Annotated in this window: 51 protein-coding genes, 1 tRNA gene and 1 pseudogene (1 of these 53 cut by a window edge); 19 read left to right on the top strand and 34 right to left on the bottom strand. The window is 44.9% G+C overall.

Annotation, left to right across the window (positions count from 1 at the left end):
- The 3 genes from ACRD7P_RS02100 to ACRD7P_RS02090 all read left to right on the top strand — a co-directional run.
- Positions 1–979, top strand: the end of a protein-coding gene (locus ACRD7P_RS02100; protein WP_430905823.1) for an aconitate hydratase. The gene continues 1,295 nt to the left of window position 1, outside the view; the window shows 979 of its 2,274 coding nt (coding positions 1,296–2,274); the start codon falls outside the window, past its left edge; the stop codon is at positions 977–979.
- 66 nt (positions 980–1,045) lie between these two features.
- Positions 1,046–1,600, top strand: a complete 555-nt coding sequence (locus tag ACRD7P_RS02095) for a TlpA family protein disulfide reductase (protein WP_430905822.1) — start codon at positions 1,046–1,048, stop codon at positions 1,598–1,600.
- A gap of 172 nt (positions 1,601–1,772) precedes the next feature.
- Positions 1,773–2,477: a DUF3291 domain-containing protein gene (locus tag ACRD7P_RS02090; RefSeq protein WP_430905821.1), complete on the top strand. Its 705-nt coding sequence runs from the start codon at positions 1,773–1,775 to the stop codon at positions 2,475–2,477.
- On the opposite strand, the gene ACRD7P_RS02085 is transcribed toward ACRD7P_RS02090, so the two are convergent.
- The 7 genes from ACRD7P_RS02085 to ACRD7P_RS02055 all read right to left on the bottom strand — a co-directional run bounded on the left by ACRD7P_RS02085 (position 2,472) and on the right by ACRD7P_RS02055 (position 8,567).
- The gene (locus ACRD7P_RS02085) at positions 2,472–3,113 is read right to left on the bottom strand and encodes a carotenoid biosynthesis protein (RefSeq protein WP_430905820.1); all 642 of its coding nucleotides are present in this window, start codon (positions 3,111–3,113) and stop codon (positions 2,472–2,474) included. The genes ACRD7P_RS02090 and ACRD7P_RS02085 overlap by 6 nt on opposite strands.
- Positions 3,110–4,585 (bottom strand): 1-hydroxycarotenoid 3,4-desaturase CrtD, encoded by a 1,476-nt coding sequence (crtD, locus tag ACRD7P_RS02080; RefSeq protein ID WP_430905819.1) that lies wholly within the window; start codon positions 4,583–4,585, stop codon positions 3,110–3,112. The genes ACRD7P_RS02085 and crtD overlap by 4 nt, the downstream gene beginning before the upstream one ends.
- A 2-nt stretch (positions 4,586–4,587) precedes the next feature.
- On the bottom strand, positions 4,588–5,037 hold the full coding sequence (locus ACRD7P_RS02075; RefSeq protein WP_430905818.1) for a beta-carotene hydroxylase: 450 nt from the start codon (positions 5,035–5,037) through the stop codon (positions 4,588–4,590).
- Positions 5,038–5,877: a phytoene/squalene synthase family protein gene (locus ACRD7P_RS02070; protein WP_430905817.1), complete on the bottom strand. Its 840-nt coding sequence runs from the start codon at positions 5,875–5,877 to the stop codon at positions 5,038–5,040.
- Between the two features lie 3 nt (positions 5,878–5,880).
- Positions 5,881–7,338: a phytoene desaturase family protein gene (locus tag ACRD7P_RS02065; protein WP_430905816.1), complete on the bottom strand. Its 1,458-nt coding sequence runs from the start codon at positions 7,336–7,338 to the stop codon at positions 5,881–5,883.
- Between the two features lie 22 nt (positions 7,339–7,360).
- Positions 7,361–8,263, bottom strand: coding sequence for a MerR family transcriptional regulator (locus tag ACRD7P_RS02060; RefSeq protein ID WP_430905815.1), 903 nt, complete (start codon positions 8,261–8,263; stop codon positions 7,361–7,363).
- 220 nt (positions 8,264–8,483) lie between these two features.
- Positions 8,484–8,567: transfer RNA gene (locus ACRD7P_RS02055), tRNA-Leu, on the bottom strand.
- Between the two features lie 321 nt (positions 8,568–8,888).
- Between ACRD7P_RS02055 and ACRD7P_RS02050 the strand changes: the two genes are divergently transcribed.
- Together ACRD7P_RS02050 and ACRD7P_RS02045 are read left to right on the top strand one after the other, a co-directional pair.
- Complete coding sequence (locus ACRD7P_RS02050; protein ID WP_430905814.1) at positions 8,889–9,188, top strand: hypothetical protein; 300 nt, start codon at positions 8,889–8,891, stop codon at positions 9,186–9,188.
- 31 nt (positions 9,189–9,219) lie between these two features.
- Complete coding sequence (locus ACRD7P_RS02045; RefSeq protein WP_430905813.1) at positions 9,220–11,709, top strand: Hsp70 family protein; 2,490 nt, start codon at positions 9,220–9,222, stop codon at positions 11,707–11,709.
- A gap of 43 nt (positions 11,710–11,752) precedes the next feature.
- Here the strand turns inward: ACRD7P_RS02045 and ACRD7P_RS02040 are convergent, their stop codons facing one another.
- The 11 genes from ACRD7P_RS02040 to ACRD7P_RS01990 all read right to left on the bottom strand — a co-directional run bounded on the left by ACRD7P_RS02040 (position 11,753) and on the right by ACRD7P_RS01990 (position 26,238).
- Positions 11,753–13,261, bottom strand: a complete 1,509-nt coding sequence (locus tag ACRD7P_RS02040) for a hypothetical protein (protein WP_430905812.1) — start codon at positions 13,259–13,261, stop codon at positions 11,753–11,755.
- 218 nt (positions 13,262–13,479) lie between these two features.
- A complete protein-coding gene (locus tag ACRD7P_RS02035; RefSeq protein WP_430905811.1) occupies positions 13,480–14,094 on the bottom strand; it encodes a DNA-3-methyladenine glycosylase family protein in 615 nt (204 codons plus the stop codon).
- Between the two features lie 63 nt (positions 14,095–14,157).
- On the bottom strand, positions 14,158–15,558 hold the full coding sequence (locus ACRD7P_RS02030; protein ID WP_430905810.1) for a purine-cytosine permease family protein: 1,401 nt from the start codon (positions 15,556–15,558) through the stop codon (positions 14,158–14,160).
- Positions 15,559–15,638: 80 nt separating this feature from the next.
- Positions 15,639–16,787, bottom strand: a complete 1,149-nt coding sequence (locus ACRD7P_RS02025; RefSeq protein WP_430905809.1) for an alpha-hydroxy acid oxidase — start codon at positions 16,785–16,787, stop codon at positions 15,639–15,641.
- A 179-nt stretch (positions 16,788–16,966) separates the two neighbouring features.
- Positions 16,967–18,331, bottom strand: a complete 1,365-nt coding sequence (locus ACRD7P_RS02020) for an FGGY-family carbohydrate kinase (RefSeq protein WP_430905808.1) — start codon at positions 18,329–18,331, stop codon at positions 16,967–16,969.
- Between the two features lie 10 nt (positions 18,332–18,341).
- Positions 18,342–19,622 (bottom strand): sugar isomerase, encoded by a 1,281-nt coding sequence (locus ACRD7P_RS02015; RefSeq protein ID WP_430905807.1) that lies wholly within the window; start codon positions 19,620–19,622, stop codon positions 18,342–18,344.
- Positions 19,623–19,697: 75 nt separating this feature from the next.
- The gene (locus tag ACRD7P_RS02010) at positions 19,698–21,803 is read right to left on the bottom strand and encodes a bifunctional aldolase/short-chain dehydrogenase (RefSeq protein WP_430905806.1); all 2,106 of its coding nucleotides are present in this window, start codon (positions 21,801–21,803) and stop codon (positions 19,698–19,700) included.
- 173 nt (positions 21,804–21,976) lie between these two features.
- Positions 21,977–23,056, bottom strand: coding sequence for a heparan-alpha-glucosaminide N-acetyltransferase domain-containing protein (locus tag ACRD7P_RS02005; protein ID WP_430905805.1), 1,080 nt, complete (start codon positions 23,054–23,056; stop codon positions 21,977–21,979).
- Entirely contained in the window at positions 23,049–24,278 is a 1,230-nt protein-coding gene (locus tag ACRD7P_RS02000) for a DUF1028 domain-containing protein (protein WP_430905804.1), read from the bottom strand. The genes ACRD7P_RS02005 and ACRD7P_RS02000 overlap by 8 nt, the downstream gene beginning before the upstream one ends.
- 95 nt (positions 24,279–24,373) lie before the next feature.
- Positions 24,374–25,450, bottom strand: a complete 1,077-nt coding sequence (locus ACRD7P_RS01995) for a helix-turn-helix domain-containing protein (RefSeq protein WP_430905803.1) — start codon at positions 25,448–25,450, stop codon at positions 24,374–24,376.
- Positions 25,451–25,512: 62 nt separating this feature from the next.
- On the bottom strand, positions 25,513–26,238 hold the full coding sequence (locus ACRD7P_RS01990; RefSeq protein ID WP_430905802.1) for a head GIN domain-containing protein: 726 nt from the start codon (positions 26,236–26,238) through the stop codon (positions 25,513–25,515).
- Positions 26,239–26,623: 385 nt separating this feature from the next.
- On the opposite strand from ACRD7P_RS01990, the gene ACRD7P_RS01985 reads away from it, so the two are divergent.
- Complete coding sequence (locus ACRD7P_RS01985; RefSeq protein ID WP_430905800.1) at positions 26,624–27,787, top strand: acyltransferase family protein; 1,164 nt, start codon at positions 26,624–26,626, stop codon at positions 27,785–27,787.
- A gap of 105 nt (positions 27,788–27,892) precedes the next feature.
- Here ACRD7P_RS01985 and ACRD7P_RS01980 read toward each other — a convergent pair whose 3' ends face one another.
- The 11 genes and pseudogenes from ACRD7P_RS01980 to ACRD7P_RS01930 form a co-directional block, all read right to left on the bottom strand.
- A complete protein-coding gene (locus ACRD7P_RS01980) occupies positions 27,893–28,933 on the bottom strand; it encodes an aldo/keto reductase (protein WP_430905799.1) in 1,041 nt (346 codons plus the stop codon).
- A 25-nt stretch (positions 28,934–28,958) separates the two neighbouring features.
- Positions 28,959–30,875, bottom strand: coding sequence for a nuclear transport factor 2 family protein (locus ACRD7P_RS01975; RefSeq protein ID WP_430905798.1), 1,917 nt, complete (start codon positions 30,873–30,875; stop codon positions 28,959–28,961).
- Positions 30,876–30,999: 124 nt separating this feature from the next.
- On the bottom strand, positions 31,000–31,908 hold the full coding sequence (locus ACRD7P_RS01970; protein ID WP_430905797.1) for a helix-turn-helix domain-containing protein: 909 nt from the start codon (positions 31,906–31,908) through the stop codon (positions 31,000–31,002).
- A 267-nt stretch (positions 31,909–32,175) separates the two neighbouring features.
- Positions 32,176–32,718: a hypothetical protein gene (locus ACRD7P_RS01965; protein ID WP_430905796.1), complete on the bottom strand. Its 543-nt coding sequence runs from the start codon at positions 32,716–32,718 to the stop codon at positions 32,176–32,178.
- A gap of 210 nt (positions 32,719–32,928) precedes the next feature.
- Complete coding sequence (locus tag ACRD7P_RS01960; protein WP_430905795.1) at positions 32,929–33,648, bottom strand: SDR family oxidoreductase; 720 nt, start codon at positions 33,646–33,648, stop codon at positions 32,929–32,931.
- Positions 33,649–33,686: 38 nt separating this feature from the next.
- On the bottom strand, positions 33,687–34,358 hold the full coding sequence (locus tag ACRD7P_RS01955; RefSeq protein ID WP_430905793.1) for an SDR family oxidoreductase: 672 nt from the start codon (positions 34,356–34,358) through the stop codon (positions 33,687–33,689).
- Positions 34,348–34,821, bottom strand: coding sequence for a hypothetical protein (locus tag ACRD7P_RS01950; RefSeq protein ID WP_430905792.1), 474 nt, complete (start codon positions 34,819–34,821; stop codon positions 34,348–34,350). The genes ACRD7P_RS01955 and ACRD7P_RS01950 overlap by 11 nt, the downstream gene beginning before the upstream one ends.
- Positions 34,818–36,323, bottom strand: coding sequence for an efflux transporter outer membrane subunit (locus ACRD7P_RS01945; protein WP_430905791.1), 1,506 nt, complete (start codon positions 36,321–36,323; stop codon positions 34,818–34,820). The genes ACRD7P_RS01950 and ACRD7P_RS01945 overlap by 4 nt, the downstream gene beginning before the upstream one ends.
- Positions 36,316–39,492, bottom strand: a pseudogene (locus tag ACRD7P_RS01940) (efflux RND transporter permease subunit). The gene ACRD7P_RS01945 and the pseudogene ACRD7P_RS01940 overlap by 8 nt, the downstream one beginning before the upstream one ends.
- 4 nt (positions 39,493–39,496) lie before the next feature.
- Positions 39,497–40,660, bottom strand: coding sequence for an efflux RND transporter periplasmic adaptor subunit (locus ACRD7P_RS01935; protein WP_430905790.1), 1,164 nt, complete (start codon positions 40,658–40,660; stop codon positions 39,497–39,499).
- Positions 40,661–40,710: 50 nt separating this feature from the next.
- Positions 40,711–40,986 (bottom strand): hypothetical protein, encoded by a 276-nt coding sequence (locus ACRD7P_RS01930; RefSeq protein ID WP_430905789.1) that lies wholly within the window; start codon positions 40,984–40,986, stop codon positions 40,711–40,713.
- A gap of 212 nt (positions 40,987–41,198) precedes the next feature.
- Here ACRD7P_RS01930 and ACRD7P_RS01925 point away from each other — a divergent pair, with 212 nt between their 5' ends.
- Positions 41,199–43,871: a sigma 54-interacting transcriptional regulator gene (locus ACRD7P_RS01925; protein ID WP_430905787.1), complete on the top strand. Its 2,673-nt coding sequence runs from the start codon at positions 41,199–41,201 to the stop codon at positions 43,869–43,871.
- 147 nt (positions 43,872–44,018) lie between these two features.
- Here the strand turns inward: ACRD7P_RS01925 and ACRD7P_RS01920 are convergent, their stop codons facing one another.
- From ACRD7P_RS01920 to ACRD7P_RS01900, 5 genes are all read right to left on the bottom strand, one after another.
- Positions 44,019–44,855, bottom strand: coding sequence for an oxidoreductase (locus ACRD7P_RS01920; protein ID WP_430905786.1), 837 nt, complete (start codon positions 44,853–44,855; stop codon positions 44,019–44,021).
- A complete protein-coding gene (locus ACRD7P_RS01915; protein WP_430905785.1) occupies positions 44,845–45,351 on the bottom strand; it encodes an SRPBCC family protein in 507 nt (168 codons plus the stop codon). The genes ACRD7P_RS01920 and ACRD7P_RS01915 overlap by 11 nt, the downstream gene beginning before the upstream one ends.
- Positions 45,338–45,724, bottom strand: a complete 387-nt coding sequence (locus tag ACRD7P_RS01910; RefSeq protein ID WP_430905784.1) for a hypothetical protein — start codon at positions 45,722–45,724, stop codon at positions 45,338–45,340. Before ACRD7P_RS01910 ends, ACRD7P_RS01915 begins: the two co-directional genes overlap by 14 nt.
- Complete coding sequence (locus ACRD7P_RS01905) at positions 45,705–46,394, bottom strand: peroxiredoxin-like family protein (protein WP_430905783.1); 690 nt, start codon at positions 46,392–46,394, stop codon at positions 45,705–45,707. The genes ACRD7P_RS01910 and ACRD7P_RS01905 overlap by 20 nt, the downstream gene beginning before the upstream one ends.
- 99 nt (positions 46,395–46,493) lie before the next feature.
- Entirely contained in the window at positions 46,494–47,081 is a 588-nt protein-coding gene (locus ACRD7P_RS01900) for a Crp/Fnr family transcriptional regulator (protein ID WP_430905782.1), read from the bottom strand.
- A gap of 432 nt (positions 47,082–47,513) precedes the next feature.
- Between ACRD7P_RS01900 and ACRD7P_RS01895 the strand changes: the two genes are divergently transcribed.
- From ACRD7P_RS01895 to ACRD7P_RS01840, 12 genes are all read left to right on the top strand, one after another.
- Entirely contained in the window at positions 47,514–48,089 is a 576-nt protein-coding gene (locus ACRD7P_RS01895) for a Crp/Fnr family transcriptional regulator (RefSeq protein WP_430905781.1), read from the top strand.
- 447 nt (positions 48,090–48,536) lie between these two features.
- Entirely contained in the window at positions 48,537–49,202 is a 666-nt protein-coding gene (locus ACRD7P_RS01890; RefSeq protein WP_430905780.1) for a peroxiredoxin-like family protein, read from the top strand.
- 68 nt (positions 49,203–49,270) lie between these two features.
- On the top strand, positions 49,271–50,056 hold the full coding sequence (locus ACRD7P_RS01885; protein WP_430905779.1) for a DUF6503 family protein: 786 nt from the start codon (positions 49,271–49,273) through the stop codon (positions 50,054–50,056).
- 97 nt (positions 50,057–50,153) lie between these two features.
- The gene (locus ACRD7P_RS01880) at positions 50,154–50,330 is read left to right on the top strand and encodes a hypothetical protein (RefSeq protein WP_430905778.1); all 177 of its coding nucleotides are present in this window, start codon (positions 50,154–50,156) and stop codon (positions 50,328–50,330) included.
- Positions 50,321–51,232: a zinc-dependent alcohol dehydrogenase gene (locus ACRD7P_RS01875; protein WP_430905777.1), complete on the top strand. Its 912-nt coding sequence runs from the start codon at positions 50,321–50,323 to the stop codon at positions 51,230–51,232. The genes ACRD7P_RS01880 and ACRD7P_RS01875 overlap by 10 nt, the downstream gene beginning before the upstream one ends.
- Before the next feature lie 294 nt (positions 51,233–51,526).
- Positions 51,527–52,009, top strand: coding sequence for a YybH family protein (locus tag ACRD7P_RS01870; protein WP_430905776.1), 483 nt, complete (start codon positions 51,527–51,529; stop codon positions 52,007–52,009).
- 152 nt (positions 52,010–52,161) lie between these two features.
- Positions 52,162–53,220: a DUF2911 domain-containing protein gene (locus ACRD7P_RS01865; protein WP_430905775.1), complete on the top strand. Its 1,059-nt coding sequence runs from the start codon at positions 52,162–52,164 to the stop codon at positions 53,218–53,220.
- A 146-nt stretch (positions 53,221–53,366) separates the two neighbouring features.
- The gene (locus ACRD7P_RS01860) at positions 53,367–53,795 is read left to right on the top strand and encodes a nuclear transport factor 2 family protein (RefSeq protein ID WP_430905774.1); all 429 of its coding nucleotides are present in this window, start codon (positions 53,367–53,369) and stop codon (positions 53,793–53,795) included.
- Between the two features lie 118 nt (positions 53,796–53,913).
- Positions 53,914–54,543 (top strand): NAD(P)H-dependent oxidoreductase, encoded by a 630-nt coding sequence (locus ACRD7P_RS01855; protein ID WP_430905773.1) that lies wholly within the window; start codon positions 53,914–53,916, stop codon positions 54,541–54,543.
- A 593-nt stretch (positions 54,544–55,136) separates the two neighbouring features.
- Complete coding sequence (locus ACRD7P_RS01850) at positions 55,137–55,811, top strand: ZIP family metal transporter (protein ID WP_430905772.1); 675 nt, start codon at positions 55,137–55,139, stop codon at positions 55,809–55,811.
- A 586-nt stretch (positions 55,812–56,397) separates the two neighbouring features.
- On the top strand, positions 56,398–56,736 hold the full coding sequence (locus ACRD7P_RS01845; RefSeq protein ID WP_430905771.1) for an ArsR/SmtB family transcription factor: 339 nt from the start codon (positions 56,398–56,400) through the stop codon (positions 56,734–56,736).
- Positions 56,720–57,181, top strand: a complete 462-nt coding sequence (locus ACRD7P_RS01840) for an SRPBCC family protein (RefSeq protein ID WP_430905770.1) — start codon at positions 56,720–56,722, stop codon at positions 57,179–57,181. Before ACRD7P_RS01845 ends, ACRD7P_RS01840 begins: the two co-directional genes overlap by 17 nt.
- Positions 57,182–57,671 lie beyond the last annotated feature (490 nt).

Raw genomic sequence — 57,671 nt, 5'->3', positions numbered from 1 at the left:
GTATAACGATCCCAAGAACGCACCTAAAAATAGTATCGTACATTCCTTTAATAGAAACTTTGCCAAACGTGCCGATGGGAATCCGAATACCCATGCTTTCGTAGCATCACCGGAACTCACCGCGGCGATAGCATTTTCAGGTCGATTGGATTTTAACCCGATAACCGATACCCTGATCAATGATAACGGGCAGGAAGTAAAATTTGAAGAGCCTACCGGGTGGGAGTTGCCGCCAAAAGGTTTTGAAGTGGAAGACGCCGGCTTTTTGGCCCCGGACGAAGATGGTTCCGGAGTACAGGTAAAAGTAGCCGATGATTCGGAACGCCTACAGTTGTTAGAACCTTTCGTGCCAATGGCCAACGACCAATTACAGGGAATGAAATTGTTGATTAAGGCCTTTGGTAAATGTACGACCGATCATATTTCCATGGCCGGGCCATGGTTGCGGTTCCGTGGACATTTGGACAATATTGCCAACAACACTTTGATTGGAGCGGTAAACGCCTTCAACAAAAAGACGAATTTCGTTAAAAATCAGCTCACCGGGGAATACGGTGGTGTACCTGATACCCAAAGGGCCTATAAGGCGGCCGGCATCAAATCCGTTGTGATCGGTGACCATAATTACGGAGAAGGTTCCTCTAGGGAACATGCTGCCATGCAGCCCCGTCATTTGGGAGTGGCAGTAGTGTTGGTAAAGTCTTTTGCCAGAATACATGAAACGAATTTGAAAAAACAGGGGATGCTCGGTCTTACCTTTGCGAACGAGGCGGACTACGACTTGATTCAAGAGGACGATACCTTTAATTTAACGGATATCGCGGACTTTGCGCCCGATACCCCTTTAACGTTAGAAGTGGTGCATGCCGATGGCAGTAAGGATACCATTATAGCGAACCATACCTATAACGAGGCCCAGATCGGTTGGTTTAGGGAAGGTTCCGCCCTTAATGTTATCAAAAGGGAAAATGCCGCATAACGATAAGGGATAACGCTGTTGTAAAAACTCCTATGTTGCCATAGGAGTTTTTAGTTAATACATCACATGAAAAAGAGCACTATACTTACCCTGTTGGTCATTGGAATCGTTTTGGCCCTTTTTTTGACGCCTCTTGGGTACCATAGTAAGGTATGGCTGAACTCCCTTTTTTCGTTTCGTCCGGATATCGAAGCGTCTGCGGACCAGAAAAAGATCCCCAATTACGACTGGAGGTTAAAGGACGCCAATTGGGATTTTTTTAGTTTTGAACGCTCGAAGGGAAAGGTCGTTTTTATCAATTTTTGGGCTTCATGGCGCCTTCCATGTGCGGCGGAGCTGGAAGAGATACAGACCCTGTACGACGACTATGGCGACCAGGTAGATTTTTATTTGATTACCAATGAAGAGCGCCCTCCGGTAGAGGCGTTTATGGCCGAAAAGAAGTTTACTTTTCCCGTCACCTATTTGATTATTGGGGATGCCGCCCCCGTCGCCACGGAACCGGTGCCATCGTCCTACATCATAGATAAGGAGGGACATATTGTGGTGCGCGCCGATGATATTGCGGATTGGGACAATACCAAGGTCAGGGACCTGTTGGATGGGCTGCTGGCAAAGTAGTATGGATTTGGTTTTTGACAGCGGCATGCACTAGTGTTGAAAAGGCCATCTCGATTACGCTACTCAACAACGCAATTCCGTTTTTTAAGAATGTCCCTATCGCGGTTTTCGTATGAAGCATCGATGTTGTTTTGGTGACGGACCATGGTAATCGCAAAACAAAATCAAGATAATGGCGCAAGTGACGACCTTAACTTTCTTTAAGTACCCATCTTTCAAATCGAAATTATGGGCGTTTTGGATGATGCAGTTCGCACATGCCCCTTTGTCCCGCACCAAAGGATTACAGTTGTACAAACTTATGGGAAGCGGTAAGGCAGAATTTAATCCCTTTCCGGACTGGTCGGTGTACGGATTATTACAGCTATGGGATTCGGAGGAAAGCGCCACCAACTTTTTCAGCGCTTCCAAACTCATGCGGCGCTACGAAAAAAATAGTGCCGAACACTGGACGGTCTACATGAAAAACATACAGGCCAAAGGGGAATGGAACGGCGGTAACCCTTTTGTTCCGTCTGGGGAACTACAGAAAGAAAATCCGCTGATCGCCGTCATTACCAGGGCTACGATCAAACCCAAGTTACTGCTGCGTTTTTGGAAACACGTACCCGCATCGCAACGACCGCTACAAGGGAACAAAGGACTGCTCTTTACCAAGGGCATTGGCGAGGCCCCGTTTATGCAAATGGCCACCTTCAGCGTATGGGCCAATAAAAAAGCGCTTATGGATTTCGCCTACGGTAGTAAGGGCCATCAAGAGGCCATCAAAAAAACACGTGAACTCGATTGGTACCGCGAAGAACTGTTCTCGCGGTTTCAACCCTATCGCTCGGAAGGCACTTGGGAAGGAACGGCTCCGCTGGAAGAGTGGTTATAGATACCAATATAGGTATCCAAAAAATACACACTGCGCCAAGTAGAGGTGCAAGCTAAAGCGGAAGTTTCCCGTAATTTTAAAAAGATGCAACATCAACTGCAATATCGCTGCCAGCAGGAACCAACAGATGTAGTTCCACCAACCTGCCAAACCGCCCTCGAAAGTCCAAAAGTCGAATAACGGTGCGGTATGTTCCATTAAAAAATCCAAGACCAACATGAGCAAACTGGCCAAGATGACCTTGGCAATAGGGGTGGCCACTATTTTTTTTGTGATTGCGGCGGTAGCGAAGGTAAGTAAGGCCCAGTTGACACCGATCAGATAAGGAATGCCATCCAATTTCGGGCCAAAATTAGCGCCATATGCATAGGAACCGAACAACACCCCATAATGCACACCTATCCACTCGGCGAACATCCCCAGCATCATAAACAATAGAAAGGTACCGTACTTTTTTTTGGTGTCCATGGGGTAGACCCATAGAAATAGCAGCAACATTACCGTTAGGTTCAAGGGTGTTTTGGTAACGAACCACTCTTGTTGTCCCAAGGTAATTCCCACTAAGGCGGACACATGGAACAACCATACCAAAAATATGGAGAACTTGTTTTTGTGCCGTTTCAGGGTATCCATCATACTGGGTTCGCTTTGGGTACCAGGTCGGCCACTATTTTAGCCGATAGCAGACAAAGTGGTATGCCGCCGCCCGGGTGTACCGAACCACCGCAGAAATAGAGGTTGTCGATTTTCCTGCTAAAATTGGGATGTCTTAAAAAAGCGGCGAACTTGTCGTTACTCGCCGCACCGTAAAGCGCTCCCCGGTATGAACTGGTGCTCGCTTCGATACCTTTGGGATCCAAAATATGTTCTTCCGTAATGTAGTCCTCGATATTCGTTCCCAAGCATCGGTTTATTTTTTCGATGATCCACTGCCGTGCTTTTTTTCTTAAAACGTTCCAATCTTGGTCATAGTTTCCGGGGGCATTGATCATCACGAACCAATTTTCATGGCCTTTCGGCGCGTCGGTGCCCCCTTCTTTTGAGGTGATGTTGAGGTATACCGTAGGGTCGTCATGCAAGTATTTTTGATTGAATATCGCCTCAAATTCCTCTGGGTAGTTTTCACTGAACAGAATATTGTGCAGGTCCAATTCGGGAAATTCCCTGGAAATTCCCCAATAGAAAATGAGAGCCGAACTGGAACGTTCTTGTTCCAGCACCTTTTTTGGTTGTTGCTGGTCGGAAAGCAATTTTTTATAGGTGGGGAAGACATCCATATTCGATACGACAATATCCGCGGCATGCCTTGCTTTCTCAGTAACCGCTCCAACGGCTTTTCCGTCTTCTACCGCGATACGTGTCACCTTCTCATCGAAGCGGAACGATACCCCTTGCCGAACCGCCAATTCGTATAACGATTGGGTGATGCGGTGCATCCCACCTTTAGGGTAATATGTGCCAAAATGCATTTCCAAATGCGGTATCATCGACATGATTCCCGGCGTTTGGTACGGGGACGACCCATTATAGGTGGCATACCGGTTAAAGAGCTGTATCAGTCTTGGGTTTTTAAAATACGCCTGGTTGGTCTCGTTCAGGGAACGGCCTATGTGCAAGCGGCCGATCTGAAGTATGGCCTTAATGGTATCCGTGGAAAGATAGGTCTTCGTTTTGTGCAGTGATTTTTCTAAAAAGAGCCCTGCGGTCAGCTCGTATTTTTTTTGATTGTTGACAAGGTATTTTTTCAAACGACCCGCTGGCTCTTCAAAAGTTTTGGAAGCCTGTTCGATAAACGCCGTTTTATTCGCGCTAGCCGAAAATCGCGTACCATCTTCCCAAAAATAATTGCAAACGATTTCTTTTTTATGATACTCAAAAAAAGGTTCCGGGTCTTTTCCGAACAGTGAAAAAAGTTCGGTAACATACTGTGGCATGGTGAATAGGGAAGGCCCGAGATCGAAGCGGTATCCGCCCAGCGTCATGGCGTGTAGTTTTCCACCTGCGTAGGCGTTCGCCTCTACGACCGTTACCGCATAGCCTTGATGTCGCAACCGTAATGCCGTGGCGATGCCTCCGATACCAGCGCCGATAACCAGTGCCTTGGGCATTGTTACTTCTTAAAATATTTGAAAGGGACAAAGAGCATTCCAAAACACTCGCCCTCTTCCTTGCCCAAATGTTTGTGGTGGATCTTGTGTGCACGCCGTACCCCCTTGGCGTACCAATGTTCGGCCTTCCGAAACATTTTAAACCGTTGGTGAATAAAAATATCGTGAACGATAAAGTAGGCTGCCCCGTATGCCATAATTCCGAAACCAATGGGCCAGCCGATCCAGAAATCGGTGTTGGATCCCAACATAATGAACGACATGCTTACAACGGCATAAAAGATGAAAAAAACATCGTTTCGTTCGAACCAGGAGTTATGATCCTTGTGGTGGTGGTCTTTGTGCAAGCTCCATAGAAATCCGTGCATGATATACTTATGGGTAAACCAGGCCATGAACTCCATTAACGCAAAAACACATAGAAATACAAAAATCCAAATCGCAATCTGCATTTAAACCAAATTCAGTTTATAATTTACATATGATGTTGCCAAAAGTCCGAATTTTTGGTAATTCGGTACCCGTATCCTAGCATTTTTTATTTCTAGGGGCGGGGTATTCTGTAATTTTTGAAGAAGCTTACTGTAATATTTATAGGCGGTGTATACCCCGAACTTTGCTTCGGCGGGCAACTGTTCTATTCCTTCATAACCCTTTGCAAAATCTTCCCTTATTTCGTTTACGATCTCTCTTTTGGAAGCTTCATCGAGCTCCATCAGGTTGGTGTTAGGAAAGTAAGTGCGGTTCAAGCCTTCGAAATCCGCTTTTAGGTCACGTAGAAAGTTTACCTTTTGAAAGGCCGAACCTAACGACATTGCGGACGTTTTCAACGTTTCGTAACGTTCGTCGTTACCTTTAACGAACACTTTTAGGCACATGAGCCCGACCACGTCTGCAGAACCATAAATGTATTCCTTGTATTCTGCATCGGTACGGTATACCGATTTGTGCAGGTCCATTTTCATACTCTTCATAAAGGAATCCACCAAATGCCTTGGAATATCATAGGCATGGAAGGTATGCTGAAAAGAATTCAAAATGGGGTTCATACTGATGCGATCGGTAAGCGCATCTTCCAAAGCCTGTTCAAAGCGTTCGAACAATATTTCCTTATCGTAATCGTGGAACGTATCCACTATTTCGTCGGCAAAACGCACAAATCCGTAAATATTATAGATATCACTCCGGATCGAGGGGCCTAACATTTTTGTCGCAAGGGCAAAAGAAGTACTGTAAGACTCTGTAACGACTTTGCTGCACTGGTAGGAAACGTTGTCAAAGATAGTTTTCATGGGTCAAGGATTAGTTGCGATCAATTCGGAAACGAGTTTACCTGAAATCAACGAGGGAGGCACCCCGGGACCCGGCACCGTAAGTTGCCCGGTAAAAAATAGGTTCCGTACTTTTTTACTTTTTAGTTTTGGTCTTAAGAATGCCGTTTGCATCAAGGTATTGGCCATTCCATAGGCATTTCCCTTGTAAGAATTATATTCCTCAACGAAATCGTTAACGCAAAAGGACTCTTTAAAGATAACGTTATTTCTTACCTTTTGGCCGGTTCGTTGTTCAAATCTTTCAATGATGATATCAAAATATTGGTTCCGTAATTCCGGGGTATCTTCGAGGTCCGGAGCGATGGGCACCAAGAAAAAACCAGTCTCGCAGCCGTCCGGCGCCATGGAAGCATCGGTTACGGATGGGAAATTGACGTAGAACAATGGATCTGTGGGCCATTTGGGGTCATCATATATTTCCTCGGCATGTTGTTCAAAATTCGTATCGAAAAACAGGTTGTGATGTTCGATCTGTTCCAATTTTCGATCAAAACCTACGTAAAACAATAGAGAAGAAGGGGCGAAGGTTTTTGCATCCCAATAGGCTTCCGTGTACTGTCTGTACTGTTGGTCCAGCAAGGTTTCGGAGTGATGGTAATCGGCACCGCTCAGCACGTAGTCGGCCACTGTGGTCTCACCGTTGGCAACAATACCCTTTACCGTACCGCTCTCTACGTTTATTTTGGATACCGGGGTCTCGGTCTTGATGGTTACACCTAGCTCTTCGGCCAAGGATTGCATGGCCTTTATGATTTCATACATGCCCCCTTTAGGATGCCAGGTACCCAATCCGAAATCCGCATAGTTCATAAAACTATAAAAGGATGGGGTATTGCTCGGTTTGGCCCCTAAAAACAATACCGGAAATTCAAGAGTGGAAACCAGTTTAGGATTTTTAAACTTCTTCCGTACCTGTCCGCTTATCGTTTTAAAAAACTGATCCACTCGGGTAACCGTTTCCGGGGTGACCAATTCAAAAGGGGATATTCCGGGGCGTAACACCACCTTATTGATGGCAATATCATAATTCTCCTGTGCCTGGCCGATAAATTTTCGAAGGTGTTGGGCGCTCCCGACTTCGATGCGTTCGAACTCTTCACATATTTTGTCCATGCAATCGCCAATGGTGATCACATCGTCCGCGAAAAAAATTTTGTAGGCCGGGCTCAGTTTGTCCAGCGCATAATAATCACTTCTTTTTTTTCCAAAATCATTAAAAAACTTGTCAAAAATATCGGGCATCCAATACCAGCTTGGGCCAATATCGAAGGTAAACCCTTCTTTTACAAATTGCCTGCACCGACCTCCAAGGGTAGCATTTTTTTCAAAAATGGTTACCTCGTAACCGGCTTTTGCCAAATAGCATGAAGCGGAAAGCGAAGAAAATCCTGAACCTATGATGGCGATTTTTTTTGACATTGTTTTTGGTAGCGATTTGGGTTTATAGTTGCTCTATAACTTGTTCAATTGAAGTAAATGTTTTTACACATTCCGGTAAAATGTTACGGTCCAAATATTGATTTTGTCTACCCAATACCCAAAGTTTTGATGTCGTATTGTTTTCTTTTACAATCTGGTCAAAATCGGCCATGTAGGCATTAATCTTATCTTTGGTCGGCACTACAGTGAAATACGAAAGGAAATAAAGGTTGTCGTAATACTTCATAACGTCCTTTAGGTTTTCCAAAGGAATGGTCTGTCCCAAATAAATGGATTTATATCCTCTTAGGACAATTTCGTAGTTCAGGTACAACAGTCCGATTTCGTGTATTTCGTTCTCGGGTAAAAACAACACGAACACCTTATCCGACTTGGTCGGTTCCAAATGCTGGAGTTTTTCGGTATTGGTCTGGATTTTTTGCTTAATCAGCCCCGTTACAAAATGCTCATGGGCCGGACTGATCGTATCCGTTTGCCATAACAATCCCAATTCATTCAACAGGGGAATAAATACTTCGCTAAAAATTTCACGAAAGGACCGTTCCGCCAAAAGCCCGTTATAGGTATTGATAAAGAGGGTCTGGTCAAAATTGATCATGGCCAGTTTAAAGGCATTGATGGCGTGGTTCTTAACGCTATTTTTAGCAACAATTTCTTTTACCATCAACGGAATGTTCCGTTCCGGAATCTTCGCAATCTTTGAAATTTTATACCCGTTGTTGTAGAGCATCGTTACGTTCAACAATTTTTGCAGACTTGCCAAACTATAGGTCCGTATGTTGGTTTCCGTACGTTCCGGAGACAACAGACTATAGCGCTTTTCCCAAATTCTAATGGTATGCGCCTTTATACCTGATAGATTTTCTAAATCCCTTATGCTAAAGAATTTTTTAACGTTGTTCATCTTTTTCGGCAATTTGTTGAACAAATTTACAATAAAGTATAGGTAGTTTAAGGTATGGAACGTTAATTTTTTTAAAATTTTAGTTGAATTACCAGATGTAAGCCCCAAAATGACAGTGGAATAGCCTTTTTGTTGAGAAAAAAGCAAACAATGTTTAAAAAAAGCGGATGGGTAGAATGTTAAACAAAAAAAATCGCCCGTTTGGACGATTTTTTCAAAGTGCGCACGAGAAGACTCGAACTTCCACGGCCTAATGGCCACTAGCCCCTCAAGCTAGCGCGTCTACCAATTCCGCCACGTGCGCGGAATTATTTTTAGGTGGGCAAATATACTCTCTTTTTCCAAAGGTTAAAACATGTAGCCCATAAATAATAAGGGCATCTTCCCTAGCACATTGGTTTTGAAGCTTTTTCCAAATTTTGTTTTATCGAAAGCAACTACGTTTTCGGCAACAATGCTGTCAACCGTATTGGAACGGCGCGTACTGACCATGGCGGCATATGCATTTGGTATCGGAATGGGGAACCGGTGCGATACCAATATTATACGATTTTGGAGGTGAAACCACATACGTATTTGAGCTTATTTGCGTTATCGATTACATACAAGCTGTTTTCCCACAACTATGAAAGAAGTCATCAATCAAGTTTTTGAGATCGAACAAAAAGCGGCCGCCCAGAAAGCGGGGCTGTTCGATCGTAATCTGCGCCGTCTGTACCATGAGTTCGAGCGGGAGGGATATGTCGTTAAAGACCCTTTGGGGGAAAAGTTCTCCGAACAACGAACGGACATCGATGCTACCATTATGGGGGAATTGAACGGAAACCTAAAAATAACCAAGGTATTAAAACCCATCATTTTTAAGAAGGAGCATGATAGTATGTTGCTCGTTCAAAAAGGTGTTGTACTGGTAGGGGTATCCTAACAAGCGGCCATTGATCTATAATCGCATTTAAATGAAAACAATCAACTTCGGAATCGACCTTGGAACTACCAACAGTGCCATTGCCAAATATACGGATGGGGCGGTTGAAATATTTAAGAATCCCATAGGACAAAAACAAACCTTATCTTCGGCCGTTGCCTTTCGGGGCGAACGGGTATTGGTAGGGGACAAGGCCCGAAATTTGCTCGAGAAAGATCCCTTGAACGTGTTTACCTGTTTTAAGCGCAGAATGGGAACGACGGACTCCTTTTTTATCGAAAGCCGACAGGAATCCATTACCCCTATTGCGTTATCGGCCTATGTATTACGGGAGTTGAAAAATTTTGTCCATACCGGAGAGGAAGTTCCCGAGGTGGTAATAACCATTCCTTCCTCTTTCGATACCATTCAATCCAATGCCACGAAGTCGGCCGGATTGGAGGCCGGTTTTGAAAAGGTTTTTTTGCTGCAGGAACCTATTGCCGCAAGTTTGGCCTTTGCGAACAAAAACAACATTCAGGTGACCAGTTCCAAAAAGTGGCTCGTTTATGATTTTGGTGGTGGTACTTTTGATGTGGCCCTTTTGGAGGTCAACGCGCGCGAAATGAACGTACTGGACAACGAGGGCGATAACTTTTTGGGTGGAATGGATTTTGACCAGTTGATCGTAGAAAAATTGGTGGTACCCCAGCTAGAGCAGGAATTGAACGAAGAACGCTTATGGGAACAATTCAAACAGAAAGGGAATCCCTATCAAAAAACATATTACGAATTGTTGTATCGTGCAGAGGAGGCCAAAAAAGAACTTTCCCGTTTTGAAACTACGGAAATTGAAATCGATATTCCCGAAAAAGATCGCTATACCACGGTAACCATAAGCCGTGCCGATTTTAACGACCTGATCGCGCCGGCTGTGGCCCGTACCATAGCATTGGCCCGAACCATGTTGGAGCGCAACAATTGTGCGGCCTCCGATATTGAAAAAATGGTTATGGTGGGTGGTAGTACCCTCATACCTTACGTACGCGAGCATGTGGGAGCGGCCCTGTCCATTTCCATTGACACCTCCGTGGAGCCTACCATTGCCGTCGGCCTTGGAGCGGCCCACTATGCGGGGGGAAAGCTAGCGCAAAACACTACAAAAGCCAAGGAAGTTCAGGTGCCGACCGATGGAGAATCTTTTTCGTACGAGTTGTTCTATCAGCGCAATTCAAAGGATGAGGAAGAATTGATTTCGGTTACGCTTCCGAAAGATCCAAAAATAAGCCTTTACCGGATTAGGCGTTCCGATGGCGGTTTTGATACCGGCCTTGTAACCGTATCCGGAGATATCAGTTGTTTTGTAGACCTGATTTCCGGTGAAAAGAACACCTTTCAGCTAACGGTATATGATGCCCAACAGCAGCTATTGTATAAACAGGGTGATATTGTAATCGTTCAGGGGAAATACAACGTCAGCGGGCAGTTGTTGCCCAATGATGTTTGTTTGGAAATCGATGATGTAGAACACGGTATCACCCGCTTAGAAGCCATTTTTAATAAAAATTCGGTATTGCCGCTAAAACGTACGATCTACAAAACCGCGAGTAAGAATATTTTAGTGGGAAGCGATGAAAAATTGCAGATCAATATTGTGGAAGGTGACGATGGCGGACTTCCAAGTTCTGGTTTGTCCATAGGCTATATCGAAATTGCGGGAAATGCTTTGGAGAAAGACCTGATCAAGGGCACCGACATCGAAATCGAACTTTCCGTATCCGAATCCAGGGATCTGGATATTACGGTGTTTTTAAATTCCTGTGATCAAGAGTTTCAAAATTCGTTTCAATCTACCGAACGCGCCATCAGTATGTCCAAAATAGACCAGGAAATCAATAAAGCGCTTCGGCAGGTAGAGCACGAGCTTAAAAGATCGCATGAGAATTATGAGCTGCTCTCCAAATTTCAAAAAATTAGGGACGGTCTTATAGAACTACAAATTTTATTGGTCGGTTGTGATGAGAACGATAGTACGGATACCAAATTCAAGATCGACAATGAAAAACAGTTGCTCATCAAAAGTTTTGACCAGCTTACCCGGCATAAGGATCTGGACGAAAGTATAGCGGACTACCAATTAAAAGTAGCGCAGATTCAAAGTAGCATCCGAGGGGAGGAACACGATTTTTTTAGAAAGAAGCTGGATGCGATAACCGGAAACCAAAGAACCTTTTTGAATTCGGGAAACAAGTATTTGATCAAATCAAAAATTAAAGAACTCGATGCCTTGGACAACCAAATTTTTACCGAGGACAGTACCAACTTTATAGGTCCGTTTTTACATTACAAGGGACTTATGGGGCTGTATACGGATAAAAAATCCGCAAAACGGTTGATCGATGAAGGGGAGAAGGCCCTGGAAACCAAACAATACGAGGTATTGAAACATGTGGTGTACCAGTTGTACGCGCTATTGCCCGATTCGGAAAAGCAAGAAAAGAAAACGCTATTTAACGATAGGGACAAAACCGGTCTGAACTGATTACCGCGCAAATTCCTTTCGTATAGGCGTCCACTGTATTTTATTAGATGTCGAGATCGGGAACCACCTCTTCTTGGGCCATCGTCATTCGAACGGGTTTTAAACCATCGAAAACAGGACCGTTTTCGGTCATTTCAATTTTAGCGTCCTTATCGCTATCCGTGATTAGGTAGTACTCGGAAGAGAGCTTCCGTTGTTCCGCATTCGTGTATTTGAAAAAACGGGTAGGCCGTTTTTTTATCATTTCCATGACCGCACGTTGGTCCGGTATGGCCCCAAAATAATCCCCTGTGTAAAAAACGAGTGAATCCCCTACGGAAAGGCCTAATTCCGCATTGGAGTTGACCAAATAATAACCCGCTCTTTTTTGATTTTTTCCTTTGTTCAAAGCGAACAGGATGACCACGTTATCACTATTGTTTTCGAAACTGACTTTGGAATCGTGTATGGAATCTTCCACAAAAGCATTGAAATAGATAGGATACGGATTCGCACCATCGTTCATTCCTAAAAAGCTTATGGGAAGGAATGCCTCGTCCTGACTCATTTCCGAGATCCCCTGAAAAAACTTTGATTTATTACCGTCCTTGTCCATACTGTTTTTTAGGCTGTTTACGATGGATTTCGATTGGTCCACTACTATCGGGCTTTGTTGATAAGTGGCCGAATCGTCGTCCGAGAGTCTCGCGGCCAGCGATATGAAACGGACAACCAAAATCACTGCAACGATAATGCCCCATATGCTTTTGGACGACGAACCGGAGCCGCTATCACTTTCTGCATAAACGGTATCTACGGAGGTAATTTGGGCCGCTAATTTTTTAACGAAACGTTTCATTTCAAAATCATCAAAATAGAGCTGGCGCATATTCCCAAAAATCCGCTTTACCTTCGGAAATTCTTTGTGTTTGTTTTTGCCCGCGTTGTAATAATCGACCATGGTATTGATGTAGGCGATCTTATCGCTTCGGATCAGTCCAAGGGGAACGGTATTCAACAATTGTACAAAGGTGATATAGGTAAGCTCGGGGAGTTTTTCACATAACTTACCGGTAGGTGTGACCTTTATGGTTTCGATGATTATCGACAGTTGGTTCATCACATACCGGTAATAGGTATCTAGAAACGAATCGGTAAAGAGCGTCTTTTGCTCCATTGCCCGAATAATGGTATCGTATTTTTTTTTGGCAAAATCCTTTTTGATCAATTGCATCATAAAAGATTCCAGATAGGGAGCCAAAAATACGTTGAGGCCCGGCGTAGCTTCCAGCAGTTCTTTGTCGATACTGAACGTTTTTACCGAAGCATCCTCCCCTGTGGAAATAAACGCCTTTAAATTGGGGTGTTTTTCTATAAAATACAGTGCTTTTTGTGCTTCTTTATCCCGGAGTTGGGCCAAAAGCGTTTCGTTCTGCTGCGGGTTATACCCCTCGGCAGTTCCCTGTGCCCGTTGTGCCCTTAGTTTTTTTTCCAAACGGATGATGGCCTTGTCATCCAAGGCGGCGATATCTTCAGGGTCAATGCCCAATAGGTCTACGGGGGATTTGTACATGGTGGTTATTGAAACAATTATAGCATTCCCGGATTTTCTTATTTAGCGCTGTTGGGTTTGCGCGGAAAATCCCTTCCCTACTTTCAAACATACGTTGATGATAGGTGCTAGTAGAACGAAAAATATAGCGCTTTATGATATGCCCGAGTTAGAATTTTAATAGGCCGATAAAACGCGCTGAAGAGGTGTTTTCCCATACTGTTGTGGCAATACGGTTCCTAGGGGATAAAAGGGCGATTTCTCTTTTTGAGGTAGTAATGCCATAGGTAAAAAGCTGCCAGAGATCGTAAAGGCCGCCACCGTTCAATATAGGTCGCCATGGTCTCTTTGGTCTTGGCTTCCGTCAGTTCCCGCATTGTCCGGACCAGGGCAATGTCGCCCAAGGGAAAAATATCTTTACGGCCTAAACAGAACATCAGGTATACCTCCGTGGTCCAAACACCGATTCCCTTTATCCTAATGAGTTTTTCCCGAACCGTTGCCGTGGTATCCTTTTCCAATTTTTGCAAATCCAGGGAGCCGTCTAAAAGGGCTTGCGAGAGCGCCCTTAGGTAAACCGTTTTTTGTCTGCTGATTTGGCATTCGCGCATTTCGGCATCGTTCAGTTTTAAAAGATAGGTCGGTTCAAATTTGGATACATAGTCGTGCAAACGTTGAAAATGGGCGCGTGCCGAAGCGAGGCTTACCTGTTGTTCCAAAATGATCTTACAGAGCGATGTAAAGCCAGGATCCCGATACATCTCCGGGGGAGGTCCGTACTGGTCATGTATCGTTTGGAATATCGGGTCTTTGCGAAAAAGTAGTTCCCTATCTGTTTTGTTTACGATACCCACACCTGCAATTTTTTAGTAGTCCCTGCAAGATAAAGATTTCCGGAACGATGCGAACAAGGGTATTCAAGCTAACGGTTTTTGAAGTTTTTTACTGAACATCAAAAATAAAACCCCGCATAACAACCAGGCCGGAAGGGTCACAAAAGAAAGGAAAACATCAAATTGCAGGGAAATAAAATAAAAGGTGCCAAAACTGATGGCCCATGCCAAAAACACCGACGTATTGAATTGGATGTTGGCGGCTTCCGCGTAGTTTTTGACGATGCCCGCTTTTTTTGAAAAAAAGTGTTCAAAAACGATTATGGCGCCAAAAGGAGCCAAAATAAAGCCGTACAAGGCTACGAAACCCAACAGTTTCATAGCGAAGGCGGGAAAGAGCCCGGCAATAGTAGCTACCGTTCCAGCGATAATGGTGACCCAGAAAGTAGATACTTTTGGAATGATGGCCTGAAATGCCAAACCTGCCCTATAAATGGTAGGGTTGGCCGTGGTCCAACCGGCCAATACTACGGCAATGATCCCAAAAATACCGATGGCGTTGTTCGCCAATGGTCCCGGTGCTACCGGCGGCGCCTCTCCATTGGCCAAAAATGCCTGGGCTTCCGGCGATTTCAAGTATACCGCATAGAGCAGTGCGGCCGCGATCCATGCCATGTAATGACCGACATACATGCCCGCTGCAGTGGTCCATCCGGATGTGGGACTTTTGGCGAACCGGAAAACGCTAAGGTCCGACATTCCGATGTGCATTGCCGCATTGGCGAACCACGACCAGATGACAACATGCCAAAAGGAATATTTGATCTGCCCGGGAAAGGGATCGCTACCTTCTCCCCAAATGTTCCAAAAATCCGAGAAAGAACTAACGCCCAGTTGCCCTAGGGCAACCACCCCACAGGCCAAAAAGGCCAAAACGATGATCGGGGACATCCAATTGGCGGCTTTGGAAACCGTGTCGTATCCTTTGGATGCGATAAGGGAGATTACCGCGCCTATCAGTAGTACAATAATTACCCAGGTAGCGCCATTGGGAACAGTATCGGTCAATTTGGGCATCTCCATATCAAAGGGAATGCCGACCGCTGTTGCCGAAACGGTAATCATGGAGCCTGCCAAAAAACAAAAAAGGATGCCGTTGGCCAAGTTATAACCGGTCACCAATTGCTTTCCACATATTTTTTCGAGCTGATAGTATAGGGTCAACCGATTTTTTACGGCAATCTCGGCGGTCAGGAAGCGCCAGCTCAGTACGGCGAGCAGGTTTCCCAATAACAGCCCTACGATCAGGTCAAAGGCACTGACCCCAGCGGTCAGGAACAACGGGCCGATCATAAATTCGGTTCCTGCCGCGTGTTCACCGGCATACATGCCCAAAAAACTTTTCCAACTTTTTAATTTCCCTTGTGGAATGGGTTCCCTTTCGAATTCCCCGCTAGTGCTTGGTGCGTTCTGTTCCGTTGTCATGTTGTTGTTTGTTTAGCGCTATGATTCTCCTCTTCCCCTTTGCCCTTAAAATTAATTTTGGTTCGGGTAGATCAGCATTGCTATGAAATCAAATGGTCGGGCAGATCGGCGACCCGCTCGCAACACAATTGATCCAATACTTGTTGAAACTGTCTTTTTAAAATGGCGATGGTATGATCTCCCCCTTGGTTGCCCAATGCTCCACATCCGTACATGAAGGATCTTCCCATAAAAGTGAATTTTGCTCCACTGGCCATTGCCCTTGCAATGTCGGGGCCGGAGCGTAGGCCGCTATCCATCATGACTTCTATCCGATCTCCGTAGGTACTGCTGATTTCCTGAAGGGATCCGATGGTAGCTTGAGCGGCGTCCAATTGTCGGCCGCCGTGGTTCGAAACAATGATACCGTCGAAGCCCAAACGAATGGCATCCTCGGTGTCTTGAAGGGAGGCCACTCCCTTTAACACCAATTTTCCCTTCCACTTGTCGCGTATCGGTTTGATCTTTTCCTCGTTCAATCGCCCCGAGAAGGTTTTGTCCATAAACTGGCCCAATTGTTTCAGGTTCAATCCTTCGGGCGTGTAGGGTTTTAAGGTTTCAAATGTCGGTTGCCCGTATCTAAGGGTGTTGAGGGCCCAAGTCGGTTTGCCCAAAATCTGTAAAATATTGGCTACGGACATTTTTGGAGGCAAGGCCAAGCCGTTACGGATGTCCCTGGGGCGGTATCCAAAGGTGGGTACATCACAAAGCAGCACAAGTACCGGGCAGCCCGCCGCCTGAGCCCGATCGATTATATCGTCCCGTAGCGCATCTTCGACCGGATTGTACAATTGGAACCATGCCTTTCCTTCGGTAAGCTCGCTGGCCCGCTCGATATCCATGGTGGTTACCGTGCTCAAAATAAAAGGGATGTTATGTTTTGCCGCCGATTTCGCAAGAATGGCCGGTGAATTGGGCCACATCAGCCCTTGCAGTCCCACAGGGGCAATGCCAAAGGGGGCATCGTAGGTGACGCCAAAGAGTTCGGTCTTACTGGAACTTGTTCCATAATTGCGCAGGTATCGCGGCTGTAATTGTACTTCACGGATTTCCCGGGTATTTCGTGAGATGCTCACATCCTCATTGCATCCCCCATCCAAGTATTCAAAAGCAAATTTTGGTACCCGCCGTTTTGCCTTGTTCCTCAGATCATCTATCGAAGGGTAATTTGAATTGATTTCGCCGGCCATCTATTTTTAGTTTATACCATTTTAACTTTGAAATGGCATGTATAGAAATTGAATTATTTTTTAGCTGTTCAAGGCCAAAAAATATAAGCATAGCCATAGCTACGGTTCTATTTTTTAACGAAGAACAGGTGAAAAAGAAACGATTTATTAGTGCTATTTCAAAATTAAAATGGTGTTATTTAAAAGGAGGTATGCTTTTTTAGGGCATACTTCTTTTTGAGAAATTTTGGTTTTAAATCGGTTTTGGAAATAACCAATGCCGCTCCCAAAGCCGAACCAAGTGAGGCATCGGTGGTGCGTATTTTTTTATCGGACAGGCGGTATGCCAGTAGGGACAGGTACACCTCATTATTTGCGAACCCCCCATCAACGTAAATACGATCGATGGATCCATTTCCGATAACGGACCGTACACTTTTTTCTTGAAGCAGCACCAATTCCCATAGCAATTGGTGGTAGGCTTGCTCAAAGTTCAGGTCGTCCACTGTGGTTTCTTTTGGCATTTGTTCGGAAACGATGCCGAACCATTTGAAACGGGGTACAAAGTTTGCTTCAATTTTGGAAAACAACTCCCTATCAAACGCTACCGTTTTATGATGGTTCAATGAAACGTCGTATCGCTTTGTCAGCGCTTTTGTCTGCAATTTGTACTCATTGCCCAAAAAAAGACGAGACACCTTAACGGGGTCACCGTTCGTACGCATATTGAACAAACATTCCGCTTCAATTTCCGCTTCCTCAAGCATTTCGGTATTGAACGGGTTAATGGAAATGCTCCAGGTACCCGTCGATATGAGAACAAATGGTTTTTTTATGCTTCTGATATATGGGATCAATGCCGCAGAACTATCGTGTATGCCCGGCCCCACCGCTATCTTTTGGCCGTTAAAATCCATGGTTATGGTTTGGTCGGATTCTTTTACCAGCGGTAATTTTTGGTCTATTCCCTCTTGATGTACCCACTTATGGTATGCTTTTCTTTCGTAGTCCCATAACAGGGTATGGCATCCGATACTGGTATATTCACTTATGGGCATTTTTGTAAACAGGTAACTAAGGTATTGCGGAAGATGAAGGCTGTAAGCGATTTTTTTGAAGATTTCGGGTCGCGCTTTTTTGAGCCAATAGAGTTGCATGCCCGCATTGAGCATTCCCAGTTTGGGACCTCCCGTTACGCGCGAAATCGCTATTTCGGGACCGTATTTTTGATAGAAGTCGTTGCTTGTTCCCTCGGGTAAGGGTTTCATATAATTGTACAGGGGTGTCAGTACCTTGCCCTCCGAGTCCAGGTGCACCAAACTGGCACCATAACACGAAAAGTTAAGTGACGTGATCTCATATTCCGGGGTATCGAGCATTTCTTCAAAGGTCGATTTCACCCATTTTTCCAACGCTTCCAGATTTTCCGTAGGATGACCGTCTTCATCCTTAATTTCCGAAAAGGTGGCGTACTCCCGGTATACCTCCCGAAACTTGCTATCGAAAAGAAAGAACTTTTTATTGGTCTTGCCAATATCGAATACTGCGGTAACCTGCTGTTTCATTTGCAAAGGATTAAAGCCCTGAAGCGATGGAGTTGGCACCTCTTTCTTGCACCAGTGCCTTTCTTACGTTTAGGTCGCGGTATGCCTTCAAGGGCTCCAGCGCTCCGCCGTTCGTTAACCTTGCCTGGGCCAATAAGGGACGGACATCGGTTCGGTAGGCGTCTTGCAACAGCTCTTGGCACCGGGCTACATCATGTGCCCGTTGCGCCTCGTTCAGCTGTTCTTGGTCGACCAATAGGGCCTTGGCATAAGCCTCTTGTATGGCCTCCAACGATTGCATCAGGTCTTCCAAAGGGTCCTTGATGTTGTGGCTGGCATCGATCATCCAGGCAGGGTAAGGGTTTTGCGGATTGTTTTCCATTCCATACACCAAGGCGTTGAAAATAAGGAACAGCGCATAGGGTTTTACGCTTCCTACAGTAAGGTCGTCGTCCCCATATTTACTGTCGTTGAAATGAAAGCCGCCCAGTTTTCCCTTTAGCATCAGGGTAGCTACGATCTGTTCGATATTGGTGTTGGGCAAATGATGCCCGAGGTCTACCAGGGTATATGCCTTTTCTCCACAAGCTTGTGCCAACATAAAGGAGGTGCCCCAGTCCTGTATTACCGTACTATAAAAATTTGGTTCGTAGGGTTTGTATTCGATGAACAGTTTCCAATCGTCGGGTAGGGCGGTATATATTTCTTGCAGACTCTCTTGCGTATGTTGCAAGGCTTTTTGAAAATTACCTTGCCCCGGAAAACTGGTGCCGTCGGCCAACCAAACGGTAAGGCTTTTGGAACCCAATCGGTTTCCGATATTGACCACATCGATGTTATGGGCAATCGCCTGTTGCCGTACCGCTTTGCTGGTATTGCTCAAGGAACCGAATCGGTAGCTTTCCTTTGCATTTACCTGATCTTGAAAGGTATTGGAGTTCACCGCATCGAAAAGGATACCGTGGGCCGCGGCCCGTTCCCTGATGGCGGTATAGTCTTTGGGTATGTCCCAAGGAATGTGAAGGGAAATGGCACCTGCCGTTTGCGTTAGCGCATGTAATAGGCCCACATCATCTATTTTTTGTTCCAGGTTTCCGGGTTCGCCCTGAAAGCCGAACCGTCCAAAACGCGTTCCTCCGGCACCCAGGGCCCAACTTGGTATGGCAACCTGAAAATCGCCCAGTTTTTTTAGGATCGCCGCTACGTCATGTCCCTTTTTTTGAAGGACATCCGATAAAAAGGCAAAATTGTTTTCGTGGGCGGGAACGTATTTTTTGTTCGTTTCGGAAAGGTGTTGTTGTGATATTTTCATGTAGCTGTTCGTTCCGTTATTAAAAAACTTTCATGGGCCTTGACCCATGAAAGTATAAAAACTAGTTTAAAAAAACTATCGTACGAAGGCGGTTGCCATACCACCATCGACATTAATGATGTTACCGGTCGTCTTGTTCAAAACACCTACACAGGCAAACACGCCATTGGCGATGTCCTCGGGATAGATAATTTCGTTGAGCAAGTTACGTTTGGCATAATGTGCCGGCAATTCTTCTACGGTAATGCCATACGCCTTCGCGCGACCTTCGGCCCAGTCACCTTCCCAAATCTTGCTTCCTACGATGACCCCGTCCGGATTTACCGTGTTCACCCGTATTTTACTACTGCCCAATTCCGCGGCCAAAAGTCTGGCCATATGTTGCTGTGCCGCTTTGGAAGTTCCATATCCAACGTTGTTCGGACCGGAAACCAGGCCATTTTTACTGGCGATACTGATGATGTCGCCCCCCATATCCTGTTTGCGCATAATGGCCACGGCCTGTTTGGCCAGTTCGAACTGCCCTTTTACGAGTACGTTCTGTAGCAAGTCCCAATCGGCCTCCGTGGTATCTTCCAAGGGTTTTGAAATGGCTAGTCCTGCACTATGCACCATAATATCCACACCACCAAAATCGAGGCAGGCTTTTTCATATGCTTTTGCAATGGATGCACTTTTGGTTACATCGCATACCGCATAGCTGGCCGTATCGCCCTTATAGGTTTTTAAGCCTTTTTTTAATCGATCCTCGGCAATATCGGAAAGTACCACATTGGCCCCCTCGGCCGCTAATTTGTCGGCAATGGCCTTACCAATACCTCCACCGGCACCGGTGATCAGGGCTACTTTTCGCGAAAGCGGCTTTTCCTTTGGCATCCGTTGCAGTTTGGCTTCCTCCAATAACCAATACTCGATATCGAAAGCCTCTTGCCTAGGTAAGGAAGTATATTCGGTAATCGCTTCGGCACCGCGCATTACGTTGATCGCATTAACGTAAAACTCACTGGCGACCCTTGCGGTCTGTTTGTTTTTTGCAAAGCTGAACATGCCCACTCCGGGATAAATGATGATTACCGGATTGGGATCCCGCATTGCTGGGCTATTGTCCCTTTTACAATTTTCGTAATACTCCTTATACTCCGCCCGGTACGTTTCAAAAGCTGGCGTTAACTTTTTAAGTATCGCTTCGGTATCCGCTACGTTTTCAGCAGTGTCCAAGGTGAGTACCAAGGGTTGTATTTTAGTGCGCAGAAAGTGATCGGGACAGGAGGTTCCCATGGGGGCAAGGCGCTCCAGATCTTTGCTGTTGCTGTATTCAAGAACGGTATCACTATCGGTAAAGTGCCCTATCATCCTATTTTCCGAAGAGCATAGTCCCCTTAGGAGCGGCATTAGGGTAGCGGCCTTTTCTTTTCGCTCTTCCGCCGGAAGTGAGGTAACTTTTTGTCCCCCAAAAACACTCCCTTGCGCTGCGATTTTCTTTTCGATGTAATCGGATGCCATTTCTATGACCTCCAAGCTGTTCATGTAACAATCATATGAGGTATCGCCCCAAGTAAATAGCCCGTGGCTTCCCAAAACGATTCCGCGGATACCCGGATTATCGTTCAAACATTTTTCGAGCTGCAGCCCTAGGTCGAATCCAGGGCGCTGCCAAGGTACCCAGCCCATGGTATCTCCCCATATTTCTTTGGTGACCTTTTCACTGTCCTTGGCGGCCGCTACGGCTATCAGTGCATCGGGATGTAAGTGGTCGATATGTTTAAAGGGGAGCAGTCCGTGCAAGGGAGTGTCTATGGAAGGCGCCTTGCTGTCCAAATCATAAATACAATGATTGAAAAGGCCCACCATGCGGTCCTCATCGGACAATCCTAGGTAGACGTTTTTTAAATCCCGTAAACGTTCGGTGTATAGTCCCGCTATTCCCGAGCGGGTTAGCGTTCCAATATCGCCCCCAGATCCTTTTACCCACATAACCTCTACCTCCTTATTGGTCAAAGGGTCTTTTTCAATGGTCTTACAGCTGGTATTGCCTCCACCGTAATTGGTAATTCTGAGGTCGCTTCCGAGAATGTTGGATCGGTAAAGGAACAAGGCCACTTGATTGTCGCCCAGTTCTCTGGCCTTATCGAAATCCCAGAGGTAATCTACGTGTTTGAAATTTTGTACTATATCGCCCATAATTTTTGCTTACAATGATTATGTGGGCAAGGTACTGCTACAGTTTTGAATTTCCATTCTGTACTGTGCTGTGCGTTCGGCACCAACGTAAGGGCGGCAATACTTTTCGAAAAAAAAGATGGTGCTATACCATTTTAAAAAGGTCTTGACGGGTTCGAAGTAACTATAGTGCTTTAGAAGAGCTTTTTTAGGATACTCCATTTTCTAAGGCTCCATATGGCCGCCCAACTCACACCAAAAACAAATATGGGAGCCGCGATGAGCACTGTCGTTCCGGACAAGGAGTGGTAAAACCATCGGGTGAGTCCGAGGCCGGTGATGCTGCCATAAAGGATTATGGAATGTAGTACGTAAATGGGCAAGGTGTTTTCCCCTATCTTTAAAATGATTCCGGATTTTACATACCGTTGTACCAGCATAAAAAATGCAAACAACAGTAAAATGGTTCCCAAGCGGGCAAAGAGATAGCTGTTGGGCAAGGCCGCTTCGAAAATATGGAAATGGGTAAGGTTTTTCAGGTATTCAATACCTTCATAAGACCGCAATAACAGTATTGTTCCCACGGGTACCATCCACAAAATACTTTTTTTATAAAACATGGTATGGGTAAACCTTCCGGAAAAGGCAAGCGCCAAAAAACCACCGAAGGAAGCAAAGCCGAACCAGGGAACAATGGTAAATACCGAGCCATTTTTTCGGGTAAAATAGTTAGATATTATTTCGGGAAAATGATCATAATCCCAGTTGACATAAACGGATTGATAGCTGAAAAGAAGAACGGTTATACCCAATAACAGTATCCCTAAAAATTCTTTTTTTAAGCGGTCGGTAATCCAATATAACAGCACGATCAAAATTAAGGATAACCCAATGGACTGCAGAACATGTACGATATTGAACGTTGGGTTTATGGCACCTTGCAATAGCCAGAGTAGCCGTAATTGCAACAGGTATCCGATCACAATCAATTTAAGGCCCCGGAACAGTCCCTTTTTTAAACGGGGATTGCCCCATCCCTTTCCGCGATGCCGTTCGAGCAACAAAGTGAATATGAAGCCGGAAATCGTGAAAAATACGGGGGCAGTCAACCCTCTTAAATACCGCCACGCCATAAAAAGGGGATTGTCGAGCACACGGTATTCGTCCGACAAAAGCCCGGCAACAAAATGTCCTTGGAGCATCATCAATATGGCCAAAGTGCGAATAGCGTCAATAAAGGACAATCGTTCTCCGCCAAAGGTATTTTTAGTCATGTAATTCGTTCAGTAGGGCGATAGCCTCCCTATTATCGGCATCGAGCTGTATTGCCTTTTTCAGTTGAAGCCGTCCTTTTTTGTGTTGCCCGCTATGCACGAATGCCTTGCCCAAAAGATAGTGGGTATATGATGAATACGGGTGTTTTTCCAATGTTTTTTCTGCCAGTTGAACGCTTTCGGTATGTTTTTGGAGCACGATCATCGCCATAATGGCACTGTTCCAATCGTTTAGGGTAAAGGTTTCCGGTGTGATAAGGGGATTTATTTTTTCATGATGCCTTAAATAGTAAAATGCGGAAAGGTTGCTGCTCCAGTTAGGATTTTCGGTAAGGGCTTTTTGGATCAACGCTACCGCTTTTTCAGTATTTCCCAGTAGCGAGTGCGCTAATATGAGTTTGCCGTAGATGCCGGTCCACCCGTCGGTAAGCTTTTCTGCTTCGGCAAGGACTGTTTTTGCCCTTTTGATGTTCCCCTGTCGCGCCGCATATAGTGTTTGGTTAACGCGAATTCTACCGTAGTGGTATTGAAGTAATTTTTCTAGGTCTTTAAAAGGGGTTTTTGAATGGTCGACCCGAAGGTCGATTTGGTTGAACCATTCGTTTTCACTTCCTTTCACCACCAAGGCCGCCGATTGTTTTCCCGAAAGTTGTCCTCCCTTTTCCTGACCGGCAAGCAGGCTTTGAAGCAGCCTTTGTGCCAAGGTGCCTTTCGAGTTTTCAAAGCGGGTCGCCATGGCCGATAACACACCTTCGGCAAGCTGGTTTCCCATCACCACATAGTTTTTTCCTTTTTTTGTAACTGCGGCCCCTTTCCAGTAGTGGAGTGCCGCACCTGTAAAGGCATGCCCATTGCCGTTCGCATCAATACCCGACACTTGTCTGAAATGGGCTTCTTTGTCCTGGTCTTTGGTCGTTTCAATGGCTTCCTTTATGGTATGTCCTTTTTGCAGCAGTTCCAGTCCATTGGTTCCGTACATTGGTTCTGTTTCGGCAATAACGGAGAAGGCCCCTATTCCCGGCCTTATGTAAATTGTGGAATTACCGACATACAGGTTGTTGGTTGCTACCGCAACTCCCCATTCCTTAGCTTCGGCATCGTAACCAATGATCGAAAAGGTGGCATTGATGTTTTTATCAAGGGTAAGGCTTGGTAGGTTTTGCGAAAGGAGACCGGTAGGTATCCCTATCAGTAGTAGAACAAGTTGTTTTCCAAAGTGCATTTGTATGACGATTAAAAGGTTGCTATGCTATGAGGGACAAATGAACCGAATTCAGTGAAAACAAGGGTGCCAAAATGTAATCTGGTACCAGAAAATTAATCGACGGGTATTTTTTCTTTGTAGGCCGCAGGCGTTGTGCCGGTCATTTTTTTGAAGGTGCGGTTGAAGGTGGTTTTCGAATTGAAGCCGCTGTCGTAGGCCATACCCAATATGGTGACATTGTCATACATTGTGTTTTTAAATTTTTGGATGACCGAATCGATGCGATACTCGTTGATGAAATCGGAAAAACTTTTGTTCAACCCATCGTTTATGGTCTGTGAAATGGTATTGGCGGGGATACCGAGTTCATTGGCCAAGGATTGTAAGGTCAGTTCCGGGTCCAAATAATATTCTTCCGTTTCCATTTTTGATTTCAACCACTGCGCACGTTCCAAAAGTGCCGGAGACGTTTCCTTATCCGATCTTTTAATTTTCTTCGGTGCGATGACGGTTACAAGGTCGGGGCTTAAGAGTGCTTTTAGCGTTGCCCAGAGCGTGAAGAACCAAATGGCCATAAAAAAAGGATAGGTATCGTAGTCGCTGATATAGGCATTGAACCCGAGGGCGTTGATAAGGGAATAGCCGAGATATAGCGACCAAAGTCCTCCAAATATCAAAAGTGTCCTTTTCCAAGGTCTCGATTCTTTTGACGTTGCGATCTTGGAAGCAATAAAACAATATATAATGATGGAGATGACACCAAAAAAAGGCAATAGAAAACGGGAACTGACCATGGAATACCTGCGATAGTCGTCAAACGGGCCTTCAGGGTAATTGAAGTAAAAAATGGTCCACTCGATTATTAAGGGTATAAAATGCACGGCATCGCTCCACTGCACCCTAGCCGTTTCCGAAAAACGGTTTTTGGTATACAAATAGAGCAATGGTCCAATGGCAAAAAAGGAGGAAAAGGGTACCCACCTAAGCGTTATGATGGTGTCGGTAAGTCCGTTGGTGTTGATAACGAGCCAACACTGCCAAAGCGCAAGTACTATGGGTACCATTCCCAAAAAACGGTTGGCGATCCGGTGTTGTTTTTTCGCGGCCAACAACAGTATACCAAACCCTACGCCCAATATAATGGAGATGAGGGTGCCAAAGCTGGCAATGGTATGTAAGGGTTGCTCCAAGAATACGGTTTGAACGAATGGTCGAAACTAAGATAACAAAACTTGCGCGCCCGGGAGGAACATTAATAATTCGTTACCGTTCCCGATTTGGAGGTGCCCTGTTTCAGCTGCGCGCCACCGGTAAAAAGAATATTCCCGCCGGTACTGGCATCTGCAAAAAGGACCTCGCTCACGTTTATTTTTGCCTTGCCGCCATAACTTGCGTTAATTTGGCAAGTGGTACTTTGGAGTGCTTCGGCTTGGATATCGCTTCCCGAACTTACGGCCATGCGCACCTCTTTTGCGATTCCGGAGATGGTGATTCGAGCCCCTTCCATTCCTTCCGTTCGCAGATAGTCACTTTTTGTATTTACAACAATGACCGATCCGGTGCGCCCGTTGAGGTAAAGGCTGTCCCCGACGATGGTTCCCAAGCCCTTAATTCCAGCACCCGTATCGGTTCGCAAAGTTTTGATACGTGGCAGTGTTACATAAATGTTTTTGGTGGCACGGCCTATCCCTTTTAGGGTATGTATGCGTAACGTTTCTTTCTCGATTTCGGTAACGATCCTGTCGATTATATTTTCATCCGATTCCACGGTAATCTTCAGCGAATCGCCTTGGGTTACGTACACTTTTAGGTCTTCTGAGGCAATTATGGTATTAAAAGCGGAAGCTACGGGTCTTGAAATCAGAACAACGGTTCCATTGCCCTTTAACCCACCATTGCTGTCGATGTCGTAGGCACAGGAATGCAACAATCCTAGGATAACCGCAATCGATAAAAAAAATTTGAACGTTTTTTTCATGGTCGGGGTAAATATCGTGAAATATTAAAATAACGTGAGCTCGATTAAAAAAATGGTTTTTTAATAAAATGAATGCTGTAAAGCAGCTCTTTACATTTTATTTGGCGTTCTCTTCATTTCTTTTGCTTGTCCAAAAGAAATGGAAACAAAGAAAAAGACACTTTTTCGCAGGGATTTTTCAGTCTGCGACCAAAAACCGTCTTGCAAACTCCACGGCCTCTGGCCTTGATTTCGGAGCTTTGCCGCGACGATCCTTTCGAAAAGAAAACATCCGTCAGCGAAAAACATGGGGTTTTTAAGTCGAACCCATGGTAAAATAGGCAACGATGGTCGGTAAGAAATCGATGCGCTTTATTTTTTGGTAGCATATAGTATTACTTTTGAAGTGCGAACAAAAACTGTAACCATCTTGAATGCCAATACGCTCCGAACCAAAAGAAATACAGGAATAGATATACTCAGGGGAATTTGCATCCTGGCCGTGATGCTGCTGCACTTGAACATCCACTTCGGATTTTCCAAAAGCTTTTTAAAAGAATGGTTGCCCAAAAAACTCTTTACCCTGTTGTTTTGGAACGGTTATAATGGGGTAGTGGTATTCTTTACCATATCAGGTTTTTTGATAACGGGTTCGATACTTAAAAGGTGGGGACATCTTTCAAGCATTGGTATCAAGAGTTTTTATTGGTTTCGGGTTGCAAGGATACTACCGATGTTGGTGGCATTGTTGGCGCTGTTGTCGATTCTGCATCTTACCGGGGTTCCTGGTTTTGTGATTCCCGAGACCAAAACCTCGTTGCTTAGGGCCATTTTTTCGGTGTTGACCTTTCATGTCAACTGGTTGGAAATTCAAGTGGGCTATTTGCCCGCGAACTGGGACGTGCTTTGGTCTATTTCCATAGAAGAAAGTTTTTACCTGTTCTTTCCGTTGATATGCCTCTTTTTAAAAAAGGAATGGCACTTCGTTTTTTTCTTTTTGGTCTTTTTGGTGGTTTCCCCTTGGGCACGTACCGCCTGGTATCCCGATAATGAATTGGGTTCCAAAAATCATCTTGCCTTTTTGGATGCCATCGCTTTCGGTTGTCTGACGGCCATTATCGCTTTTCGGGTTGCCCTGCCCAAAATGGTAACGATCTTTGCGTTATGGTCGGGTTGGGCGTTGATCGTTCTCGTTTTTGTCTTCAAAAGCGTTGTATACAAGTCAGGCTTGGTCGGCTTTGGGCTGGATATGACCCTACAATCCCTGGGCGCCGCATTGCTGTTATTATGGATGCACGATAACTATCGGTCGGGAAAGCAGAAAAATCGATTTTTGCTGGACTGGTTGCGGCGCATGGGAGTGTATAGTTATGAAATTTACCTGACCCATATGTTCGTCATCATTTTCGGGGCACAGGTATATAAAAAGCTTGCCCTGGACGCAAATTGGCTCGTACCGTATACGTTAAGCTTACTAGTGCTATCCTACTGGGTGGGCAAGTTGGTGTTTACCTATTTTTCCGAACCCGTGAATTTGTGGTTGAGAAGAAAAAGGGTTTTGCCCCAATGATATGATTACCATAGGAATACGATCGATGTACAGGCCTATGCCAAATAACATAACCGATGCCTTTTCGGGCACCGGTCATGTTCTGTGTTTTAGAGGGTATATCGGTTAATACACATTGGGGCGATCGTGAACAATATTTTCAAGCTGACCACCATAGGTGACCGCTTGTGTTGCCTTGAGAAAATCGTGTGGAAAGCCCATTTCGATGGTACTCTCTGTTTTCAATAGCGCCATATCTTCCTCCGGAATTTCAAAATCGATACCTTTTAAATTCGATTCGATATGGCTAAGCTTAGTACCTCCAAGTATTGGAATGATGCCCTGTTGTTTTACAAAACTAATGGCAACGGTAGAGGGGCTTACATTGTTTTTTTTAGCAACTTCCATCACCTTTGCTGCGATGCCCAAATTCCGTTCCGATAAGGCTGCGAACTCCGACTTGTCCAATCTTCTATTGCCCTTTTCTTTACTGGATGTGTCGTTATACTTTCCAGTAAGGATACCGGACGATAATGGTGACCATCCCAAGGTGGTCATCCCTTCCGCTTTTGCCATAGGCAACAATTCCCGCTCTCCTGTTCTTTGGATCAAGCTGTATTCGATCTGTGAGGCATCAAACGCTGTTAATCCATTTTGACGGGCATACATATTCGCTTTGGAGATGACCCATGCAGGGGCATCGGAGATTCCCAAATACAATATTTTTCCTTGTTTTATCATATCGTCAAGGGAGCGCATGACCTCTTCCACGGGCGATAAAAAATCCCAAGAATGCAACCAAAAGATATCGATGTAATCGGTGTCCAAACGCTTTAAGCTTCTGTGAAGGGACCGCATCATGCTCTTACGGCTGTTACCGGCTAAATTTGGGTCGTTTCCCGGCATTGCATCGGTGTACTTGGTTCCCAAAACGAGGGAGTCCCGTTCACTTTTAATAAACGCTCCCACAAATTTTTCACTGGTTCCGCCGGTATATATCTCATTTGCCGTGTCGATAAAGTTTCCACCGGCTTTGGTGTAGGCGTCGAACATTTTTTTGCTTGTCTCCTTATCGGCACCCCATCCCGCTTCTGTTCCAAAGGTCATCGTTCCCAAGGCAACTTCCGATACTTTTAATCCTGTGTTTCCCAATAATCTGTATTTCATAATATGTAGTTTTAAAAAGTTGTTCTTATTTCAAATAGGTTACTACTTCGCTCATGACCGTATTCACGGCATTTTTATCGAAGTATAGCTGTTGTTGGTTGAATTCATTGTGCCATTTGATGTCTTTTTTGCCTTTTAAATGGCCGTAGAAGGCTTTGGTCCCTTGAGGCAGGGCGCCACTTTCACTATGAACGATAAATACCGGTTGTGTAATTTCTTTACCGGCACTGATACCATCGAACGTCAACCAAGGTTCCCAACTGCTCACGGCAAATAAATTATCATATTTGGGGCCGGCCGCCTTTGCGGGGTTCAGGTAATAGTCAAAGGCGTTTTCCGGAACGTACATGGCGCTTAAGGGGTCCAACTCACTCGCTGCAAGCACATAGTCCATTATGCCCGTGGTGGCATATTTTTCTTTCGCGGCCTTGGCGGAAGCGAGCAAACCTTCGGTTCCACCGGGGCGCATATCATAAATATGCTTGGCAATATCGGCATCGTGCAGCCAGGGCGCTACCAGTACCAGTTTGGTGATTCTCCTATCCTTGGCAGTGGCGTGGGCCATGTAACCCGAACTGGCACATACCCCCAAACCGGTGAGATTTTCCATGTCTACGTTGGAATGCCCCTCCAGATAATCGACCGCTGCCTTTATATCGGCAATTTTCAAGCGGTAATCCTCTACAAATCGTGGCTGGCCCTCACTTTCTCCAAAGCCGGTAAAATCGAAGGTCAAGGTGATAAAGCCTTCCAAGGCCATAATACTGGCATATTCATCTGGCATTTGCTCCTTTACGCTCGTCCAACTTCCGGTTACCAAGGCTGTGGGGTACTTTTCATCGGCGTTGAAGTTGGGCGGTAAAAACAAGTGTCCTTTCAATTGCATTCCGTTACTAAAAAACTGTACCGTTTCCATAGTAACACCCGAATCGGTTCTGGCACCGGCCTCATGCATGGAGTATGTTGCCGGTTGCAGTCCCGGCCAACTAGCAAGTAAAATCTTGGGATTGAAGTATTCGATAAACGTGACTATTTTACCCTTGTTGTCAAGCGTGAATATGCCTACATAAGCGTTATTGTAAGGTTTTCCTTCGGTGGTGGTGATCGTACCCTTGTATTTTACCAAAACCACATTCGGATTTTGTGTTGCAAAATATTCCCGTTCATACTTTTGGGTGTAGGCCATAACACTTGTGTATTGTTTTTTGAGTTCCGCTATCCCGTTCAAGGTTTTTGGGAAATTTTCAGGGGACAAGGGCATTTTTTGAACGGCGTTGGGCGCCATTGTTGCGAGCACGTTTTCTAAATTCCCTTTTTCAAGGGCCATGAAAAAAGCTTCCAAGGGCTTTGTTTTGGACGCATCTACTTCGGTAAAATCGGAAATCGTTCCGTTCGCAACCGCTTCCATAGCCTTCTGCGGCAACCCTAGGTTTCCATATTGTCCATAAAGGCTAAGGTCGATACGGGCCAATTTCCATTGTCCTTCTTTTTTTATGAATTCGGTATCATATCCCGCAAATACGGTCCATTCCTCATTGGCCAGATAATGTGTAGCGATACCTTCAAAATTGCCGGTAGCGCGGTTTCCGGCAACGGCAACGGTAAAATTGTGCAGGTGATGTACCGTTCGATCAAAGCCTGGAAGCAGCTTTTGCCAGCCGTTTACGATAGCTTGGGGCGTACTAAATCCGGGTGCTCCTCCCAAACCACTGTAATCGATATATACCGAATCGGACATAAGCCCTGTTACTACATCCCAATTTCTGTTATCCGTTTCTGCGAACAACGTTTCCAAAACCTTGATTACCGTTGCTTGTTCCGCAGCCGTTTTTGGTGTTTTCAAAATTTCCATAGCTGTTCTTTTTTTTGTTGTTGAATTGCTTTTCTCATTTTTAAAGGCAAAAAGTCCGAAGGCTAATATTCCTATTATGATTGTTTTCATCACCGTTGTTTTTATTTGTTGGTACAAAGCTATGGCAAGGGAAAGACCGTTGTGCTAAGCGATCTATAGCGAGAAGTACGGAATTCAAAGTTTGATTGGTAGTAAAGGAGGTTGCGCCCGCTTTTTAAACTGATTTTCGGTATTGCGAGGGTGTCATTCCCATTTGTTTTTTAAAAAAAATGGCAAAATGGTTCGGGTAGTTGTAGTATAGCTCAAAAGCAATTTCTTTAACCGATTTGTCGGTGTTCAGAAGTTTGGATTTTGCCAAGGAAAGAATATGACGGTAGATATGTTCCGATGCCGAAATATCCGTAATCCGTTTTATGACCGCATTAAAATGGTTGGGGTGTAAGGACAGTTTGTCCGCGTAGTACTGTACTTGATGCGGTCGCAATTCGTCATATGCCTGATCGGGATGAAAGCCGATTTCCAAAAGGGATTTAAACCGACTGACTAGATGTAGATCTTGTGAACGTTCATTGTAGGAAGTACCATCGACCGCTGCGGAGGTGTAGTTGCGCGCCACCTTATGTAGCATAATGTGGATATAGTGCCTGATGATCGTTTTACCGGTAGGGAGGTCCATAGCGTGTTCTTCGAACATATCCATGAACATTTTGGTAATGGGTTCCGCTTCCTTTTCAGTAAGGGATATCGGCGCTGTTCTATAGGCCAATAGAAAGGGATACTGCTCTGTGATGCGTTTTTGTGAAAGGGTATTTCGATAAAAATCCTCGGAAAAAATAATATAAAAACCCTTCCAATCGGGGGGGATGTCCCACTGCAGAATCTGATAGGGCGAATTGAAGAAAATTGTAACGTTTAAATTTTCGGTAGAGTAGTTGCCGGTTTTGGCAAAACCGCCGCCATCCAACTTGATCGCTACGGCATAGAATTCGTGTTTGAAGGGGGGCATCTGTTGCCGTACGGTTTTCATATTGTCCTCAAAGCTTCGGATGTCAAAACCGTCCCATTTGGGGGCGGATATCTGAATGCCTTCGCAATATTCCCGTAGTGTAGAAAAGTGTTTCACCTTTTTAAAATTACAAAAACAAAAAATAGTGCACAGGGGATATCCCTTTTTTCGGAGGGGTACTTCCCCCGTGTTTTAACATGCCGAGGAAAATACTGTAGGTTTAATACCATTTTAACTTTGAAATAGCACTAATAAATCGTTTCTTTTTCAGCTGTTCTTCGTTAAAAAATATAACCGTAGCTAAGGCTATGCTTAGATTTTTTGCCTCGAACAACTAAAAAATAATTCAATTTCTATATGCGCGATTTCAAAGTTAAAATGGTATTATTCCCCATCGAATTCGCCGGTAACCAGGGTGTCCATAAATTGGACGCCCTCTTGGTTGAAATAGATCAACTCCAAATAGTGCCCAAGGAGTTCTCGCATGTCAAAATAGCAGAATTTTGAGATACCGGTAATACCAGCGGAAAAGGTACTTTCAAAACCTTTTGCTTCAAGCAGATCAACGGCATCCGTATAGCCCTGTAGGTCGTTATCGAACCTTGTACCCATATGATGAAATTGAAGGTCAAAGGAATTCTTCTTCAATGCGGCCCCATATAGCTCCAAGGGAAACCCTTCCAAGGGATGGACCAGCTCTAAATTGATGTTGCCGCCATTGGCCCAGGCGGCGTTTACCTTTGCATTCGAATCGTGCTGACCCTTGTAGCGTTGATTTTCGAAGGGAACATCCCTCATGACCAAAAATTTAGGAATATCGAATTTATATTTTAGCTTTTCCATTGCTTTTTCCAAGTCATTGGTAACCCAACAGATTTGAAATGTTTTTGCCCATATATCCGTGATCTTAAGTGTATTGCTTTTCATTTTTTGTTTTCTAACAAATTCATATAAAGCTGCTTTTGTGTTCTCTAAACTTGGTTCGTTTCCTCTTTTCTATTCTTCGGAACCCTTTAACCCATAGTCGAGAAGAAACAGGGGCTAATGCGATTCGTTCGATATCAAGAAAGAAATCGATCAAAATTTCCCATCCGTCAGGCATTGGCTTACAAGCCATCGGTCATCCTTTATGATACTTTATAATGAATGTAATCCGCCGTCGACGAGTACCGTACTGCCGGTCATGTAAGGGTTGGTCAAAGTCATATAAAACGCATGGGCCAGTTCTTTGGGCGTGCCAAGGTGTTTTACGGGCAAGGTTTCTTTGGCCCAATCGGTATAACGGTCTTTTTCGGCTTTGGTCCAAACACCGGTTCCCACAACCCCGGGCGCTATGGTATTTACCCGGGTAGGGGCAATTTCCAAGGCCAAGGATTTGGCAAATATGTCGACTGCGGCACTTGCGGCATTCATAACGGAAGCTCCGCTTTTTGAGGGGCTGTAAATGGACATGCTCGAGGTAAATACCATGGCGCCTCCTTGGGAGATATGGTTGGCGGCCGCTCTGGCCACATTAAACGTTCCCCAAAACTTTTGTAACCCCCGTGTCGCCTTTTCGGTAGGCATACTTTTTATGGGGGACATTAACTTTGTCTCATCCGAAACCGCTGAAAAACTTAAAAAATCAAAAGCACCGATTTGGTCGAATACGGCGTTGACCGCATCACCGTTAAGCATGTCCATAGCAAAAATATGGGATTCTCCAGGTAGTTCGTTTTGGACTTCCTTTAGTTTGGATTCGGTTCTGCTCAGGAGATACACGATCGCTCCTTTTTCGGAAAAAAGGTGTGCAAGGGAACGACCGATACCGGAGGAGGCCCCTACGATGATCGCTTTTTTGTTTTTTACCGAGATCATACAATCAAATTTTAGGTTTTACAATGGCCTTCTTTTTTCTATCCGTTCCAAGTCCCCATACGTTCGCCTCCGTCCACATCGATGACCGTTGCCGTAACGGCGGCATTGCCAACTACCGCATAGATCATTTGGGCTACATTTTCGGTCGTACCGTTATGTTCGGTCAGTTGTCTATCGGGATTCATGCCTATCCCGCCAGGGGAAATTGCATTTATCCTTATCGGCGCAAGATCGATGGCCGCTTGCTTTACCAGGGCGTTCAAGCTGCCATGTAAACTTCCCCAAACCCCATATCCTTTTAAAGGTGTTTTTGCACTACTTCCCGATATTAAGGTTACGGAACCGTTTCTCTGCAATACTTCTGAAGAAAGGTGAAGCACATTATAGCTTATCCAAAACCGTTGGAACGCTTTTTTGGCATTCGCTTCGGAAGTGTTATGTATTCCTCCCGCGTTAGCCCTAACCGAAATCGTAACAATGATATGGTCTATTTTACCGATACCTAGGAGCGTTCTTTTTAGCCGTTCTGCATCCGAAGCGTCAACAAGGGCATAAGTGCAATTTGGACCCAAACGTTTTGACACCCTGACCAAGGTTGTCTCCGTTCTACCGGAGATCACTACCTGATAGCCATTTTGGATCAAAACCGCTGCGGTAGCCAATCCCATTCCGCTGCCTCCCCCTAAAATAAATACAACTTCATTTTTCATAAATGCTCAAGTTTTGGGTTATGGTGCGATACGTATTCGGTATGGTATTGCCATAAAAGAGTGTTACTTTTTTAATTTTATCCTTTTCCGTGGTATACACGATTGCCTGTGCGATAGCGTTGCGGGCTTCTTTTAATGGAGCGATGACCAGCTGTGCTACTTTATGGTCTTCTATGACCCAAACGATGTTCGCACTATCGTTTTGCAAGATACCGCAGAGTTGTCCGATACCGGCAAAGAATTTTTCTATACCCACATATAGCAGCTTGTTCCGGTCGGCTTTATGGACCATAAAGAGTATATCTTTCCCAAGATACGAAGCCAAGATACGCATGTTTTGAAGTTTTATGGCATTGATGCAATTTTCAACGATGGTCAATGTCCTTTTTTCTGTGATTTTTGGGTGTACCATGTCTTGGCCAACAATTTTTACTACTCGGCTAGCGGCATTGTTCGTTATCATTTTTTGTTTTTTGAACTATCGTTCTCCTTCATTTTAGCATACTTGGTGTTTATTTCTTCCTCGGAAATGATTTCCCATCCGCCGCCCAATGCTTTGTAAATTGCGATGAGGTTAGTGGCGGAGCGTGTTTCGCTTATGGCCAATTGATTTTGGGCGATAAGCAAGGTTTGTTCCGCGTTCAGATAGTCCAAAAAATCGTCCAATCCGGCTTCGTAACGCTGTCCCGCAAACTTGGCCGCTTCGGCGCTGGCCTTGGCCGCTTCTTTTAACATGGACAGTCTTTCCAATTCCAACGTATAGTTGCTCATTGCGGTGTTTATTTCCTCCAAAGCCCGCAACACGGTTTTTTCATAGGAATTCACTAGGGCCAGGGTAAGCCCATCTTGTTGGTCTATGTTTTTTTTGACCCGCCCCAAATTGAACGCCGCCCAGTTTATGGATGGGGCGAGCCCCCAAGTGAAGGACTCATTGTCTCCAAAACTGTTGAAATCGATTGCCGAAAAGCCTACGGTGCCCCCGAAAGTGATTTTTGGGTAGAGTTCCGCCACGCTGATATTGTAACGTGCTATTTGCTGCGCCAGTTCACTTTCTGCCCGCATAATGTCGGGCCGTCTATGGATAAGGTCGACCGAATTGCCTACCAATACCGAAACGGGCAGTGATGGCAGTGGTCGTTGTTGGAGCAGATCGGTTTCCAAGGTGCCGGGAATTTTCCCGGTCAGCACGCTCAACCGATTGATAATGGCCGTTATGGTCGCCCGTAAGGGGGGTATGGTAGCACGGGTGGTCTCCAATTGTGCCTTGGCACGGGACACATCCAAGCTATTGCTGGTACCGGCATTGGCCAAACGTTCGGTCAGTTCAAAGGTTTCCTGTTGGCTATGGAGGTTTTCCATGGCTATGGTCAACTGGTTCTGAACACCGCGAAGCTCCATATAATTACGGGCCACCTCCGCAAATATGGAAAGGTAGATGTGCTGCATTTCGGCCAAGGTAGCCTGCTCGGCGCCTTTGGCCCCTTTGATGCGGTTTTTGACCCTTCCAAAAAGATCGATTTCCCAAAAGGCATCAAAACTACCGTCATATTGACTGAAGGTCGGATTAACGCCCGAAGCAAAAATATTCTGTCCCAAACGTTGTCTTGAAAAGGAACCATTGGCATCGACGGTGGGAAACCGATCGAACTTCGTACGTTTTACCAATGCCCTGGATGCCTGGAAATTGGCTATCGCGGCATTAATGTCCAAGTTTTCAAGACGGGCATTGCCTATCAAAGTGTCCAAAACAGGATCTTCAAAAGCTTCCCACCAAGCAATGATCGGTTCCGATGCAACAAAGCGCTCCGAGCTGTCCTTTTCGACCAGATAATTCATAGGGAGTTCCTCAAGGGTATCCGAAGAAACCTGAAAACTTCGTTTGGTTATGCCGCACGAATAGATCATCAACACGATGCCGGTCAAAAACATGCCCTTTACACTATGGTTCGTTCTTGTGTTATGCATGTTTCTCCGGGTTAAGGGTTGGCGCCAATTTTTCTGTTTTACCGATAAGCCCTAGCTTTCTACAGAGCACATAGAACAGGTGAGTGAGAAAGAGTCCAAAGAAGGTGACCCCAAGCATTCCAATGAACACCGCCGTGCCCAAGGCATTGCGCATTTCACTTCCCGCGCCCGATGCTATGACCAAGGGGACAACCCCTAAGATGAAGGCAAAAGACGTCATCAGTATGGGGCGTAATCGTAGTTTTGCGGCCGCTATGGCCGCTTTTTTAAGGGCCATGCCCTCTTCTTCCAGCTGTTTGGCAAATTCGACGATGAGGATGGCGTTCTTACTGGCCAGACCGATGAGCACTACCATACCGATCTGCGTAAGAATATTGTTATCCATGCCCAATGCGTCCAGGCCCAACAATGCGGACAAAAGCCCCATGGGTACGATCAAAATGATTGAGAATGGGATCAACCAGCTTTCAAATTGTCCCGCGAGCAATAGAAAAATAAACAATACGGCCAGCCCGAACGCCACTCCTGCGGTGCCGCCGGCCTTTTTTTGTTGATAAGCGATCTCCGTCCATTCATAGCTGAAACCGTCCGGTAAATGTTCTTCGGCCAAACGCTCCATCGCCGCTAGGGCGTCACCGGAGCTAACTCCCGGGGCGCCTTCACCATTGAGTCCGGTAGCGGCGTACAAATTGTAGCGTTGTACGCGTGCAGGGCCGGCAATATCCTTAAACCGGACCACGCTTCCCAAGGGCATCATTTCACCTTTTGTATTGCGCACCTTTATACGTCCGATATCGTCGGGTGTCAAACGGTACGGGGCGTCCGCTTGGGCGGTCACGCGATAGGTCCGTCCCAGATAGTTGAAATCGTTTACATAGGCGGAACCCAGATAGATTTCCAGCGCACGGAAGACCTCGGTTATGGGAACGCCCAATTTCTCGGCCTTTACGCGATCAATATCCAAGAACAATTGCGGGGTAGCGGTGTTGAAAACGGAAAAGACGTTGGCGAGGGCGGGATCTTGATTGGCGGCCATGGCCAATTCCTGGGTGGCCTTGGATAGCGCTTCCAGACCATTGTTCTTTCTATCCTGGATCATCATTTTAAATCCGCCGCCGTTGCCGATACCGCGTACGGGCGGCGGAACAATGGTAATGATATTGGCATCGCCGTTCGCTCCGGTCTTCTGGCGTACTTCATTGAGCAGGTCTTCATAAACATATCCTTTTTCGTTACGTACGTCAAAGTCTTCCAGCGTGGTAAAAATCGCTGCGGCATTCGAAGAAATGGTACTCGTAGCACCGTCAAAACCGGCAAAGGCGATGGCATCTTTCATACCATCGATACTTTTGATGGTTTTGATGGCATCGTTCACCACTGCCTCCGTTCTGGACAAGGAAGCTCCCGGGGGCAATTGTATTACGGTAATAAAATAGCCCTGGTCTTGAGCGGGGATAAAGCCGGTAGGTACGCGACCAAATTCCAAACCTGTTACAACCAACAGGCCGATATAAATGATAAAAACCATGCCCCCTTTGCGGACAAGACCGGACACATTTGAGCCGTATCGGTCGGACATTCGGTCCATTCCCTTGTTGAAACTACTGGTGAATTTATGGGTAAGTTTTCCCAAAAAAGAGCGGGAGGTACCTTTAGAAGGGGCATGAGGCCTTAGCAATAAGGTGGCAAGGGCCGGGCTTAGGGTAAGGGAAACAAAAACCGAGATCATTGTCGCCACCGCTATGGTCAGACCGAACTGCTTGTAAAACTGTCCGGAAATGCCCCCTAAAAAGGTCGTTGGAAGAAAAACGGCCACCAATACCAGTCCTATGGCTATGAGCGCTCCGCCCACTTCGTCCATCGTTTTTCGGGCCGCTTCCCTAGAGGTCATGCCTTCGGCCAACCTCCGTTCCATATTTTCTACTACTACAATGGCGTCATCCACAACGATACCGATGGCCAGTACCAGACCGAACAGCGAAAGGTTGTTCAAGGAAAACCCTGCCGCTTGCATGATGCCGAAGGTCCCGACCAAGGATACGGGTATGGCCACAATGGGAATGATCGCCGCCCTCCACGATTGTAAAAAGAGCAGAATGACGAAGATTACCAGTACAATGGCTTCAAAGATAGTGTCCACCACGGCCGAAATGGATTCTTCCACGAATTCCGTGGGATTATAGGAAATGGTGTATTCGAGGCCTTTAGGAAAATCCTTGGAGAGCCGCTCCATGGTAGTGACAATACTCTCCGCCGTTTCAACGGCATTAGATCCCGGACGTTGGGATATGGGAATGGCAACGGCCTTGTCCCCATTTAGAATACCACGGGTCACATAACTCTCGGATCCTATTTCAACACGGCCGATATCCCGTAACTGTACGATACTGCCGTCATCGCCCGACTTTATAATAATGTTTTCAAATTCTTCACTGGATTGTAACCGCCCCTGTGTCTGTATGCTTAGTTCAAAGGAGTTTTGTTCCCCGATTGGGGATTGGTTCAAGGTGCCGCTCGCAATTTGTGCATTTTGTCCGCGCAAGCGTTCCAATACTTCGCCAGCGGTAATTTCCAAGGAGGCAATTTTGTCGGGATCCAACCATATGCGCATGGAGTAGGCGCTTGCACCGAACAGTTATATGTCCCCGACACCGTTCAACCGTGCCAGTTCGTCCCGGAGTTGCAACACCGCATAGTTACCGATAAAGGTCTGATCAAAGGTTTCGTCGGGAGAATATAGGTTGACCACCAATAAGAGGTCGGGAGATCTTTTTTGCGTGGTAATGCCCAACTGCCTTGCTTGGGTAGGCAATCGGGATTCTGCCTGTGAAACCCTGTTTTGTACCAAAACCTGCGCCTGATCTAGGTTCGTTCCCAATTCGAAGGTGACGTCCAAACTCATGACACCGTCACTGGTAGATTGGGAGGTCATATAGATCATTCCCTCTACTCCGTTCACTTCCTGTTCAATGGGCGTGGCAATACTGTTCGCAACCGTTTCCGCACTTGCTCCGGGATAGGCCGCCCGCACGTTTACGGTAGGCGGTGCAACGTCCGGGAATTGTGATATGGGCAATTGAAAATAGGCAAGACCCCCGACCAAAATGATAATGATGGAGAGGACGGCGGCAAGTATCGGTCTGTCTATAAATAGATGGCTAAACTTCATAGTGCTAGTTTTCGGTTTCGGTAAAATGTAATGCTTCCGTAACCGGGGAAACTTTCATCTCAGCCTGTAGTTTCTGAAGATTGTCCAATACCAGAATTTCGTCCCCTTTTAATCCTTCGGTGATTACCCGATACTTCTTTTTATAAAGCGTGCCCAGGCTGACGGGAGTGGTTCTTATAACGGAATCGGTGCCCATGGTATATAGAAATTTGACCGTCTGGTTGGTGGCAATGAGCTTGTCCGGTACCAGTATGGCATTAAATTCGCCGCTTCCCAATAATCGCGCCCTGCCGAACATCCCTGGCTCCAGCACATGGTCGGGGTTATCAAAAACGGCCCGTGCTTGGATCGTTCCGGTATTGCTGCTGATTTCGTTGTTTACAAAGTTCATGTTGCCCTTATGGACAAAGTCCTCTTCGTTGAGTAGCCGTACTTCCACAGGATTGGGTGTTTGCCTCGATCCCCCGCGTTTTCCTTCCCTATTGAGTTTGGCATACTTAAGAAAGTCGGCCTCACTGCCTTCAAAATAGAAGTAAATCGGGTCGATGGATACAATGGTCGTAAGCAGGGAACCGTTGGAGGACCCACCGTCGATAAGATTTCCCGCGTTCACCATATCACGGCTTATTCTTCCGGAAAGCGGCGCTTTTACCGTGGTAAACCCCAGATTCAGGCTCGCCCGGTCAATAGCCGCGCGTGCCACCTCCGAACGGGCCTGACCCCCGATCATCGCCTGCTTCCTGCGGTCGAACTCTTCTATGGATACCGCTCCGGATTCCCGGAGACTTTTTACCCTTTTAAAATTTTCTTCGGCCTGTTTGTATTCGGCCAGAGACTGGTCGTATGCAGCTTTTGCCTCTTTGAGGGCAATGGTAAAGGGCCGTTTGTCAATAGTATACAGAATATCCCCTTCCTTGACCATTTGACCATCCTTAAAATGCACTTTTTGGACGTAGCCGCTTACCCTTGCCCTGACCTCTACCCGTTGTGTAGCTTCGAAGCGACCGGTGTATTCGTCCCATTGTATTATTTTCTTTTGAAGCACAGGGGAGACCTTTACAGGTAACAAGGAGGTTGCCGGTGCTTGTTTTTTGCTACAGCTAATAACAAGGCATAGTACTAAAAAGCATGATAGAACTTTAACTTTTCTGTGCGTCTTCAATTTCATATAATGGATTTTAATGATTTTCATAACTAAGCGTGGTATACTTTAGGTGTTTAAAGGGTTCCGAAAAAAGGACGTGACGGGGCTGATGTTGTATTAGGTGTTTTTTGTTCCCTAGAGCGGCTATAAGCCCCGGCACGGTGATTTCTTTTATCCACATGTGCCATCCTGGCCCAAGGAATTGTCTTGTTCGGTTCCCGGTCGTTCCATGTAGCTGCACTCCGGGTGAAGCTATGGTGTGCTAGGTCTTTGGAAGCTTCGTCGATTTTTCCATCATACTTCAAGTGCAAAAATTGTTGTATTACGTCCGTGTTGTCGCCAGTGTTCATCAATCTCCTTTTACGCTGTCTTTCCTATAACCGTGCCAATACAATGGAAGCATGGAAATTACTTTTTAAGTCAATGACAGTCAGTTTTTTAAATGGGCAATTGAATCATTGATGGTAAGCGCGGTCCATTTTAATTAGTTATAAAAAATCCAATTTTTTGGATTTTTTATAATGTTGTTTTATTATTTTGCAGCTTACTTAAGCGTATGGTTATGGATAAGGGACGTAAAACAATAGGGACAGCGCACGCAAGTGAGCTGCTCGCGATAAGTACCGCATTGCTCGACAATACCACGGCCGTAGGCTTGTTGAAAACGATATATGATATCATCAAACCTATTTTTCCTTTTGATAATGCAGGTCTCTTTGTTTTGGAGCCCGAACAGGATGTGTTTTATGATATTCTGGAAGAAGGTGTTCTGTCAGGAAATGAAGTCCAGAAACGTTTGGCCGAAAACAACCTTTTAGGTCCCTTCGTTTATTCAGGAAACCATCCGGACAGTTTGATATATGCAAAAAATACAAGAATATACAGTGTCGCTATCCAATCTAAGATCTATAGGAATCCCCAGTGGAAACTGATGAAAGCACACGGTTTAAAAGAAATGATCGTTGGCCCCCTTATCGCCAACAACGAAAAAATCGGTTTTTTCTGTTTTAATAGTAAGAAGGAAGGATCTTATACCGAAAATGACTTTGCATTGTTCGAGGCCATAGGTAACCAACTTGCACTTGCCGTTGCCAATATGAAGTCCGACAAAGAACTTCGGGAACAGGGCAAACGTATTGAAGAACTATTGAAAATTAGTACCGCGGCCTCAAACATCCAAAATCGAAGCTCATTGTTAAAAGTGATTTTTGATATCATTAAACCTACGTTTCCTTTTGACGGCGCAGGACTTTTTGTAATCGACCAAGAAAATGACCAGCATTACGAAATTCTTGATGCCATCGATATTTTGGGAAAGCACGATAATTTGCAGAAAACCCTTATCAACGACGGACTTTTGGGCAAATTTAAACATCAGGGCAGCGCGGTTCATTTTTTATCCCAAGGTAGCGAACCGCACCTTTTTAATATTAAAAAGGATGGAGTCAAATATCCCCACCCCCAATTTGGACTCATGTACGATTCAGGGCTACGCCAGTTGATCGGGATCAGTTTACGCAACGGCAACCAAACTTTCGGGATGCTCTGTTTTAATTCTAAAAAAGAAGGTTTTTATACCGAGAAGGACTTTGACTTTTTTAAGGCTATTTCGGAGCAGGTATCGCTGGCACTAAAAAACGTTTTGGATAATGAAGAATTGCTCATTCGTCAAAAACGTATTGGTGATCTCTTGAAAATCAGTACCGCGGCCTCAAGTATTCAAGACCGTAAAGAATTGTTGAAGGTCATTTTTGAAACGATAAAACCGATTTTTCCTTTTGATACGGCCGGACTTTTTTTGATAGATAATGAAAACGATTTACATCATGAGATTTTGGATGATATCGATATTCTCGGGGAGCACGATGCTACACAGATGGCTATCATCAATTCGGAATTATTAGGCAAATTTAAACATCAGGGCAGTGCCATAGCTTTTTTATCGGAGGATGACGATCCGCGCCTTTTTAATCTAAAAAAGGATGGTGCCAACTATCCGCACCCCCAATTGAATCTGATGTATGACACTGGACTACGTCAGACCATAGGCGTCGGTCTGCGCAGCGGCAATAAAACGTTTGGGATGCTCTGTTTCAACGCTACCCAAGATGATTTTTATTCCGAAAACGATTTTGACTTTTTTAAGGCCATTTCCCAACAAGTGGCGCTTGCGGTAAAGAATGTCCTGGCCAATGAGCAAATTGTAAGGTTGAACCAGGAACTGAAACAAGAACGGGATTATCTTATCGAAGAAGTAAAGATCGAGCATAATTTTGAAGAAATTATTGGGAATAGCCCGCTTCTAAAAGAAGTGTTTAAAAGCGTAGAAATGGTAGCCAACACCGATGCGACCGTACTGATAGAGGGGGAAACAGGTACGGGGAAAGAGCTTATTGCCAGGGCATTGCACAACCGGTCGGACCGTAAAAAGAAACCAATAGTAAAGGTCAACTGCGCCACCCTGCCCAAAGAATTGATAGCTTCGGAATTGTTCGGGCATGAAAAGGGCAGTTTTACGGGGGCATTTGAGCGCCGTATCGGGAAGTTTGAATTGGCCAACAACAGTTCTCTTTTTTTAGATGAAATAGGAGAAATGCCCTTGGAGCTTCAGGCCAAATTGTTACGTGCCATTCAAGAAAAGGAAATAGAACGTTTGGGGGGCAAGGAGGTGATAAAGGTGAACGTGCGCATCATTGCCGCTACCAATAGAAATTTAAAATCGGAGTCCGATAGCGGAAACTTTAGAGAAGACCTCTTTTACCGTCTCAACGTTTTTCCCATACTGATGCCGGCCCTTAGGCAGCGTAAGGAAGATATTCCATTGTTGGCTACTTTTTTTGCCCAGAAATACTGTAAAAAACTAAATACGGGTTTTAAAGGCATTAAGGAACAGGCCATGCAGGAGTTGTTGGCGTACTCCTGGCCCGGAAATATCCGTGAGTTGGAAAACTTAATAGAGCAGGCCTGTATCTTAAATCAGGACAAAGCATTGTCATGGTCCAGAAAATTAGTGGGGCCCAAACGGAAGGGTAAAGCCCTCGAAGCCAAAAACGAAGAAGCGGTAATCGATATCAAGACAATAAAACAAATACAGCGAGACCAAGAGATCGAAACCCTTTTAAAAGCATTGAAAAAAACGAATTGGCGTATTCGAGGCAATAAGGGGGCCGCCAAACTATTGGACATGAAACCCACCACTTTGGAGTATCGGATGAAAAAACTGGGGTTGAAATAACACCAGAAATGGTATAATGAGCCGGAGAAGCGTATTAAAAAATGCGTGGGCCGGCGGTTTTCACTTACAACCATGGCCCACGCATCTACAAAACCCGTTTAAAGGGGGTCATACCATTTCAAAGTTAAAATGGTATTGCTGGTAAAGTCAATCGGGGTAAACTGCATTTTCGGCAATGTGCTTATTGGCCTCTAGGTCCGCACGAACACTATCCAATTTCATTCCTATCGTCATTAAAGCTACTTTACCCAATGGCAGGCGAAACGAAGGGTTTTCGGACCTCACCAAATCGATAATGGCTTCCGCCGCCTTTACCGGATCTCCCTCTTGTTTGCCATCAACGCTTTTCAGCATGCCCCTAAAGGCCCCTGCCGTTGCTGCATAGGCCGCTATTTCCATTTTGGCAAGGCCCAATCCATCACCTGCAAATTTTGTCCGAAACGGCCCCGGTTCCACTAGGGAAACCTTAATTCCCAAAGGACCTACTTCTTGAGCAAGGGCTTCACTAAAGCCTTCCAACGCAAATTTACTGGCGTTGTAAATTCCGAAGCCGGCAAAGGCCTTGATCCCTCCGTGGGACGATATCTGTACGATATGCCCATCTTGCGCTTTGCGCATATGCGGTAATACGGTCTGGGTGAGTTTTAAGGTTCCAAAAACGTTGGCCTCGAACACCTGCCGCACTTCTTCCATGGTACTCTCTTCAATGGCGCCTACAAAACCCATTCCCGCATTGTTGACCAATACATCGATACGGCCATATTGCGAAACGATTTGCTGAACGGCCCGTTCTACCTGCTCTTCATTGGTGATATCCAATAACAAGGCGTGTCCCGTTACGCCGTGTTTTGCATTGAACGCATCCACCTGTTTTTGTTTTCGAAAGGTTCCGATAATAAAATCGCCCTTATCCATTACCGTCTCCGCCAAAGCCTTTCCGAGGCCGCTCGAAATACCGGTGATCAACCAAATGTTACTTTTCATAAGATTTATTTTTAATGTTCGTCAATAGTGTTTTTTGAAAACCGTCGATGGTCGTTCGCATCCTTTCCCTATTTTTTGAATCGGTCTTTAAAATTGCCGTGAAACGGAGTGTAAATGTATTGCGGTCGCCCCTTAAAATGGCAATAGTAGCTTTGTAATGCGTCATCGGCATGGGGGTTCGTACCATTTTATAGCTTATGATGCGTTTGGTATTGTTCAGTTTTGTAATTTCTTCGATTACTTGGTTCCCGTCCGCTTTCAAGGTCAAGGTTACAATGGCCCCTTTGCCATTTCCTACGGCAGCGGTTTTATCGATAATTTCCGGTACCAGTCTGTCAAGGTTTTCCAAATTGGAAACTGCGGTCCAAACCTCGTCTTCGTCCTCGGTCAATACAATACTGTTCGTCACTTTTACCGTTACCGTTTTTTGTGCATTAGCGCTGTAAGGCACTAGAAAAAGCAGAAAGATGGAAGTACTCATTTTAAACAAATCCATGGATCAATGATTTTTTAATGTTATTGAATTGTAGGTAGGTGATGGCCCCATAAAGTATTGTGGGCACCAGCCATATTCCATTACCAATAAAATCATGGGCCATATGGAAAGCCACGATATTGAAAATTACGGGTAGCAACAACAACCATCCCATAAATTTGGTTTTGGGCAGTACCAATAGTATGCCTCCCACAATTTCGGCTATGGCTACCACCACATACAGGTAGGAAGTGAACATTGCGCCCATAAAATTTTGCGCAATGGCATCGACCGGTGGCGTAACCGGAATAAAGCCGAAAAATTTGTTTAGCCCGAAAGTGACCATAAGCAGGGCAAGTAGCCAAATTGCACTATTATGAATTGTTTTTTTCATGATATTTGTTTTTAAGTGTTGCTATAATTTCGGAAACCTCCACCCGGTTTCTGTAGTCGCCGCCTTCGGTTTTGGCAAAGGCAATGGTCCCGTCTTGTTCAATGACAAAAACCGCGGGGACGGGCAGTTCCCTGGAATCGTCGGAATAGTACGCGTCAAAATCGAGCCCTAGTCCCGTCATGGTAGTTATAGGGGCATCGCCATTTTTAAATACGGTGGTATAGTTTCTGGCAACAATATTCCCGTTATCGCTCAACACCTCAAAATCGAGGGCGTTCTTTTCTTTGATACTGAGGGACTCGTCCGGGGTCTGTGGCGATATGGCGACCAGTTTTGCACCATAGACGTGAAATTGGTCCAAGGCCTGTTGATAATGCGCCAATTGCAGGTTGCAATAAGGGCACCACGTTCCTCTATAGAATACCAATACCACCTTATGCCGTTGTAACAGCTTGGAGAGGACGATGGTTTCGTTCGATGCGTTGGATAACGAAAAATCCGATGCTTTGTCGCCGACCGTTACTTGTAATATAGCGCGATGTTTTTCCTGTAATGTTGTTGCATCGGCATCAAAAACGGTCAATGCATCATCTGGCAACAGTTTGCCCAGGTTTTTTCGTAATTCTTCCAGCTTTTTTTGATAGGAAGGGTTTTGTGATGTTATGTCCATTTTACTTTTCTTTGGTTATTGTCAATATCGACGCTACAAAGTTGCGACCCATCACGGGCCTATAAAATGAACTACATTAGGAAATTGTATTGAACTGGATTAAGATGTTGTAGCGAGCTTCTTTCTGATTTTTGACATAAACTCGGGGGTCATGCCCAAGTAGGAAGCGATTACTTTCTGCGGAACCCGACGAACGATATTGGGATAACGTTGCAGTAGCTCCAAATACTTTTCTTCCGCGGTCAAACTCAAATTGGAAAGGGCCCGTTTTCGAGAGAATGCAAAAGCCCTTTCGGTAGAGGTTCTAAAATATTCGCTAAGGGCGTGTACTTCCTTGCATAATCCTTCAATGTCTTGATAGGTCATCTGAAAAATGGTGGAATCTTCAAGGGCCTCTACATAAAGCGTTGCGGGTGTTTGGGTAATGTAGCTATAAAAATCGCTTACGAACCAATCTTCAATGGCGATCTGAACGGTGTGTTCCTTTCCATCACCATCAATATAGTAGGAACGAAAGGCTCCCTGTACCACATAGTTTCTATAATTACAAACGTAACCGGGCTGATCTATAAATTGCCGTTTTTTTATTTTGGTCGTCCGGATGATGGCGACCAGTTTTTCCTTTTCAGCTAGTGATAGGGAAACGTAACGTGCGATATTTTCGAGTATACTTTTATATGCTTCCACAGCTTTTGTTTAGTACCGCTATAGATATGCCATTTCTATCTTAAATTACGCATTAGAAATTGCCCTTTTCCGTTTATACTTCAAAACAAAAACAACCGTAGCTACTGCTGTGCTTGATTTTTTTTTCGTCCAAGTAAAAAATGATTGCTTTTTATTTGTGTGATTTTAAGGTAGCAATGGTATTAGCGGTATTTACCGTTTAAAGATATTGATTCCTCGGTTATGCTCACTTAATGTAGTTCAAGAAAGCCGATTATGGCACGAGCTTCTGGCCCGATCGTAAGGTTTGTGTATTTTTATCGCGATAGAAAAGCGTTGGCCCATACCGGGATGTTTGGAAAAAAAACAGCGATACGGTGATACGAACGTGTGTGCACCCCATAATTTGAGGGAATTGAACGTTGTCCGTAAGGTCATAAAAAATTGGAATCGATGAACAAATACCAGGGAATTTTGGACCATATTGCCAAATTTGTCGAATTATCGGATAGTGAAATAGCGGAGTTTACCGCGATACTGAAAACTACCAGGGTTAAAAAACGGCAGTTCATTATTCAGCCCGGCTTTGTATCCGAATATCGAAACTATATCGTAGAAGGTGCCGTGCGGGTCTTTTATTTGGATGATGTGGGCAAAGAACATACCGTAAGTATCGGGGTAGAAGATTGGTTTTTTACCGACTTTCCCAGTTACCTCAATAGAACCCCTGCGGAGTATTATGCCGAAGCCCTGGAAGATTCTATCATCATACAAATGAAGTATGGCGATGTTGAAGCACTTTGCGCCAGAATACATGCCTTGTGCCAATACTTCAGACTCTATGTCGAAAGGGCGCTATCCTATTCCAATCAACGCGTGATCACCAATATCAGTAAAACCTCGGAAGAGCGGTATTGGGAGTACGTCAATAAATACCCTCAAATAGCAAATAGGGTACCACAGTATGTTCTCGCCTCTTACTTGGGCATCTCTCCCGAATCCATAAGCAGAATTCGCAAGCGCTCTTAAACAAAAATTGATGTACGTCAATTTTATAGCTTGATGCAGATCAAGCTTTTTTCTTACCACAGGTCATATTATGCTTTTCCCATATGACGCAGCTTTGTCATGTCCAATAACAACGGAATTAAACCGGGACGATGAACGACTGGGAGCTAGGGTAAAAAGGAACCTTTTAACCCGGATTATGCATTAGAACTTCGTAATGAAGCTTTTAGCTGCGATAAAATATGACATTTTTAAATGTAGCGCAGCACCATATTTTGAAGTAGCTGGAAGCTGTAATAGACTTTCTAATGCATAAAGCGGGTTTAATGTGCACATTGGGCACAGGTTTCTCTTAGCAACAAGCGGACGACAATCAAATTGAAACCATTTAACGAAGTTTCCAAGATGTAAAATCTGGGTTTTTTCGGATGGAACATTGGTTCGCTAATCCATTAAATACAATAGAGGATGACTACTAAAGGAATTCCTTCTTATAGGGAAGGGGTAAAAAAATTAAAAGCAAAGCTTTCGCGTTCGCTTTCGGCATGTGCACTCGAAGTTTTTAACTCGGATGCCGAGGAACTTGGTAAGGAGCATACCTCCATTTTAAAGCTTGGGGTAGGGGATAAGGCACCAAATTTCACCTTGTTGAACGCACTGCACGAAAGTGTTAACCTGTACGCGGTGTTAAGGGCGAAAAGAGTGGTACTTACTTTTTATAGGGGTACTTGGTGCCCTTACTGCAATTTAATATTGAGCCAGTATCAGGCCGTGCTTCCCGAAATAGAAAAAGCGGGCGCCACTTTGGTGGCCATATCGCCACAGACCCCGGACGCGTCTTTGAACATAACGGAGAAAAACGCATTACAGTTCAACGTTCTGAGCGATAACGGGAATATGGTTTCCAAGGAGTTTACCACCATCCATAAAAATCCGGAAAGGTCATTGCATACCATGTGCGAACTGGGATATGATTACGAAAGCTATAATTGTGATGAAGCCAGTGAAATTCCGATTCCCGCAACCTTCATCATCGAAAAAAACGGCACAATTTCCTACGCTAAAACAGAAGGGGGCGACTATAGAAATCGCGTCGAAGCTTCCGATATCATTGCCGCGTTGAATAAGGGTTGAACCATTTGATCAAAATATCGATTCAATTTTAAACACAAACAAATTAAAATCACAGTAAACCATTTATCATGAAAAAAGTAATTTCTAAAACCCTATTATTCGTATTGGTCCTATGTATCACCTCAGTAGAGGCCCAAGAAGCAAAAGCCTTGATCGATGAGGTGGTAGCGGCCAATGGCGGCAAAGCGGCACTTCACAAGCTAAAGGACGTGTCCTTTGATTATACTTTTACGGCCAAGGACAACAGCGTATCCGACGTTTCCGAGGAGCGGTACATTTTTGATGGGGAAGTTTCCTATGCAGCATATACAAAACGGCAGGTGTACGCCCTGCCCCAACTGCCGGGTGAAACCTATACGCAGTTCTTCAACGGTAAAAGCTCGGTTTCCAAGATAGATGGAAAAGCGATAACGGAGCAACAACCTGCATTTATCGGCCACATCCTAAGAAAGACGAACTACTACTGGTTCGCCATGATGTTCAAATTATCCGATCCGGGCGCAAACCATAAAATGTTGCCTTCCAGAACCGTGGATGGTATAGCGTATAAGGTAGTGGAGATGACCTTTGGAACGGATATAGGGGAATCCAGTAAGGACCGGTACCTTTTATATGTCAATCCAAAAACGAATAGAATCGATCAGTTTCTCTACAACGCAACGGGATTTGGCGTCACCGAACCGAGCCTGATGAAATTGAAGTATGAAAAGGTAAATGGCATCTACTTGTCCACCTATCGCAAATATGCACCCGCTGATTGGGACGGGAATGTATTGGAAGGGTCGTGGACCGACCAATTTACCAAAAATATAAAGTTCAATAACGGCTACACCCTAGAAAACATTCAGGGGTAGTGGCGGTTCCTTCCATAGAAATGTCCGTTAGTCCGGGATTCTTGTAAGGAGACCACCGGAGAATTGTTAAAAATAAATTCAAATTAAATCACATAGTATGAAAGCAGTAGTTTATAAAGAAAGAGCAAAAATTGAGGTGGTGGATATACCAAAGCCACAGCTGGTAAAAGATGACGATGTTATCGTACGCATTACGCTTGCCGGTGTTTGCGGTGCGGATCTGGAATTCACCCAAAACGGACCCGAAATGGGATTGTTCGAGGTATGCGCATAGGTCATGAATTTGTTGGCGTGGTCGACCAAGTGGGTAAGGATATCCATACCTTAAAAGTTGGGGACCGTGTTGTAGCCTCCGCTATGTTCGTCGATGGGGATTGTTATTATTGTAAACGGGACCTTCCCTCGGCCTGTGATCATGGAGGATTGTTCGGAACACCACTTTTCGCCCAACATGGTGGTGATGATATTCAGGGTGGGCAGGCCGAATTTATTCGTGTGCCCTATGGGAACTCCTCACTCTTTAAACTCCCTGAAGGTTTGACCGGCGAGGAGTTCGATACCAAAGTACTTCCCTTGGGGGATAATTTTGCCACCGGATACCATGGCGCTTTAAACGCCAACATTAAAACCGGCGAAACCGTAGTGGTCATAGGTGATGGTGCAGTAGGGTTAAGTGCGGTAATGGCCGCTACATTGTTCGGCCCCTCGACCATTATTCTAGTAGGACGACACGACAGTCGGTTGGAACTGGCCAAAACCATAGGGGCTACCCATGTAGTGAACTCCAAGAACGAAGACGCCGTGGCATTTGTAAAATCCCTAACGGAAGGAAGGGGCGCCAATTCCGTAATCGATTCGGTAGGGAATAAGGCGGCCATTGCGCAGGGAATGGAAATGACCCAAGCGGGCGCATCGATAAGTGTGCTAGGGTTCGGCCACTTGTACGAACCGGTAGAACAGCCTTATTCATCGGCCCTGTTCAGAAACATAACGATACACACGGGTGTGGTAAACGTTGCCGCATATATGAACAAGTTGTTGCCCATTGTGGAAAGAGGGGTAATCGATCCTAGTAAGATCTTCACTGATATTTTACCCTTATCAGAGGCTGAAAAAGGATACGACTTGATGCGCGACCGTTCATCCGGAACGCTTAAAGTGGCTTTACGGCCCTAATCTCTTTTAGAATGGAGAGGAAGTTAAGCCATTTTAATTTTGAAATGGTATACCATCCTTTCACAACGAATGTGTCGAAAAAGGTTTGGAAAAATCTTTTTTGACACATTTTTAATCCAAGAGGACTTTCTTATGGAACTCCCTTATTTGTTCCTCCGACAAACAACAGGTTTAAAAGATAAAGTAAATAACCTCGGGGCAAGCCCACGAGGCATTAGAACGAAAATTAATATTGATTTCGACGCAAGCGTCGGAGCATTTTAAATCTCGATTATCGAGTAAACATATAACGACATGAAAACAGCAGTATTAACGGTGTTGGCGGGGCTAATGATGCTCTCCTGCACCAACAGGCAAACGGCCGAACTTTCACAAGAGGGCGAAGCACAATTATTGGAAACCAGTCGCGAATGGTCCAAATCATTTTCCACCGAAGCCTATTTTAGTTTTATCGGTGAAGATGGTATTATGATGGCCCCAGATCAACCGCTTTTACAGGGGCATGAGAAAATTAGAAAGGTATTGAGCGAATTTCAATCCATACCAGGTTTTAACGTCACTTGGGAGCCACAGCAGGCATTCGTGTCCGAGAGTGGCGACTTGGGGTATACCATAGATAAAATGTTGGTGAGCTTTGAGGATGAAAACGGAAGTACCGTAAAGCAGTTTGAAAAAGTGGTTTCCATTTGGAAGAAAAATGAGGAAGGGGTATGGAAGATGGCGGTAGACGTTTGGAATACAGATCCCACCCTTACCGCTATCGACAAACAGGGATAGCGGAAATAGCGGATCATCCGATGTGCTGTTTTGAAAAAAGCGTCCATATCATTTCATTTCTGCTTGCAAAAACCTCATAAAGCAATTCATAGACCATGAAAAAATATATTGTTTCTCCATTCATTTTAACCATTTTTCTAATTTCTTTTGGCATGTCAAACTTAAAAGCACAGCTTACCCTCCCTGCCGCCAGTCCCGAGGCAGAAGTGCGTCAACGCATAGGTATTACCGATATCACTATTCATTATGGCCGACCTTATGTTAAGGGTAGGGCCATCTGGGGTAATGTTGTGCCTTATGGGTTTAACTATTTGGGCTTTGGCACCGCTAAATCGGCACCATGGAGAGCGGGGGCGGACTACAATACCACCATCCAATTCACACACGAGGTCAGTATACAAGGGAACAAGGTTCCCGCGGGAAAATATGCTTTGTTTATGGCACCCGAAGAAAATGGGGAAGTGGTTATCATCCTATCTTCCAACACTACTTCTTGGGGCTCCTATTTTTATGATGAAAAGGAGGATGTATTGCGTTTCAAGGTTAGCGCCATAACCAACGGTACGGCTACGGAAATGTTGACGTACCGTTTTGATGCTGTATCCCCGACCAGCGCAACGGTCTCTTTGCATTGGGATACCAAGGGAATTCCTTTTACCATCGATGTAGCGGTGAATGAAATAGTGATGACAGGGATCCGTAACGATCTGAGAAATCCGAAGGGGTTCCAACAAACTACCTGGGACAGTGCGGCGAATTATGCCCTTGGTATAGGGCAATTGGACCAAGCGTTGGAATGGATCGATGCTTCTATTAACGGTAATTTTTTCAGTAAGGAAACCTTTGTCAATCTTTCCTTGAAATCCCGTATTTTGGAAAAACAGGGAAAGACGGAAGCGGCACAACGTATCTTGCAAAAGGCGATTCCATTGGGGAGTCCGGACGAACTGTATCGCCTAGGTATCGGGTTGATAGCGGATGGCCAATTGGATAAAGCGGTAGACGTCATGCAGGCCAATGTCAAAAACAACAAGGGCGCTTTTCCGGGGCATTATGGATTGGCCAGAGCGTTTTCGGCCAAAAAAGAGTTCAAAAATGCGTTGAAGGCTTTGGAAAAAACGGGCCCCGACACCCCGGAACACTTTAAACCCAGATTTGAAAGATACAGGGAGCAATTAAGAAATGGACAAGATTTTAACGTGAAATTGTAATGCATTCGATGCATAACTTAAAAAGGGATTCACTAAAAACGAAATAGCGCTTCTTTATAAGAGAAGGATCAGCTACAGGCTTTGCCACAAGGATGAAATTGTAGACTGGTCTTATTAACACTAAACAACGATTTAAATTAAAACACATGAAAAAAGTCATTTTAACTTTGATAGGGGTAATTACAATAGCCATGACGACGAACGTCCAGGCACAACAGACCGACTTGGAGCAAATAGAAACTACCGTAAACTACTATTTGACGGGCCTTGTAAACAACGATGCCGAAACCTTAAAAAAGGCATTTCACCCGACCGCGACCATGAAGTGGATCGGTAAAACCTATACGGAAGTAAGTGCCATTGAAGGGTTGACCGAGGGGATGGACGGAACACCGCTTAAAGAGAAAATAAAAACAAGGGTCGTTTCCTTAACGGTTGCTGGAGATGCTGCAAACGCCCAGTTGGAGATCCAGTTCCCTACGTTTACCTACATCGATTTTATGCACATTTTAAAAATAGAGGGGCAGTGGAAAATCGTCAGCAAGATTTTTTATACCAGACAGGACGCGGAATAAACCTGTACAAAATGACGGAGAAATGTTCCGGTAGCGAAATGGGCACAATCTGTTCAAGTGTATGACCGTTTCGAGAGTAAAAACGAACACAAGTAAATTGAATTCAAAAAAAATATACATGCAATTGATCGAAAATTTAAAATGGCGCTATGCCACCAAAAAGTACGATACCTCAAGGAAAATCAGTTCGGAAGATCTGGAAAAAATTAAAACGGCTGTCCAATTATCCGCATCGTCTTATGGGCTACAGTTGTATAAGGTCCTTATTGTTGAAGACACCGCGGTTCGGGAAAAGTTACGGCCTGTATCTTGGGGGCAATCCCAAATAACGGACGCCTCACATCTCCTTGTTTTTTGCAGTTATAACGACGTTACCGATAGCGATGTGGAAGCCTACATCGATCTAAAGGCACGAACACAGGGTGTGCCCGTTTCCGGTCTAAAGGACTACAGCGATTTTATGAAAACGAAAATGAGCGAGAAATCCGAGGCGGAAAAACGGTCATGGACGGCGAAACAAACCTACATCGCATTGGCCAATGCCATAAATGCCTGTGCCGAACTTAAACTGGACAGTACCCCTATGGAAGGTTTTGATCCAGCGGCCTATAGCGAAATTTTAGGTTTAAAGGAGAAAGGCCTTGACGCTAGCGTAGTATTGGCGATCGGCTATAGAAGTGAAGAAGATGCCACACAGCATGCCCAAAAGGTGCGCAAACCGTTCGAAGCCATTTTCGAAAAAGTATAGTATTCCCGTTAATGGATCGATAGCTATGGTCGGGTGCAATAATCCCGACCATCAGCTGAAAGGATGCGCTTTAACGCAGACTTTCCTCCGAATACTGGGAGCTACAAGTCTTCAACCATTTGGTATGGGCAATGGGCAGTCCGCAATTTTATGGATTACAAAATAGCTTATTGCCAGCGGTTTACTGCAACGGTGGAAAAGGATTCGAGTCTGCTCCTGTAGCCCCGTGCATTTTAAAGGCATAGCGGTTACGGTGGGCAGTTTTTTGGAACTTGCCCTTTTCCGAACCTGCCCAAGGTCTTTCACCTATTTCCTCCATTGTTAGCTTTCCATTTCTGAAGGTATACCAAAACGGGAATCCTTGCGTGAACGATGCGGTTCGATAAAAATTTCCGACAAATTTCAGGCTCAAAAAAAGTTGACGTACATCAAGTTTGTGTATTGATGCGGGTCAAGGGTATTTCTTGCCACACATCATATGAATACGGGCAAATAAGGACCAAATTTGTCCTGTTATTATTTGATATATCCGTTTTTGGTGATAAAAGATCGTCAGTGGCAAAAACCAAAGCTTAAATTTTAAACACATGCCTATGAATACGTATTTGCTTCCCATTGTGGCCATTGCTATCGGTGTAATTATAGCTATTGTCACTAAAGGCCGAAAATCAATAGGCACCAAGCTTTTGCTGTCTTTTAGTGGGGCGTTTTTGTTGGCACTGGCACTTTTTGATCTGTTGCCCGAGGTGTATCATCATTTAGATCCCAAACAGACCGGACTTTTTATCATGTGCGGTATTTTGTTGCAGATCGTCCTTGAATTTTTTTCCAAAGGGGTTGAGCACGGTCATGCCGATATCCCTCAAGAAGGCGAACAATTTCCATGGATACTGTTTATAAGCCTTTGTATCCATAGTTTTTTGGAAGGGTTCCCCATTCACCAGCATAATGATATGGTGTACGGAATACTGATCCATAAAATTCCGATTGCGGCGTTGATCACCACATTTTTATTTCAATCCCGCTATAGTAAGGTTCAAATTATTGGTTTCTTGGTAGTGTTTGGGGCAATGACGCCTTTGGGTACCTTTATATCCAACAACACGGTATTGGCCGCCGAACATCTCGATGTCGTGAATGCCATAGTGATCGGTATCTTTCTGCATATTGCCACCACCATTTTGTTTGAAACGGGGGAAGGACATAAGTTCAACCTATCAAAGCTGGTGATGGTATGTTTGGGCATTTCCATTGCACATTTAATTTAGGCTCGTTAAAGAACCGGAGCGCCACAATGGCTATGGCGATTGGTGAATACCATTTCAAGGTTAAATTTCGGAAAATCATTCTCCACAGAAACGATTGCGTTGCTCTTGCTCAATCTAAAGGAACAGTGGCCAAATTCCGTACATCTCAATGGGAATATGGCAAACTTTTAAACGGTATGGATATTTCATAGAGGGGCAGGGTTCTGCCACAACAATTTCTACAATGGTATTTAGCGGTCGCACTGGCTTAAACTACAGCTGTTCAAAAGCACAATAGCCGGTCGGGCATATCGTTGTTGGCCGATATTGATTTTATAACCGCTAAGGGTAGTTTCCGAATTCTTAAACCCGCTTTATGCATTAGAAAATCTATTACAGCTTCCAGCTACTTCAAACTATGGTGCTGCGCTACATTTTTAAATGTAACCGTAGCGGAGCTATGCTTACATTCATAAAATGTCATATTTTATCGCAGCTAAAAGCTTCATTACGAAGTTCTAATGCATAATCCGGGTTAAAATAATCCAATAAAATATTGCGCAACCGAACGATTTCAAATAAATTTGCAATCAAACGGTTGCATATAATGAGGAGAGATGTGTTTCAGGCGATAGCGGACCCCGTACGTAGGGAAATTATAACCGTGCTGGCCGAGGAGGAAATGACAATCAACACGATTTCGGAAAAATTTGATGTGAGCCGTCAGGCAATATCAAAGCATCTAAAAATCCTTGAAGAATGTGGAATAGTCTCCATAGTTCAAAAAGGTAGAAACCGGTACTGTCTTATCAGACCCAAAAGTCTTATCCCCGCGTTTATGTGGATCGAGCAATACAAAACGCTTTGGGAGGAAAAATTGGATTCCTTCGAGAACTATTTAAACGAATTACAATCTAAAAACAAGAACAATGAACAACCCAAATGATTTGGCCAACCGCACATTGACCCTGGAAAGAACTTTTAATGCACCCATTGCCCTGGTTTGGGAAGCTTGGACACAATCGGAGCATATAGCGCAATGGTGGGCGCCAAATGGAATGGCCTTGGATGTGGTGGAGCATGATTTTTCGGTAGGGGGCAAGTGGAAGTATACGATGGAAATGCCTGATGGAAATCAATTCATTTCCGAAGGGGTTTATTCAGAGATCGTTCCCCAAAAAAAGATAGTTACTTCGGCAGATTTTAGACCTATGACGGAGGGGGTAGCATTGCATATCCAATTTGAAGCGGACGGAGATAAAACAAAATTTACCTTTAGTGTCGTCCATGAAACGGAGGAATATTGCAAGCAGCAGGAGAAAATGGGCATCTACAACGGTTGGGGCTCTGCATTTGAAAGGCTTGCTACTTTGTTGGGTACCTTAAATTAAAAGCCAATGGGAAAGGGAAAATTCCCTTTCCCATCGGTTTTTTTAATGGAGCTATCTGCGCCATATCTAGCGTATGTTTCTCCTCCTATAGTGTTGCCGTTTCTTTGGCTTTCCTGTCGTTTGGGGCATCCGAAAAAAAAAGGGAAAGGAAGTTATTTTTTAATAGAGCTTACAAGCTGATCTTTCCAAGCTCAGGGGTGTTTTAGGAAAGTAACGACCAGATTGCTATAACACAATCATTGACCCGATTTCAGATGCCTGCGGAATTACGGAAAGCATCTATTGGATAGGTCGGACCGCTATTGCGCGACAGCGTCCATTTTTTGAAATGAGGGAAGCGTACACTACCTGTTTGTTTAAAACGGTTTTGAAATCAGTTTTTTTTGAGCACAATTCCCGGATAGCTTTTATAGTTCCATTTAAGGCATAAAAAAACCTCGATGCTATATCGAGGTTCGGTATTTTAAGTGACTTGGCTGGGGCTCCCTTC

It is taken from the genome of Maribacter sp. 2-571, from assembly GCF_050589625.1.
Taxonomy (GTDB): domain Bacteria; phylum Bacteroidota; class Bacteroidia; order Flavobacteriales; family Flavobacteriaceae; genus Pelagihabitans.
This window is presented reverse-complemented; position numbering and strand designations above follow the sequence as displayed.

Coding starts and splice junctions, on each gene's coding strand:
- ACRD7P_RS02070 (WP_430905817.1), bottom strand. CDS start 5,877: ATGAAAACTATCTTTGACAACGTTTCCTACCAGTGCAGCAAAGTCGTT.
- ACRD7P_RS01840 (WP_430905770.1), top strand. CDS start 56,720: ATGAACAACCCAAATGATTTGGCCAACCGCACATTGACCCTGGAAAGA.
- ACRD7P_RS02095 (WP_430905822.1), top strand. CDS start 1,046: ATGAAAAAGAGCACTATACTTACCCTGTTGGTCATTGGAATCGTTTTG.
- ACRD7P_RS02065 (WP_430905816.1), bottom strand. CDS start 7,338: ATGTCAAAAAAAATCGCCATCATAGGTTCAGGATTTTCTTCGCTTTCC.
- ACRD7P_RS01870 (WP_430905776.1), top strand. CDS start 51,527: ATGAAAACAGCAGTATTAACGGTGTTGGCGGGGCTAATGATGCTCTCC.
- ACRD7P_RS02020 (WP_430905808.1), bottom strand. CDS start 18,331: ATGAAACAGCAGGTTACCGCAGTATTCGATATTGGCAAGACCAATAAA.
- ACRD7P_RS01980 (WP_430905799.1), bottom strand. CDS start 28,933: ATGAAATACAGATTATTGGGAAACACAGGATTAAAAGTATCGGAAGTT.
- ACRD7P_RS01865 (WP_430905775.1), top strand. CDS start 52,162: ATGTCAAACTTAAAAGCACAGCTTACCCTCCCTGCCGCCAGTCCCGAG.
- ACRD7P_RS01910 (WP_430905784.1), bottom strand. CDS start 45,724: ATGAAAAAAACAATTCATAATAGTGCAATTTGGCTACTTGCCCTGCTT.
- ACRD7P_RS01945 (WP_430905791.1), bottom strand. CDS start 36,323: ATGCATAACACAAGAACGAACCATAGTGTAAAGGGCATGTTTTTGACC.
- ACRD7P_RS02010 (WP_430905806.1), bottom strand. CDS start 21,803: ATGGGCGATATAGTACAAAATTTCAAACACGTAGATTACCTCTGGGAT.
- ACRD7P_RS01915 (WP_430905785.1), bottom strand. CDS start 45,351: ATGGATTTGTTTAAAATGAGTACTTCCATCTTTCTGCTTTTTCTAGTG.
- ACRD7P_RS02050 (WP_430905814.1), top strand. CDS start 8,889: ATGAAAGAAGTCATCAATCAAGTTTTTGAGATCGAACAAAAAGCGGCC.
- ACRD7P_RS01925 (WP_430905787.1), top strand. CDS start 41,199: ATGGATAAGGGACGTAAAACAATAGGGACAGCGCACGCAAGTGAGCTG.
- ACRD7P_RS02015 (WP_430905807.1), bottom strand. CDS start 19,622: ATGAAAATATCACAACAACACCTTTCCGAAACGAACAAAAAATACGTT.
- ACRD7P_RS01950 (WP_430905792.1), bottom strand. CDS start 34,821: ATGATAACGAACAATGCCGCTAGCCGAGTAGTAAAAATTGTTGGCCAA.
- ACRD7P_RS01920 (WP_430905786.1), bottom strand. CDS start 44,855: ATGAAAAGTAACATTTGGTTGATCACCGGTATTTCGAGCGGCCTCGGA.
- ACRD7P_RS01845 (WP_430905771.1), top strand. CDS start 56,398: ATGAGGAGAGATGTGTTTCAGGCGATAGCGGACCCCGTACGTAGGGAA.
- ACRD7P_RS01855 (WP_430905773.1), top strand. CDS start 53,914: ATGCAATTGATCGAAAATTTAAAATGGCGCTATGCCACCAAAAAGTAC.
- ACRD7P_RS02005 (WP_430905805.1), bottom strand. CDS start 23,056: ATGACTAAAAATACCTTTGGCGGAGAACGATTGTCCTTTATTGACGCT.
- ACRD7P_RS01930 (WP_430905789.1), bottom strand. CDS start 40,986: ATGAACACTGGCGACAACACGGACGTAATACAACAATTTTTGCACTTG.
- ACRD7P_RS01965 (WP_430905796.1), bottom strand. CDS start 32,718: ATGAAAAGCAATACACTTAAGATCACGGATATATGGGCAAAAACATTT.
- ACRD7P_RS02075 (WP_430905818.1), bottom strand. CDS start 5,037: ATGCAGATTGCGATTTGGATTTTTGTATTTCTATGTGTTTTTGCGTTA.
- ACRD7P_RS01885 (WP_430905779.1), top strand. CDS start 49,271: ATGAAAAAAGTAATTTCTAAAACCCTATTATTCGTATTGGTCCTATGT.
- ACRD7P_RS01895 (WP_430905781.1), top strand. CDS start 47,514: ATGAACAAATACCAGGGAATTTTGGACCATATTGCCAAATTTGTCGAA.
- ACRD7P_RS01905 (WP_430905783.1), bottom strand. CDS start 46,394: ATGGACATAACATCACAAAACCCTTCCTATCAAAAAAAGCTGGAAGAA.
- ACRD7P_RS02030 (WP_430905810.1), bottom strand. CDS start 15,558: ATGACAACGGAACAGAACGCACCAAGCACTAGCGGGGAATTCGAAAGG.
- ACRD7P_RS02060 (WP_430905815.1), bottom strand. CDS start 8,263: ATGAACAACGTTAAAAAATTCTTTAGCATAAGGGATTTAGAAAATCTA.
- ACRD7P_RS01890 (WP_430905780.1), top strand. CDS start 48,537: ATGACTACTAAAGGAATTCCTTCTTATAGGGAAGGGGTAAAAAAATTA.
- ACRD7P_RS02045 (WP_430905813.1), top strand. CDS start 9,220: ATGAAAACAATCAACTTCGGAATCGACCTTGGAACTACCAACAGTGCC.
- ACRD7P_RS01850 (WP_430905772.1), top strand. CDS start 55,137: ATGAATACGTATTTGCTTCCCATTGTGGCCATTGCTATCGGTGTAATT.
- ACRD7P_RS01960 (WP_430905795.1), bottom strand. CDS start 33,648: ATGATCTCGGTAAAAAACAAAAAAGCGATCATCGTAGGGGCCTCCTCC.
- ACRD7P_RS02040 (WP_430905812.1), bottom strand. CDS start 13,261: ATGTACAAATCCCCCGTAGACCTATTGGGCATTGACCCTGAAGATATC.
- ACRD7P_RS01875 (WP_430905777.1), top strand. CDS start 50,321: ATGCGCATAGGTCATGAATTTGTTGGCGTGGTCGACCAAGTGGGTAAG.
- ACRD7P_RS02085 (WP_430905820.1), bottom strand. CDS start 3,113: ATGATGGATACCCTGAAACGGCACAAAAACAAGTTCTCCATATTTTTG.
- ACRD7P_RS01880 (WP_430905778.1), top strand. CDS start 50,154: ATGAAAGCAGTAGTTTATAAAGAAAGAGCAAAAATTGAGGTGGTGGAT.
- ACRD7P_RS02025 (WP_430905809.1), bottom strand. CDS start 16,787: ATGGCCGGCGAAATCAATTCAAATTACCCTTCGATAGATGATCTGAGG.
- ACRD7P_RS02090 (WP_430905821.1), top strand. CDS start 1,773: ATGGCGCAAGTGACGACCTTAACTTTCTTTAAGTACCCATCTTTCAAA.
- ACRD7P_RS01990 (WP_430905802.1), bottom strand. CDS start 26,238: ATGAAAAAAACGTTCAAATTTTTTTTATCGATTGCGGTTATCCTAGGA.
- crtD (WP_430905819.1), bottom strand. CDS start 4,585: ATGCCCAAGGCACTGGTTATCGGCGCTGGTATCGGAGGCATCGCCACG.
- ACRD7P_RS02000 (WP_430905804.1), bottom strand. CDS start 24,278: ATGCACTTTGGAAAACAACTTGTTCTACTACTGATAGGGATACCTACC.
- ACRD7P_RS01860 (WP_430905774.1), top strand. CDS start 53,367: ATGAAAAAAGTCATTTTAACTTTGATAGGGGTAATTACAATAGCCATG.
- ACRD7P_RS01935 (WP_430905790.1), bottom strand. CDS start 40,660: ATGAAATTGAAGACGCACAGAAAAGTTAAAGTTCTATCATGCTTTTTA.
- ACRD7P_RS01955 (WP_430905793.1), bottom strand. CDS start 34,358: ATGAAAAATGAAGTTGTATTTATTTTAGGGGGAGGCAGCGGAATGGGA.
- ACRD7P_RS01975 (WP_430905798.1), bottom strand. CDS start 30,875: ATGAAAACAATCATAATAGGAATATTAGCCTTCGGACTTTTTGCCTTT.